Origin of the sequence: Pseudobacteroides sp. (genome assembly GCF_036567765.1) — a bacterium.
GTDB lineage: Bacteria > Bacillota > Clostridia > Acetivibrionales > DSM-2933 > Pseudobacteroides.
The window spans coordinates 1-57,671 of sequence record NZ_DATCTU010000122.1 but is presented as its reverse complement, the minus strand read 5'-3'; the positions used below and the strand labels follow the sequence as shown (position 1 = coordinate 57,671).

Genomic DNA, 57,671 nt, shown 5'->3' with positions numbered 1-57,671 from the left:
GCAAACATATAAAGGGACTGACTTGTGGCAGCCCCTTAAATTATTTCCCGATGTAAGTGCCCATTAAACTTAAAGTATTAAGAATGAAATGGCAAGTATACCGTATACTGCTATTAACTGAAGGCCCTCAAGCCAGTTTGACTCACCGTCATTTGAGACCTTATTGGCTATTATAACTGCTACTATTATGGATATAAGCTCGAATTCGTTAAATATCATGTCCATAGGCTTAAATATAAGGCTTAGGAATATTAAAAGCGGTGCAACAAACAGTATAATCTGGAGGCTTGAGCCTATAGCGATCTCTATTGCTACATCCATTTTATTTTTTGCTGCCATCAAAATTGCTGTACTGTGTTCTGCGGCATTTCCGATAATTGGGATGAGAATGATGCCTACAAAAAACTCGGTTACTCCAAGTGAATGAGTAACCGATTCAACTGAGCTTACTAAGAACTCACTTTGAAGAGCAATTGTAACAGTTGCAACGACAAGGATGGAAATTGCTTTTTTCAAGCTCCACTTTGACTTGATCTCTTCAGCATGGTTGGTTCCGTATATGTCTTTATGTGTATAGAACGAGAAGAAAAGACCACATATGTAAATTACAAACATAAAGGCAGCTATTCCTATACTCAAGCTTTCGTACCGTGGAGAATTGAAGAGTTCCGGCTTAACTGTATGCATGAATATGGCTGGGACAACAAGGCCTATGACTGCAAACAGCAGCATACTTGATGAAACCTCAACAGCACTTTTATTAAAGGTTTGAGTTTTATACTTAAGTCCGCCTACAAACATACTTGCACCAAGGACCAAAAGAATGTTCCCTATAACAGAACCTGCAATGGAGGCTTTTACTATGTCAAACAATCCTTCCTTCAATGCAAAGAATGCGATAATAAGCTCTGTAGCATTACCGAAGGTGGCATTAAGAAATCCACCGACCCTTGGGCCTGAGTAGGCTGAGATTTCTTCTGTAGCTTCACCCATGATTCCTGCTAACGGAATTATGGCTGCAGCAGATGAGAAGAAAAGAAAAACATCATCAAACTTAAATAATTTACACGCTATACTTATTGGAATAAATATAAGTAGAAATTTTAAGTATTTCATCTTATTTGCTCCTTATGGTTATTGTTAATTTTACCTCTAACATTATAGCATTTGTTAATTTTATTGGCAATTATAATACAAGCACGGATTGAAGTATAGAATTATATAGAATTACAGAATGCGATTGAAAATAATTACTTGTAATGATAGAATTTAAAATATAACTCTATTAATCTTATAGCAATATTTCTGATAAATATATGATTTCTACAGACATCATTCCCAGCACTGGTCTATTTGTTCACTATTACTTATATAAAATGATTATGTTCATAATTCAAAAGGAAAGGAGGCTTTTATTTAATTTTGATTAATAAAGCTAGCCGCAATTTAAAAATCACAAAATGAGAGGGAGAAGAAAAATGCTATTAGGGGAAAAAAGTATAAGAAGGAAGTCAAAAAGTGTATTATCTTTAATGGTATCGGCAGTGACGGTCACCAGCTTGCTGCTTGTTAACACGCCTGTTACCGTGAGGGCAGCAAACATTTATCAGGATCCAAGCCAGCCTGTGGAGGCAAGGGTTAAGGATCTTCTGTCCAGAATGACTCTTGATGAGAAGGTGGGTCAGATGATTCAGCCGGAAAGACATACTGCCACGGCTGATGACGTTAAAAATTATTTCCTGGGATCTATTTTAAGCGGCGGAGGAAATGTTCCTACTTCAAACACACCGACAGGGTGGTGTGATATGGTTGACAGCTATCAAAAGGGGGCGATGGCTACAAGGTTGCAAATACCGTTTGTTTACGGAGTAGACGCTGTGCACGGTCATAATAACTTGTATGGGGCTACTATTTTTCCCCATAATATCGGCCTTGGGGCAGCAAATGACGAAAATCTTGTATATAAAATCGGACAGATAACTGCTAAAGAAGTTAGGGCAACAGGGGTTCATTGGACTTTTGCTCCTTGTATAGCGGTTCCGCAGAATGAAAAATGGGGAAGAACCTATGAAGGCTTCAGTGAGAATTTGGATATTGTTACAAGAATGGGAGTAGCTGCAACCAAGGGGTTGCAGGGAGACAACTATATTACCGACCTTACAAAGAATGATAAGATATTAGCCTGCATCAAGCATTTTATAGGTGATGGTGCTACCACAAACGGCGTTGATGCAAGTGATGCGGTGTTAACGGAAGCTCAGATCAGGGAAAAATACCTACCTCCGTACATAGAAGCAATTAAAGCAGGTGCAAGGACAGTAATGGCATCTTTTAACAGTATAAACGGATTGGAGTGCCATGGAAATAAACGTTTACTAACCGATATTCTAAAGAATGAATTAAAATTTGACGGATTTGTAGTGACAGATTATGAAGCTATAAAAGACATTGATAAGGCGAACTTTAGAAACTGTGTGAAGGAGTCTGTCAACGCCGGTGTAGATATGTATATGGAACCAAGGCTTTGGAAGACGGTGATAGCACATCTCAAAGATTTGGTTGGGACAGGGGAAGTTCCTCTTTCTAGGATTGATGATGCTGTTACCAGAATTCTCAGGGTTAAGTTCCAGTTAGGGCTTTTTGAAAAGCCATATGCAGACAGGAGTCTTATGTCGTCGGTAGGCTCGGCTGAGCATAGAGCCGTTGCCAGAGAAGCTGTAAGAAAATCATTGGTTTTGCTAAAGAACGATAACAAGGTTTTACCTTTGCAAAAAAGCGGAAAGAAAATATTTGTAGCCGGTAAGAATGCTGATGATATGGGTAATCAATGCGGAGGCTGGACAATAACCTGGCAGGGTAAGAGTGGAAACATTACACAGGGTACTACAATACTGCAAGGGATAAAAAGTGCAGTAGGTTCAGGATCTACTGTAACATACAACTTAAACGGATATGGGGCACAAGGCCATGATGTTGCCGTAGTTGTGGTAGGTGAGACTCCATATGCAGAAGTAAAAGGGGATAAAACTGATCTGTCATTGACAGCTGATGATATCCAAACTATAAACAATGTTAAGAGTGCAGGCATACCTATGGTAATTGTCCTGGTTTCTGGAAGACCGATGATTATTACCGATCAGATAAAGGATTCAGCAGCTTTTGTAGCAGCATGGCTTCCAGGTTCTGAGGGCAATGGTATATCTGACGTGCTCTTCGGCGACTATGATTTTACCGGAAAGCTTCCTATGTCTTGGCCTTCAAGCAATGCTCAGATTCCTGTGAATGAAGGCGATGGAAAAACACCTCTTTATCCATTGGGATATGGTTTAAAGATGAAGTCTGATGAAGGCTATAAGCTCAGCGGGTACATTAGCCCAGACTTTGCAGCTTTAGCTCAGACATCATCTCTACTCAAGCAGGGATTCAATGTTGAGGTGGTTGGAAAACAGGTTAGTGCTGTTACTGATATAAACGGTTATTTTGAATTCAAAGGATTACCTGCAAACACAACCGGGTACACATTGAGGATAAGCAAAACAGGTTATTTGACAAGAACAGTAAACAATATTGTTCTGTCGGCTGATAAGGTGCTGTCAGGGCAGTCTTCGCCTGTTGAAATGTGGGCAGGTGACTTGCCTAAAAACGGAGTTTTCGATGATGCAATAAACATGTCTGATGTAATCAATCTGGCTATGGTCTTTAATTCAATCAAAGGCGATGCCAAGTATGCAGCTGAATATGATTTCAACCTGGATGAATCAATCAACATGTCGGATATAATTCTTCTGGCAAAACACTTTAATGCTACTTCAGCGAGCTATCCAAATTAAAAGTATTATTTGACTGTCGGCCTTTTGAAACACTGGTGATCGACGGGATATTTTAACCCTTACGCGTCTTGAGAGATTACGGTGTATTGTATACCAAAATTTCTCAAGACAACGATCAGGGTTGCAAAATGGGAAGCTATTTTGTACTAAGATTGTAAAAAAATTTTGAATTTTTCCAGAAAAGCTTTCATTTTATTATTTTATAATTATAATTAATAATATAGGATAAGTCATATTATTTTTATATGGCTAAACTTATTTCATAAAAAGAAAAAGGGGACAGGTTTAATGAATGGTTTAATAAAAAAGGTCAGTATCTTATTTATTTTATTTTCTCTTTTATTGACGTCATGCAGTAGCAACAACAACACAAGTGAGCTGGAGAAAATCCAGGAAATTTACAGTCCTTCAGAAACTCCTTACACCAATGTATCCAACGCTGGTACTGTATTTAAAAGCGGGGATTGGATCTATTTTTCTGATAATGATTATAAGTTGGCAAAATCAAGAGTAGACGGCAGCGGAAAAGTTGTTTTAACTGATGACACACCAAGATTTATAAATGTTATCGGTGATTACGTATATTATGTAAATGTGGATGACGGATTTAAAGTAAACAGAATTAAAACAGATGGGACAGGCCGTGAAGTAATAAATGAAGACAATTGTTCCTACTTAACCTATTACAAGGGATGGTTTTACTATACCGACTCCACTGAAAAAAACAGAATATATAAAATGAAGCTTGACGGCAGCAAGAAGACCAAAATAAATGATTTTGATGCAAAATATTTATCAATTTCAGGGGATTGGATTTATTATTCCAATGCCGATGCAAAAGACAGCTTGCACAAGGTTTCTTTGGATGGATCAAAGGATGTAAAGCTGTATGAAAACAGGGCATGGTATTTAGTTGTTGATGGTGACTGGATTTACTATTCCGATGGGGGAGATAGGGACAGGCTTTATAAAATCAAAACAGATGGAACTGAAAGAACAAGGGTTACAAGAGATGTATGTGCGTTTATAAATGTTTCAGGAGATTGGATTTATTACAGAAATGATTCCTCCTATAAGGCACTGTACAAGATTAAAAAGGACGGAAGTGAGCGTTCAAGACTTAATGAGAGAGTGTCCTTATACTTAAATATTGCGGGTGAATGGTTATATTATCTTGTTTATGATGAAACCAATACAGACAGGGATAACAAATATATCGGTTATAAAATAAAGCTTGATGGTACTAGTAACCAAGCGATATAGTTTTATTAGTAAAAATTATTTTTCAAACATGCAGCTTCGGTAATAAGATTATCGGAGCTGCTTTGTTTATATCTGGGAAAATGCAGCATATACTATACCACAATTTTCAATTCTCGCGACAACAACCAAGATTGCAAAATCAATACAACAATTGCTTTAATAGTAATATATGAGGTATGAGTAAATATAATTTATGTGTAGCACTAAAATAGGATGTGTATATGAATAATAATGGATTTTTTAATGCATTATTGAATTTGAGGTCAGCAGCAGCCTTTGGAGTAGCTGTCATAGCAACAGGAGTATCTTACAGGTTTTACAATAGCCCCGCAGGTGCTTTGCTGGGTGGGCTTATCTTCCTTGTTGTTGCTACATACTCTGTACTCTTTTCAGAAGAGAAGGAGCCGCAAAAAAAGGAGCAGGATTATAACGATTTCAGAGAGCTTGCTAATGAGTCCCGGGATAGGTTATCGCCAATAATAGAAAAGCTTGGAGTAGTATTAGGTAATATCAAGCTGCTGGACAGGGGTAAGTATCAATTTATAGCAAAGTTTATGTCTGAGATTGCAGTGTTTGAAGAGTTGATACCCAATCTCGTCATGAGCTATAGGAAAGGGATAAGATTTCTGGCGAGCCGTGATGCACAAGCTACCACGGATATCAAGTCACTGGAAATGAAGCTTAATTCAGGCGTAAGTGAAAGTGCAAGGCAAACCTATGGGAAGGCTATTTCAGAGAAAAAGCAGATTCTATCGGAGCTTAAGCATATCAGAAACAATCTTGACGATTGCGAATCAAAGCTCTATTATATTTTAAGTACATTGGAAAAGATTGAAACAATTATTTATTCTGATGAATTAAGGGATAATATATCGGACGAGACATCAAAAAATATAAATCAACAGTTGGAGATATTTTCAGGAAGCGTAAGAGACATTGCAAAAGTTATGAAGCTATAAGGAAGGGGTGTGTCTTGTACAAAACACACCCTTATAATATAGGGGTAGGAATATCTATCATAATAAGCGTATAATTCCAACAATTTTTATTTACCGAAATATCTTTCCAAAAGGCCTTTAAATGCCATACCATGTCTTGCTTCATCCTTGCACATTTCATGAACTGTATCATGAATAGCATCATAATTAAGCTGCTTTGCTTTTGTTGCTATGTCCTTTTTGCCTTGGCAAGCACCATGTTCTGCTTCAACCCTTAATTGGAGGTTCTTTTTAGTATCGGCATAAACTACTTCTCCTAATAATTCAGCAAATCTTGCAGCATGCTCTGCTTCTTCGAAAGCAATTCTCTTATAAGCTTCTGCAATTTCGGGATAACCTTCTCTATCTGCCTGACGGCTCATAGCAAGGTACATTCCCACTTCAGTACACTCACCCATGAAGTTTGCTCTCAAACCTTCAAGAATTTCTGCGTCAACACCCTGTGCTACACCTATCTTATGCTCATCAGCCCATTGAGCCAAGCCTTCAACTTTCTCATAGAACTTTTCCTTAGGAGCTTTACACTGTGGACATTGGTCTGGAGCTTCGCTACCTTCATGAACATAACCGCATACTGAACATACATATTTTTTCATAGAATAAAATCCTCCTTAAGATTTGTTATATTTAAGTGTCTATAAATTATAGTAGATATAGACAATAATTTATACCTAATTAGAAAAGTGAATTCAAATTGTCACAGAATATTTATACCCGTAAGCTAATTGGCTAAACAAAAAATATTAAATTTTTATTTGAGCAATTACTATACCTGCAGGAATTATCCATTAACTATAATTAGAGTCCTAATATCTATTCATTGATTTCATCATAAGCAAGCGGCGGAGCAATAAGCATTTTTTCGCCATATTATACAACCTCCAATCAACCTTCTTCCAGCAACTTCTTTTACAGCAGTTGAATTAGCAGCAACAATAGCAGCATCTCCAATTTTAACTCCCAGCAACAATAGCAGCATCTCCAATTTTAACTCCCAGCATAATTGTAACATTCTGTCCAATCCATACATCGTCGCCAATTATAGTATCCCCTTTAAAAGGTAACTGCTCTATTGTCGGAGTAACCTTTTCCCATCCACCACCAAAGATATTAAATGGGTACGTTGTAAAGCCATCCATTCGGTGGTTAGCTCCGTTCATAATGAATGTTATCCCTTATGCAATTGCACAGAACTTACCAATAATCAGCTTATCTGCATCTCTAAATTTGTATTGCTATTTAATACGTAATATATAGCTAAAACGTATTTTTATTTCCTACACACTATCAAAAAATACATCATTTTGCAATAGACGCAATGTATCAATATTTTTAAAATCCAATGTAATTATATCAGTATCGAATCCACAACCTTCTGATCCGTAGGCTGGAATTGTGGCTTTTAATTGTTTGATCACTTACTTATAAAACTTTGCAAGTTGTTTTGGTGTACATATCTCCGGCAAGCTATCGATACCCAACTAAAATCTCCTTCTTCTATAATCATATCAAACCATGTGGGCAGGTATTAATTTTATTTACTATTATGAATATCTGTAAACAACTGATATAATAAATAGAGGCCTAAACCACCTTTGTATATTCAGAACCCAAAAAGTCGATAGAAATAATTTTTAGGAACAGTTTCTAAAAACAAATTTTAGCCAATTACTAGTAAATTTGCGGTCAATATATAGGAGGAGTACTTTGTGAGTAAAATGCCTGGGGAAAACGTTGGGTGTGGTGGCTCACGCAGATTTACTGCTTAATTGTTTCTTATATTTTCATAAAAGTTTTGATAGAGCAATTATTTATTTATAAAGAAGCAGATAAGGTTTCTACTTTTTCACGTGCTCTTCCAATATTTCTGATTATTCCAACATTAAGCTATTTGCTCTTTAGCAAGGATTCTATACAATATTTTAAATTTGAGAGGTCAACCCGAAAAAAAGCCATACTTAAAGCTTTAATTATACCAGCAGGAATTATCTTATTAACTATAATTAGGGATCTTATATTTAAGTACCTAATCTGATTACCCAAACTTATGAAACTATCAATAATAAAAGAGCCTTGCGGCTCTTTATATAAGGGGAAAAGATCTATTTTTATCAGGAGGTGTCCTGTTATTTATATCATATACCCTTAAAGTTAAGGAACTATGAATAGAATGTTAAATCCTATTACATTGTGATTACAATTTGATTATTTATAGAGAGGCTATAATGTAGTTTGGAAATTTTAATAGAGTTCATTGTAAGTTTTTCATTTCTCCAATAGCTCCGGTCGTAGTAATTCTCAACCTTAATGTCTTATTATTTCTCAATTTCGCTTCTTAATTTTCAGTGTCTTTCTAACCCAATAGGCCCAAATAGCCCCCATAATAAACTTTTGGCTAACTATTGTAAATAAATAGAAAAACCTCACAAGCTTTAACCTGTGAGGTTTTCTTCTAACGCGCCCGGCAGAGATCGAATCCACAACCTTCTGATCCGTAGTCAGACGCTCTATCCAGTTGAGCTACGGGCGCAAATCTAAACGAACATATTATATGATAATACAAATTAGATAAAAAATCAATAACAATTTTTAATTGCTAATGAAATTATGAGTATGCTGCATCTTCATCATAAGATTTTACAATAGAATACATAACATGATGGAATATTTTCCGTCTTATCCAATATATTTATTTTGTGGACAATTTCTCACAACAACATAAAGGTTGACAAAAACATTTCATGATTTTGTTCAGATACCCGAAGAACTGTTGTTTATTGATAATCTGATTTACAAGGGATAAGATATGAAAAAGATTATTTATTATGCACTGCTGTTGTTTTTTATTATAATAATACTTCCGCTTCTAGTTGTACGTGGATGCTCTGCAAATACGATCCATGAATATGAGGAAGAAAAAATTACCGGTCAGGAAAGTGAAATGGTCAGGGTTCTTGACACAAAAGAAGATAAAGTTCTTGAGATGGATCTGGAGCAATATGTTAGAGGGGTTGTTGCAGCTGAAATGCCTGCGGATTTTGAATTGGAAGCATTGAAGGCTCAAGCTGTTGCTGCCAGGACATATATGTTAGGAAGGGTAAACGGTATCTACGGTTCTAAGGATGATGTACATAAGGGTGCCAATATATGTACCAATCCGGCTCATTGTCAGGCATGGATCAGCAAGCAGGACGCATATAAGAGATGGAGTGCTTTCTCTGCAAAAGCTAATTGGGATAAAATTACAAGGGCTGTTGTTGAAACAAAAGGAATCATAATAAAATATAACAATGTCATTGCCAATCCGTTTTATCACTCAAATAGCGGTGGAAGAACGGAAAATATAGAGGATGTTTGGGGAGGCAGAAGTATTCCGTATCTTAAGAGTGTAGAGAGCAGAGGGGAGGAAGCTGCCAAGGAATATAAAAAAACTATTTCCTTAAAGGAAGAGGATTTTGTGAAAAAGCTGGAAGAGGAATACGGCGAACTGGAATTTGAGGAGGATGTGTTTATTGATAATATAGAAATATTAACATTTACCGAGGGAGGGAGAATTAATACCTTAAAAGTGGGAAACAAGGTTATGAAGGGGACCGATATAAGACGGATTTTTTCACTCAATTCTGCAAACTTTAAAATTGAAGAGAAGAAGAAGACTATTTATATAACAACTGTTGGAAATGGTCATGGTGTTGGAATGAGCCAATGGGGAGCAAATCATCTCGCAAAAGAAGGAATGGATTTTCAGGAAATCCTAAAATATTATTATAAAGGTGTTGAATTAGAGACCGATGCTGCCTTTAATGCAGAATAAGCAATTATTATTTAAATAATAAAACGGTTGATGGAAATTAATATTATATATATAATTTATAACGGAAGTTAATTAAATATTAGCAGTTTAGATCGTCTTGAAGTGTTATGTTAAGGGTGTGATAATTTGCAAAGGGATGCTCAGCCTAAAATATGGGAAAGCCTTAGGAATTCAACGGGATACATACCTGCAATAGTTAAAACATTGGAAAGAATCCATGACAGAAGCTGGTCCATGGAACCAAACATGCATGAGTTCTTTGAAATGGTTTATATAAAAAAGGGACACGCGGTGTTTGAAATATCCGGACAACCTGTACCGATAGGCCCGAATGATATAGTTATCATAAAGCCCAACCAAAGCCACAGGTTTGTTGTTAAATCGGAAGAGGACTGTGAGTTTATAGTTCTAAGCTTTAAATTTATTAATCAGTCCAGCAGCGAGTTTTCAGAGGTGCCTCTTGAGGATTTTCTTAATTTTGTCAGCAGCAAAGAGTCAGGTGCTTTTATATCTTTGAAAGTAAGTCAGAGGAATGAGATAATAACCATACTTAACAGGATTTTGAAGGAAAGGCAAAACAATGACATAGGAAGTGATTTTTTAGATCATCTTCTTGTTATGGAATTGTTTGTATATATTTCAAGAGCCCTAAAAATGGAATGGGAATCCAGCATTATGGGAAAAAGTATGAAAGTAAAGGAGCTTATAAAAATCTCAGTAAATTATATCAACAATAATTTTGAGAGAGATATAACAATAAGTGATATTGCAAAATACGTTTTCTTAAGCCCTAGCTATTTTGCAAGGGCATTTAAAGAAGAAATGGGTACAAGTCCTATTAACTATCTGCTTAAGGTAAGAATAGAAAGGGCGAAAGAGATATTGGCGGACGAGTCCTTAAAAATCAGCGATATTGCATACGAAATTGGTTTCTCCAACCAGCAGAGATTTAATGAAATATTTAAAAAATACACTAAGATGACGCCATTGAAGTATAGGAAGTCCATAAGTCAAAAAACATGAAAAATAGCCCATGAATGAGGTTAATAACAGGAAGAATAAATTTTTTTGCTGTTATATAATGCAGTTATAATGAGTTACGATATTACTGAAATTACAAATTAGAGGATTTTTATTGGGAGGTTGGTTTATGACACAGAAAACATTCAAAATAACAGTTCTTCCTGGAGACGGGATAGGTCCTGAGGTAATAAAGCAGGCAATTGCCACAATTAAGGAAGTTGAAAAAAAGTATGGCTGCAAATTTGAACTTACTGAGGCACTAATAGGCGGATGTGCTATTGATGCTCATGGAGTACCGCTCCCGGACAGTACACTTGAGCAATGTAAGAACAGCGATGCTGTATTGCTTGGTGCTGTCGGTGGAGCCAAATGGGACACGCTTCCAGGCCATATCAGGCCGGAAGCAGGTTTGCTGGCTATTAGAGCAGGGCTTGGTTTATTTGCAAACCTAAGGCCTGCAATCATATACGGTTCACTCAAGAATGCATCCCCTTTAAGATCTGATATAGTGCAGGATGGGATCGATATAATGGTGGTAAGGGAGCTTACAGGCGGTATATATTTTGGTAAAAGGGGAAGAACTTCCGTTGAAGGAATGGGTGAGGCTGCTTATGATACTGAAATGTATAGTACTGCTGAGGTGGAGAGGATTGCAAAAGTAGGGTTTGAGTCAGCCATGAAGAGAAACAAAATATTGACTTCAGTTGATAAGGCCAATGTTCTTGAGAGCTCAAGGCTTTGGAGAGAAGTGGTTGTTAAAATGTCCAAAGAATACCCTGAAGTTACCCTCAATCATATGTATGTTGACAACGCAGCTATGCAGCTTGTCAGAAACCCTATGCAGTTTGATGTTATTGTTACATCCAACATGTTTGGAGACATATTGTCGGATGAGGCATCCATGATAACAGGTTCTATTGGAATGCTTCCATCAGCCAGCCTCGGTGCAGGTACACTCGGTTTGTACGAGCCTATTCACGGATCTGCTCCAGATATAGCAGGTCAGGACAAAGCAAACCCAATAGCTACAATTTTATCGGTTGCAATGATGATGAGATATTCATGCGGTCTTGACGATATTGCAAAAGACATAGAAGCTGCTGTTGAAAGGGTTCTTGAAAAAGGTTACAGGACAGGTGATATTTACAGCGAAGGAACTGAGCTGGTTGGGACAACTAAAATGGGAAGCCTCATTAACAGCGAAATTTCTAAAGCATAAATTTTATACAAGCAAGCGGTTTTGTTCTGGGAGTTTCCAGACATAAAAAGGGGAGCTGTGCACTACTTAGTGCAACAGCCCCTTTAATTTTAAACCTTGTTAATCATAAATAGTTATTAACCCCTAACTTTTTCAAGGTAATATGATGTAAAACAAAAAATACAAATAAGATTTTACTCCTCCAGTTATACGATATAACAATTAATATTTGGTATACTTACCAACCAATCTACCGACTATTATGACCTCGTCCTTGCTGAAAGTTTCTCTGCCAAGCAAATTGCTGTCTGCTTTAAGAGTTATTGAATCTTCATTCTCGCCCTTATAATACTTTCTTAAAAGTGCTGAGTTTTCAAATAGTATCAAAACAATATCTCCATCGCATATGCTTGAACCTTTTGAAATTACTAAGACATCTTCATACTTAATTCCACTATCAATCAGGCTGTTGTCAGGACAGTTTAAAATAAAACAATCTGTCGCATCTTCAAGGAAGTCCGGAGGTACTGGCTGATATTTGACAACATTGTAAATGCTATACAAATCACCAATATTTCTTTTGCTTATTTTCTTTACTTCAGGAATATAAACAGGGTCTGTGTATTGGGAATTTCCAGAAACAAGCTTGATAGAACGTGCCATACCTACTTCTCTCTTTATAACCCCTTTTTGTTGTAACCTGTTTAGTATACCTTGTACTGCTCCCGGTGTCTTTTCCCCTACCAATTCACCGATTTCTCTAACTGTTGGAGGAATACCGTTTTCTCTAATAAATGTTTCAATTGCTGAATAAATCTTTTTTTGCTTTGACGTAAGTGAATCAAATTCAGAAGGCACACTCATCACCCTTTTTAATAAATTATTAGAAATATTGATAAAGAAAACAAATTATCAAAGACAATATTAACAGACTTTTAGAAAAAATTCAAATTATATAATAACATTTATGTAAATTAGATACATGTTATTACATGCCAAAATGAAGGCGGATTTTCAGAAAGGCTATTAACATATAATGTAAAAGGGTCTTGTGAAGGCTGTAATACGTGGGTTTCTGTGGTTTACATAAAAAATAAATCTTGGAAGGATAAAAAATTGCATAACAAACAATATATAATATATAGAAACTTTTTATTGCTATTTACCAAATATTTAATATATGAACAGAAACGTGTGTATATCTGGAATTGTGAAAGACAAACGTAAATTTGTGTGAATGTATTAATATTATATGGGTGGATATATTATATAGTGGTTATATTATATGAAACACTGCATTCTGCCGTTTACTAAGGTTTTATAAATGGACTTGAGGTGACGTATTGTTTAAACTATTAAAAAATGGGAAGATATATAGCCCACAGTATATGGGAGTTATGGATATTTTGATAGCTGTGGGAAAGATAATTAAAGTTCAGGAAAATATTACGCAAGACGGGCTTTGGGATGTTGAAACCATTGATTGTACCGGTAAAATCGTTTTGCCGGGAATTATTGACCAACACCTTCATATTATTGGCGGCGGGGGAGAAAGAGGCCCGGCCAGCAGAATACCGGAAATATTTCTGACGGATATAGTGAATGCGGGTATAACAACTGTTGTAGGAGTTTTAGGTTTTGACGGGCTGACAAGGAGTATGGCAGGCCTGCTTGCAAAGGCGAGGGCCCTGGAAGTTGAAGGTGTTAACACATTTATATATACAGGCAGCTATGGATTGCCAACAACAACGCTCACAGGAAGTGTTATTTCAGACATTACATTTATTGACAAGGTAATTGGTGCAGGGGAGATCGCTATCTCCGATTACAGGAGCAGCCACCCTGATACTAAAGAATTAAAGTCACTTGCCTATGAGGTGAAAATAGGCTCTATGATATCCAACAAGGCAGGTGTGCTTCATATACATGTAGGTGATGGTAAGGACGGGCTGAAACCTTTAACCGATCTTTTGAATGATTCTGAATTTCCTGTTGAGATGTTTGTTCCAACCCATGTTAACAGAAACAGAAAGCTGTTTGAGCAGGGACTGGAGCATTTAAAAGCGGGAGGAAACATCGATCTAACTGCAGGAAGTACCGGCGGAATGGGGTATGATGTACCGGATGCATTGTCAATAATTATTGAAAGCGGCAAAGGGCTTGACAGGGTGACTATTTCGTCCGATGCAAACGGAAGTATACCCAATAGCAGCGGTGAACTTGGAGTAGGCAAGGTAAATATGCTTATTGATGATTTAAAGAAAAGCATATTGGAAAGAGGATTAAAAATTGAAGATGTATTTAGTACGGTAACTTTAAATGTGGCACAGCTGCTGAAATTATATCCGCAAAAAGGAATATTAGCCAACGGAAGTGATGCTGATATTTTGGTGATGGATGAGAAAGAACTTAAAATATTTGAACTCATGATAAATGGAGTTAGTTTTGTGCATGAGGGAAAAACCATAAAAAAAGGGAGCTACGAGAACTAAGATGGCATCATTAATAAATCAAATAGCAAGCGGGCTGTATTATTTTTTCTGCGTATTAAGCAACATAATTGTGTACAAGCTGGGTTTTATAGTTCTGCTATTCTTAACCCTTTTGGCCTATAAATTATTCTATAAAATCAGTAAGAAGAAAACTATTAAAAGTGATTAATGTATAGCACTTTTAATTGCAAAAGGTGATCATATGAATGAATATAGTATAGAAAAAAGAAGTGGTGCATCCCTTAAAGGAACTGTCCTATGCATACTTGCAGGCTGGGTTTGTGCCTTGTTATCGATTTTTATAATACCCTATGCATTTGGTGTTATTGGAGTAATAATGGGAATAGTGGTTTCAAAAAACGGCAGCAGGCATGGGTTGCCTATAATTATGGCAAGTGTAATACTTATGGGAATAGGGCTTATGTTTAATGAGGCGATCTTGGACTACACAATACAAAACATCTGTGGTAAATAATGGAGGATGCAATGGAGGAAAAAGCAAGAGGAAATTTGGTTATTATCGGTGGAGCAGAAGATAAAAAAGGAGAAAGCAAGGTTCTAAAAAAAGTTGCTGAAATAGCCGGAACTATAGATGCAGAATTTGTTGTTCTTACAACAGCTACTGAGCACCCGATAGAAGTTGGAAATGAATACCTCAATGTATTTCAAAGGCTTGGAATAAATAATATTGAGATTCTCGATATAAGCACGAGAGAGGACGCCAACAATGAAGACAATTATAGAAAGATAGTCAATTCGGGAGGTGTCTTTATGACTGGTGGAGACCAACTAAGGATAACAAGTATTCTTGGAGGAACAAAGGTTTTTTCTGCCCTTAAGGAAGCATATCTAAAAGGTGTTGTTATAGCGGGAACCAGTGCTGGTGCATCAGTAATGAGCAATACCATGATTGTTGATGGAAACAGCAATGATCCGGCAAGAAAATGTACCCTTAAAATGGCGTCGGGCCTTGGACTTTTAGAGGAAGCTATTATAGACCAGCACTTTGATCAAAGAGGCAGGTTCGGACGCCTTATGTGCGGAGTTGCTGAAAACCCTCACATGCTTGGAATTGGAATTGACGAGGATACAGCAATAAGGGTTTATCCTGATGCACATTTTGAAGTTGTAGGATCATATGCTGTAACAATCATAGACGGGAAATCCATTGTAAGCTCAAATGTATCTGAATTAAAGCCTGATGAAATACTGGCAATAGCCAACGTAACAGTCCATGTATTGCCGGAAGGATACGGCTTTGATATGAAAAGCAGGGAAGTCCTTAGATTGCATTGATATTTATTATTTAGTTTCAGGAGGAAAGAAAGTGCAAATAAATAATATACGCATTTTTGAAGGAAAAAACATATATAGTTTCAAGCCGGTTATAAGGATGGAGGTGGACATAGGGGATTTATATCAAAAACCTACCTGCGATATGCCAGGTTTTAACGAATATATTGTTGAACTTTTTCCAGGACTGAAAAAACACGGCTGTTCACTTGGTTATGAAGGCGGCTTTATGGAAAGGCTCAGTGAGGGGACTTATATCGGACATGTTATGGAGCATGCGATTATAGACCTTCAAAACACACTTGGGTTTGATGTTGCTTTTGGTAAAACTAGAGTATTAAAAGAACCTTCTATTTACAATATAATCTACCAATATGTTGATGAAAGGTGCGGCGTCGAATGCGGAAAGGCTGTTATAGAAATTGTAACGGCATTTTTTGAAAACAAAGGTATTGACAAGGCCCAGTTTGTGAAGATTTATGATAAGCTGAGAAGACTGATGATAGAAGGTGAGTTAGGGCCAAGCACAAAAGCCATCTATGATGAAGCGGTAAGACGCGGTATACCTGTCAGGCGGGTTGGGAATGAGAGTATTCTGCAGCTTGGTCTCGGAAAGAATACAAAGTATGTAGAAGCTTCTCTGACTAGTTTATCGGGTTGTGTCGCAGTGGACATTGTATCAAATAAACACCTCACCAAAAAGATTCTGACAGATTATAAAATTCCCGTTCCCTACGGTGAAATTGTATATTCGGAAGAAGATGCAGTGGCCACAGCCAGGTCAATAGGCTATCCTGTAGTGGTTAAGCCCTATGATGGAAGCCAGGGTAGAGGGGTTTCTACCAATCTGTTAAACGAAGAGGATGTGAGGTCAGCGTACAGTGAGGCTATAAAGCACAGCAGAGCTGTAATGGTTGAATCCTATATAGAAGGAAAGGATTACAGGATACTAGTGGTTGGAGACAAGGTATCAGCGGTCTCCGAAAGAAAACCCCCCTTTGTCAAGGGTGATGGGATTCATACCATATCGGAGCTTGTAAAATTAAAAAATCAGGACCCTTTAAGAGGCGATAATCATGAAAAGCCCCTTACAAGGATAAAACTTGATAATGTGGCATTGGACTTGCTCAAAAGGAATGGATATACTACAAGTTATATACCAAAAAGCGGCGAAACAATTTATCTGCGATCAAACACAAACCTAAGTACTGGAGGTACGGCGAAGGACTGTACCGATGAAATACACGCCGAAAATAAAAAGGCTGCCATAAAGGCAGCAAAAGTGCTTGAGCTTGATGTTGCCGGTATTGATATGAAAATTAAGGATATTTTCATGCCCATAGACGAGGAAAACGGTGCCATTATAGAAGTTAATGCGGCACCAGGACTAAGGATGCACTTGTATCCATCGGAAGGCAAACCTAGAAATGTTGCTGCAGATATATTGGACATGCTTTATCCTGAGGGCAGCCAGTTTTCCATACCTGTTATTGCTGTTACCGGGACAAACGGTAAAACAACAACTACCCGGCTAATCAGACATACACTTGGACTAAAAGGCAGCAAGGTCGGAATGACAACCACCAGTGGTATTTTTATTGGGGATGAGTGCATATTGGAAGGAGATAACACTGGTCCAGTAAGTGCACAGATAGTACTTTCCAACAAGGAAACGGAGATCGCGGTACTCGAAACAGCCAGGGGAGGTATTGTCAGGGGCGGATTGGGATACGACCTGGCAGATGTAGCTGTTTTAACAAATGTAAGTGATGACCATATAGGCTTGGATGGTATAAAGGATATTGAGGATTTGGCCTATATCAAATCCCTTATTGTGGAAGCGGTAAAGCCAGAAGGCAGTTCGGTTTTGAACGCTGACGACCCTATGATTGAATATTTCTTAGGAAGGGCTAAGGGAAGTATTATTCTATTTTCAAAAGACAAAAACAATCGTTATTTAAGGAAGCACATAAATAATGGAGGTGTTGCCCTGTATTGTGATGGAAGATTCCTCTATATTTATGATGAAAAGGAAATAACTGTTATTGAAGTTGCGAAGATTCCAATAACCTTTGACGGATATGTGAAATGCAATGTTGAAAACTCATTGGCGGCAGCTGCTGCACTCTATGCTGCAGGGATTCCTGTGGAGCTTATCGAGATGGGCCTTAAGACCTTTATACCTGATGAAAGATTAAATCCGGGAAGGTTCAATCTCTTTGATATGGGAGATTTTAAGGTTCTATTGGATTATGGGCATAATCCGGCAGGCTTTGAGTGCGTTTCCGACTTTGTGCTGTCACAGAAGGCTGGAAGATATGTTGGTGTAATTGGTGTGCCTGGAGATAGGCAGGACAGCAGTATAAAGGCTGTGGGGATCCTGTGCAGTCAAGTGTTTACCCATATTTATATTAAAGAGGATGATGACTTGAGAGGTAGAGAGCCCGGCGAAGTAGCAGGGTTGTTATATGATACATTGATAAGCAATGGATTTAATAAGGACAATATAAGTATTATTTTGCCTGAGGGCGAAGCACTGGAAACAGCTATAGAAAATGCTATGCCGCAAGACTTGATTGTCATGTTTTATCAGAAATTTTCCGAGTCAATGAACATTATAAAAAGCTATGTAAAAGACAAAGTTCAGGAAGAATCCCTTGTTTAGCATGATCAAAAAGTAATTTTCATTCATGCCTTAGCATGATACACCGCTGTTTTTTGGCAAAAAGAATTACGTATACCTTTGAACTCTTTACAAGTTTGCAGTATAATAAAAGGAATGACTAAAGTATTACCAATATTTTCGCTTAAAAAGTATTTGTTTTGTAAAGAGAGGTTTTAAGGATGGTTGATAAGGAGAGAGTCAAAGCAGCAGTTAGAGAGATTTTAATAGCTATTGGAGATGATCCTGACAGGGAAGGGCTTATAGAAACGCCGGATAGAGTTGCAAGGATGTATGAAGAGATTTTTGCAGGGTTGCATAAGGAGCCGAGGGAATATGTGAAGGTGTTCCAGGAAGAGAATCACGAAGAAATTGTACTTGTTAAGGATATTCCCACATATTCTATATGTGAACACCATTTGCTGCCATTTGTGGGCGTTGCCCATGTTGTATATATTCCTAGAAAAGGGAAAGTAATGGGTCTTAGCAAGCTGGCCAGAATTGTAGACATTATTGCCAAGAAGCCCCAGCTTCAGGAGAGATTGACTAGTCAGGTTGCAGATGTTCTGATGGATACAATTAATCCAATCGGTGCTGCGGTTGTGATGGAGGCAGAGCATTTATGCATGACTATGAGAGGAATTAAAAAGCCTGGATCAAAGACCATAACATCAGCATTAAGAGGTATTATTAAAACTGATGCAAGAACAAGGGCTGAAGTCATGGCACTCATTAAGGAATGAATAAACTACGGAACGCTTTAGACTTTTTTAGGTTTAAAGTGTTTTGTATATTTTAAATAAAACTTTAATACCGGAATGGAATTAAGTTTTTATTATTCCCGAATAAAGGAGGTTTTTATATGAATGAGTTTCGACAATATGACGGGTATACTCAAACAAGAGGATTAGCTGCACATATGATAAAGGTATATGCATGGATGTTCTTAGGGCTCATGGTTTCTGCAGTATCTGCAATTATAGCTGTATCTACACCCCTTGGATATTTGGTGTATAATCCAATAAGTTTGATAATACTTGTTCTGGCTGAAGTAGGGATGGTGTGGTTTTTGTCGGCAAGGGTAATCAATATGAATTATTCAACGGCGGCAGGTGTATTTGTAACCTACTCAGCTATTAACGGACTAACGCTGTCTCTTATTTTTTACATGTATACATTAGGCTCCATTTTTTATGTGTTTTTTATTACAGCTCTGTTTTTCGGTGCAATGAGCGTGTATGGTGCTGTAACTAAGCAAGATCTGACGAGTATAGGTTCATTTCTTGCTATGGGGCTTATAGGAGTACTCCTGGCATCAATAGTAAATATTTTTCTTGCCAGCTCAACACTTTACTGGATAATTTCCTATGCAGGAGTTGCCGTATTTTTGGGACTTACGGCGTATGACGTGCAGAAAATTAAAAGGTATTATGGCACTCTAGCCGGTACCCCAAGAGAAAACAATGTGGCAATTTTGGGTGCCTTGCAATTGTATCTTGACTTTATTAATCTTTTCTTGTTTATACTGAGGATATTAGGCCGAAGAAGATAGTTGGCATATGAAATCAGGCACTATTAATTTTTTTGCTTTATATAATATGTTTTGCAATAACTTCAAATACATGAGAGGGTTATTGCAAAACATATTTTGGTGCTTTAGAAGGACAAAATTAGAAAATTAAAAATATATTATTTTTTGCCGAATTATAGTATAATTAAGAATAATGCATAACAGGGTGAATATAAAAGTAACTGCTTAATGGTTTAAATGCCATAATCCTTCTAAGGAGTGAATCAAATGGAAGTAAAAAACAAGGTTAATATAAGAGTAGCTGGAAAAGATTATACTTTGGTTGGCGTTGAGTCTGAGGAGTATTTACAGAAAATCGGTCTATATATAGATAAAAAAATGAATGAGATAATGAAGGTCAATACAAGGCTTAGTACGTCAATGGCAGCTGTTCTTACTGCAATTAATATAGCTGACGATTATTTTAAATCTTTTGAAGAAGAGAAAAGGCTTCAAAAGGAGCTTGACGATGCACAAGCTGAATTGGAAAGGCTTAAAGAGGCTAACAAGGCATTAACAGCTGAAAATGCGGCTTTGCAAAGCAAAAATACTGATCTTCAACTTGAGCTTGCCAAAAAAGAGGTTGAGCTTGGTGGAGTAAAAAGCACAATTGGAAAGGTTAGGCATAGATAAAACCGGGTATTATTATTTTAATATATGAAGGGCGGTGGTGTTGGATGGACGGTTATATCAAATTAACAGACTTGGCACTTCTCTTAGTTTCAGCAGCTGTAGTAGTTTCGGCTGTTTTTTTAATTATTTTTCTCAAAAACCTTACTGATTGCTTAAAGGTAGTAAAAACACTGCTTAAAGATAATCAGGCCAATATTGACGAAAGCCTTAAAAACATGCCTTCTATTACTAATAATATCAAAGAGGCTTCGGAGGCTGCCAATAGAGAGATTAAAGCCGTAGAATCTGCAATATGCAGCTTGGGAGCTGCTGCTGAAGAAACTGCAACGGCTGTGGTTAAAATCAAAAAGGATTTTGGTGAGGTAATTAATTTAGTAAGTGCCCTTAAGTTCATTAAGGAATTTGCAAAGGTAATGTTAAAGGGGAAAGAGAGGTAGAATCATGAGAATGATTTTCCTTTTTATAGATGGGTTTGGTATTGGTGAGGATGAAGAGTCAAAGAACCCTCTAAAGTCGGCAAAGGCTTCAAATATACAATACATACTGAAAAACTGCAAAGTTTTTGCTACCGATGCCAGCCTTGGTGTCCCGGGCCTTCCCCAGAGTGCTACAGGCCAGACGGCAATTTTTACAGCCCAAAACGCATCCATGATTCTCGGCAGGCATTTAAGCGGACAACCTACTGTAAGCCTTAAAAAGATCATTACAAAATCCAATCTTTTTTCTGAGATTATAAAAAGAGGGTACAGGGTGACTAATTCTAATGTATATAGGGAAGAATACCTTGTAAAAATGCATGATCCAAAGGAAAGAAGGTACAGGCCGTCTGTTACTTCCGTTATGACCCATTCGAGCAAAATAGCATTTAGAACCGTAGAGGATTATAAAAAGGGAAATGGGGTCTATCATGACATAACGGGGGAGATCTTAAGAAATAGCGGATATGATGTAGAGATTATCACACCCGAGGAAGCTGCTTTACGGCTGTATAAAATAAGCAGGGATTATGATTTTACCCTTTTTGAGCATTTTATGACCGATTTGGTAGGGCATAAGGCCGATATGGAGGAAGCCTCCAAAGTAATCGAAAAGCTGGATTTATTTATAGGTGCACTTATAAAGCTGATAGATTTTGAAGAGGATGTTTTGATTATTGCCAGCGATCACGGTAATATTGAGGATGTGACGGTTAAAACTCATACCTTTAATAAAGTTCCTACAATAATAATGGGTAAAGTACCTCAAGTTACCGACTTAACTGTAGAATCCCTGACTGATATAATGCCCTTTGCATTACAAATATTGGACAAAAAATGATAAAAGTGCTGCAATGCACATAATGAAGAGGTTTAGGATGAAGAAGGAGATTGAATTACTTGCACCTGCAGGAAACTGGGAGTCCTTTTTAGGGGCAGTGGAAAATGGTGCCGATGCGGTTTATCTTGGAAGTAAATACTTTAGTGCCAGGCAGAATGCCGGCAATTTCGACAGGGAGCTTCTTATGGAAGCTCTTAAATATGCCCGGGTAAGAGGTGTGAAGGTTTATCTTGCATTAAACACACTCATTCTGGACAATGAACTGGAAGAAGCTTTAAAAGTGGCTTTAGATGCCTATCTTTCCGGAATAGACGGGATAATTGTGCAGGATTTAGGATTGGCACGGATGCTCAGGAAATACATACCTGAGCTGGATATACATGCCAGCACACAGATGACGGTTTATAACAAAGAAGGTGTGAAGGTCCTCGAAGAACTGGGATTTAAAAGGGTTGTACTTGCAAGAGAGCTATCAATTCAGGAGATTTCAGACATTTCAAATAATTCATCTATAGAAACAGAGATTTTTATCCATGGAGCATTATGTGTCAGCTATTCGGGGCAATGTCTCATGAGCAGCCTGATAGGAGGAAGAAGCGGTAACAGGGGTAGATGTGCACAGCCTTGCAGGCTTCCCTATGAAATGGCTTCAGGTGATTTAGATAGTCAGGCAAAAATAAAAAGAGGTTACCTTTTAAGCCCGAAGGATTTGAGCTCCATAACGCTTCTTGGTGAAATACTTAAGTCTGGTGCTGCTTCCCTTAAGATAGAAGGAAGAATGAAGCAACCTGAGTATGTAGCTACTGTTGTTAGAATATACAGGAAATATATAGATCTTTACTCCAATAGCCAATTTAGTAAGATATCTGAACAAGAAAAAGAAAACGACGTAAAAGAATTAATGCAGGCCTTTAACAGAGGAGGCTTTTCGGAGGGATATCTCAAAGGCAAAACAGGAAGCGATATGATGTGCTATGAAAAGCCAAAGAATTGGGGTATCCATATAGGAAATGTCATCTCTTTCAATAAAGAGTCAAGCAGTATAAAGATGAAAATGAATGAAGACTTGTCCATAGGAGATGGAATTGAGGTGTTAAACGGGGAGGAAATAAATCCGGGAACCGTTGTAACATATATAAAAACAGAAGACGGAAAGAAGAACTTTGCACGGAAGGGCGATATAGCCTATATTGGGGACATAAAAGGAAATATACCCAAGGGTGGAAAGGTCTACAGAACATCAAGCAAGGCTTTGAATATGCGAGCAGCAGAGACTTTTAGCGGCAAGACCAGTATTCGAAAAGTCATGATAGAAGGGGTAATATCAATTAGACAGAATTCCCCCGTAGTTCTCAGAATATCCGACGGGAAAAATAGTATAGAGGTTATCTCTGAAAAGATGCCGGAAATAGCATTAAATAGGCCAATAGCCAGGGAAAGGGTAGAGGAACAGCTTTACAAGACAGGAAATGCACCCTTTAAATTCAGAAGGTTGGATGTGGAGCTGGAGGAGGGTCTTACGGTACCTGTAAGTGAAATTAATAACTTAAGAAGAAAAGCTTTAGATGAGCTTTACAATATAAAAGCAGCAGTCGATACTAAAAAAAGGTCGGAATCGGTTGGGGAATGGGGAAAATGTTTGTTTGATTTCCCGGGAAATAGTCGAAAAGAAAAAAATAATGTTAAAATTTCTATCTATATTTACAGCTGGAATAAAAAATACCAAAATAATGCTTTATTTAAGGCAGATATAATATATATACCTTTTAAGGAGCTTTTGAATCAGGAAAACTTAAGGTATTTTGATGAATTAAAACAAAAGGGCTGTAGTATATACGCAGCACTTCCCGCCATTACAAGGGGAAATTATGATAAGCTCATAAAGTCAAAGCTTCCAGGTATCATTAAAAGCGGAATTATAGATGGAATTCTTTTGGGCAATATAGGGCAGCTCAAATATGTAAAGGACGCTCCGGGGATTAAGCTTAGGTGTGATCATAGTTTTAATATATTTAACAGTGCGACTTTAGCCCAGTTACATGGTTTGGGGGTAGATGGGGCCGTATTGTCCCCCGAATTGAACCTTGAGCATCTAAAAGAAATGGCTAAGGACAGTTATATGGATAAAGAGGTAATTGTATACGGAAGGCTTCCTGTTATGGTAAGTGAGTATTGTCCTGTGGGCTGTGTAGTGGGAAAAAAGGAGTCAGGCAAGGAATGTAAGCAAAGCCCTTGCGAGGGTAGATATGATCTAAAGGATAGGATAGGAGCCCGATTTCCTGTTTTGTGTGACAGAATAGACTGCAGGAGCACAATTTTAAGTTCGGACAGGCTTTCTATACCTGAGTGTGTGGGGGAGCTTAAAATAATCGGAATTGAGACATTCAGATTTAATATATGGGATGAGAGTAATGATGATATTGATAAGTTGATAAAAAAATTTATATGAAATGAGAGGATTGAGGTATAAATGCATTCAAAAGGGGTTAAAATTTTTGTAGAAATTTGTAGAAAAGGCGTATCTCTTCCTGAGTATGCCAGACATGGAGATGCAGGGATGGACATATTAGCAGCAGAAGATGTGGTAATAGAGCCTGGGGAAACGGTTATTATACCTACAGGACTTAAGGTTGCAATTCCAAATGGGTACGAGTTGCAGGTGAGACCTCGAAGCGGTATATCCTATAAAACACCGCTCAGGGTTTCAAACAGCCCGGGTACCATTGACAGTGGTTATAGGGATGAGGTTGGGATTATTATGACCAACACATCAACTAAAAGGGATACTGATGATTTGCTGCCTATCAGCAGCATAGGTAATATTAACGGAACGTATTCTATTAAAAAGGGAGACCGGGTTGCCCAGATAACTTTGCAGGTTGTTCCTCAAATTGAACTTGAAGTGGTGGACTCTGTTAAGGATATAGGCATCAATCGCGGAGGCGGATTTGGCTCCACCGGTACAAACTGAATAGTTTTACATTTAATCTATAGCCTTTATCTATGCTAAGGCCTAAAGGCTATAGATTATGTTTAGGTTTCTTATTACGACTATCAAAGTTTGCAAAATTCCTTAGAGATTTTCTGCAGCTTCCAGAGCATCAAGTAATGCCTTAAGGTCCTTGTAAGCTTCAAGGAATGTACTTTTAACCTTCTCGCCGTTTCTAATTGCACCATAAAAGTTTTCAAACTCTTCCTTGTATCCGCCTTCAGACTGAACAGTTTCTACATAATCAGGCGAATTTACCTTCTTGATGGTTATGTTTTTACCTTCCACTACCATAGTTCCTTGTGTTCCAAGTATTTTAAGCTTTCTTTCTTGATGCCCCATTGAGCTGAAGTAGTAATTAAATACACAACTCACGTTTTGAGAGGTGTTGAAGAGAAAGCTCATTGAATCGATTTCTCCCAATTCAGGATTTATGCTCTTTGTAATGGCTTTTCCTGAATCTATTTCTCCAAAAAGATCGCGGAAGACAGCCATGTTATGTACTCCTCCGTCTGTTATAAAACCGCCGGGGTATTGGTGCTTGATACGCCACTGGGTCTTGGCATATTTATTGCTGGTTTCCAAAAGGTCAAAGCAGTCCCAGAATGCAGAATAAGGCGTTCCAATGCTTCCGCTGTCCAAAAGTTCTTTGATTTTTATGTTTAGTGGATCATATCTGAAATTTTCAGCCACTGTCATTATAGTTTTATACTTTTCTTCAAATCCCAGCATGGCTTCTGCTTCTTTCATATTAGCTGCAATAGGCTTTTCAACTATTACATGCTTGCCTGCATCAAGAGCCTCTTTCGTTACCTCATAATTTAAGTGTATGGGAAGCAAAATGCTGACGGCTTCAATTTGGGGATTTGCCAAAACTTCCTTGTAGTCTGTTACATAGGGAACATTTCCCGCCATTTGGGCAAATTCCTTTGCTTTTTCTACAGTATGGTTGCATACCATAACAATTTCGAACTTATCCTTAAGCTGTTTGAGTGCAGGCCAGTGAAGGTCCTTTGCGGCGATTCCGCAGCCTAATATGCCAAGCTTTACGGGTTTCATATTATTCCTCCCTAAATGCGTAAAAATTTTAACATTTATTTAAAATATTACTTGATTAGTCCTACTACTAATATTACAATTTTAAGAGCAAAATATCAATGAGGTAAAATTTATAAAAAAATATAAAGTATACTAACGAATTATTCGATATAAATATTTACCTGGGGTATATATTTTGTATATCATTCAAAAATATTAATTGAGCAGTAAAATTTCATTTGGGATTTATAATAATTTAATGCAATTTATGTGTAAAAAGTATTGTAAACCCTCCAAGAATATATTACTATATCTTTTATGGGGAGATGATTTCATGAGTAAAACGGAAATGATAGCACTATTATTAGCAGGCGGTCAAGGAAGCAGACTCGGAGTCCTCACTAAGAATGTCGCAAAGCCAGCTGTTTCATACGGCGGGAAATACAGAATAATTGATTTTTCCCTAAGTAACTGTATAAACTCAGGAATTGAAACTGTTGGAGTCCTGACACAGTACCAACCTTTGGAGCTTAATGCACATATCGGTATCGGAAAGCCCTGGGACCTTGATAGGATGAACGGTGGAGTTACAATTCTATCACCCTATATGAAGGAAGAAGCGGGTGAGTGGTATAAGGGAACTGCAAATGCGGTTTACCAGAACATCCATTTTGTCGATAAAATTTCTCCGGAGTATGTTGTTATTCTATCTGGTGATCATATTTATAAAATGGATTATTCCCGTATGCTGGAGGCACATAAGAAGAACAATGCAGATGCAACCATATCGGTTATTGATGTGCCTTATGATGAGGCAAGCAGGTATGGTATTATGAATACTGATCCTAATGGAAAAGTAATCGAATTTGAAGAAAAACCCAAAAATCCGAAGAGCACACTTGCATCTATGGGTATTTATATTTTCACTTGGGAAGTTTTGAGGGAATATCTGGTCAAGGATAATGACGATCCTGCATCAGAGAATGATTTCGGAAAAAACATCATACCTAATATGTTAAATGACGGCAAGAAAATGTGGGCCTATCAGTTCCAGGGTTACTGGAGGGATGTAGGCACTATTCAGGCATTCTGGGAGTCAAATATGGACCTTATACAAAGGGTACCAATATTCAATCTTTTTGACCCTACATGGAGGATATATACACCAAATCCAATAAAGCCTGCCCATTATATAGGGCCTAATGGAATTATAAAAACCTCTATAGTTACAGAAGGCTGTATGATTTACGGTACGGTTCGCAATTCTGTCATTTTTCCAGGAGTCTTTATTGATGAGAACACTGTAATTGAGGATTCCATAATAATGACAAATTGTAAAATAGGAGCAAATTCCCATATAAACAAGAGCATATTGGGAGAAAACGTAATAATAGGTGATGATGTCAAAATAGGAACTGGTGAAGTGGTTCCTAACGATTTAAAGCCGGCTATTTACTACTCAGGAATTACTGTAGTGGGCGAGAGCTCGTATGTTCCGGACGCTGCAGAGCTTGGCAAGAACGTTGTTATAGATAGATTTGTTACTACTGACGATTATTGTTCACTTAATGTTCCGTCAGGCAAAAGTGTATTTAAAGGCGGTGTGTGCGATTGAAAAATGCAATGGGAATTATTCTTACAGGCGGTAACAACAGTAGAATGAAGGAGTTATCTGCAATAAGGGCTACAGCAGCTATCCCTGTAGGTGGCAAGTACAGGGCAATTGATTTTGTGTTGTCTAATATGGTTAATTCAGGTATTACAAATATTGGGGTTCTAACCCAGTATAATTTCCGTTCTCTTATGGATCATTTAGGCACTGGCAAGGAATGGGATTTGGACAGAAAAAACGGTGGATTGTTTATATTTCCGCCATATCTTTCAGATGATGGCTCAGGATGGTACAAAGGTACCGCAGACGCCATGTACAACAACCTTACATATTTGCTAAGAAGCAGCCAGGAGTATGTAATTGTATCGGTAGGCAACAGTGTCTTTAAGATGAATTTTGAAGAAATGCTCGATTATCATATAGATAAGGGGGCAGACATAACAATAGCATACAGGGATATGAGCGATTTATATCCTGAGGATTTGCCGCTTTTGGGCATCCTGTCTGTTGATAGCAATAACAGAGTTACAGATTTTGAAGAAAAGCCCTTAAGGCCTAAAGGAACTTTAGGATCTATGGGGATTTATGTAATAAAGCGTGAGCTTTTGATATATCTTTTAGAAGAGTGCATTGCTCACGGCAATTATGATTTTGTGAGGGATGTGCTGATTAAAAAGCTTGATTCTCTAAAAATTTACGGCTACAAGTTTAAGAGCTATTGGAGAAGTATAAGCTCTATTAAAATGTATTACAGGTGCAATATGGAGCTCTTAGACCCAGATGTATGCTGTCAGCTGTTTGTTGACGGCGGCAAAATATATACAAAGGTAAAGGATGAGCCTCCTGCTAAGTACAATGATGAGGCGGAGGTCAGAAACTCTATTATCGCAGATGGCTGTATTATTGAAGGTACGGTAGAGAATAGTGTCCTTTTTAGGGGTGTTACCGTTAAAAAGGGGGCTACCATTAAAAACTGTATAATAATGCAAGGCTCTGTCATTGAGTCAGGATCAACTCTGCAATATGCCGTTATGGATAAAAATGTTCTTATTACTGAAGGAAAAAACTTAAAGGGCGACGATGAATGGCCTATAATAGTAGGCCGCAAGACCGTTGTTTAGTATAAGGTAAAAATAACTTTTTAATATAAAACGAACTACTAATATGATTAGCAGTTCGTTTTTATTAATGTCCTTATCTATATTATGTTGTCCGTATAAAATTTGTGGAAATACTGGGTAATGGGGGTATTTAAGTATTATATTGAATATTTTAATGTAATGAAATATAATAATCACGTTGTTGGGAGGTGTAAAATGGGGAAAATTTTTTCCAATATATCCGGCTGCTTTAATTTTAAAAGCATAAAGCTTTCTTTTATTGCAGCAGTAGTAATGATATTTTTAATTAGCCTTTTAGCACAATCTTATGCATCAACAAACAGCCCAAAAAACCAAAACTTTTTGAATGGTAATGAATCCGGTTCAGACGATTCAAATACACCGACATATAAGGAGGTTACCGGCTTAACTATACTCATTGACTTTTCAGATTGCCCTGGGGAGATTCCTAAGGAAGAAATGGGCGACCTCATTAATAAGGCAGGGTATAACGGATTTGGCAATAACGGGTCAATGAGAGATTACTTTTTTGATATATCGGAACGTAAGCTTCTATACACAAACAATGTATACGGCTATTACAGAGCACAAAAGCCCAAGTCTTACTATAATGACATAAATGCCAAGGGCAGGGACAAGGAACTTGTCAGCGAGGCACTCCAATTTATGAAGCAAAGCGGGTTTGATTTTTCAAAGATTACTACAGATAATAATAAAATGTTAATTGCAGTTAACGTGTTATATGCGGGGGAGCGAAATGTTTATTGGGGTGTAGGTCTTTGGCCCCGTCAAGGAGAAATTGATAAGTTTTATATCGGTGATGCTTATATTAGCAAATATCAGATTAGCAATATAGGTGCAAGTCCGGCTATAGGCACTTTAGTTCATGAGAATTGCCATTTGCTTTTCAATTATCCGGATCTTTACGACTATGAGGATGATTCATATGGAGTAGGGAAGTACTGCGTTATGGGAACCACCGGCAAAACAAATCCTCAACCGCCTAATGCGTTTTTAAGAGGTATAGTATCAGAATGGGGAAGAGTTATCAAGCTAAATGATCTACCGGATAAGACGAAGGTGACAATCAATGCCAATTCCCCCGATGTTTTTGTATACTATGGACCTTATGCAAATGAGTTTTTTGTGGTTGAGTGTATTGCTAAAAAAGGAAGATGGTCCGATATGCCTGATGAGGGCTTAGCTATATGGCATGTAGATGTTAATGGAAACAACGACTACCAGGAAATGGCGAGTGACAGGCATTATAAGGTATCACTAGAGCAAGCTGATGGATTATTTGAGCTTGAGAAGAATATTAACGGAGGCGGTGATGGTGACTTGTTTCATCACGGCTACAAAGACAGGTTTGATTTTGACACAACTCCCAGTTCAAGATGGTGGGATAACAAAGACTCTGGTTTTGCAATTACCGATATCAGTGAAGCAGGCGATACAATGACTTTTGTTGTACACAACAATAATGTTTCTGTAACATCGACACCGGGATGGACATCTACCCCTATACCAACAACAGAGGTAACCCCATCATGGACATCCACCCAAACCACCACAGCGACAATAACAGCAACACCCACACTCATCGTAACTCCTACAACAACGTCTACAGCAACACCTACAACAACACCTACATCAACAGCTACTCCTACACCCACAGCATTTTTCACTGACTCACCAACAGCTACAATACTTTCTAAACCAACTGCCGACCTATTTGTTTCTATAAGCGGATATGTTTTACCTGACTTTTTTACCGAAAATGATAATTCTATGGTTTTGAAAGGTTTTGCCATTAGTGTTCAGGGAACCGATATTAGGGCAATTACAGACAGAAAGGGATATTTTCAGCTAAGCGGGTTGAAAAGAAGTGAGGATGGCTATGATATTGTTATAACCAAGCCTAATTATTTCAAATGCAATATTAAAATCGATGCTGTTTTGGAAAACATGTCTGTATCAAGGAAGAATAACCCTATTATTATGTGGTGCGGGGACGTAAATCAGGATGGAACCATCAATTTGATTGATGTTATACGGCTGGCACTTTTGTTTAACTCAGTAGAAGGAGACTCAAAGTATGAAGCTGCGGCTGATTTCAATTTGGATGGAGTAATAAATTTGAGAGATTTTTATGTTGTTTCAAAGCATTTTAACCAAACAGCCAATGATTTTTCACATAGCATTTGGTGAATTTGTTTTAAATATGACTTGATTATGCATCGGATTTAAATTAAAATAAAATGAAATAAGAAGTGATTTAATTTGTAATCATGATAAAATACTTAAACCAATATATGCAGCTGTCATATGGTCTTTAGTGTTTTAGCTATAAATAGAAAAGGAGAATCGGTATGGATAAAATTAAAATGAATGTTCCCCTTGTTGAGATGGACGGAGACGAAATGACTCGAATCATCTGGAAAATGATAAAGGATATTTTGCTTGAGCCATACATAGACCTCAAAACCGAGTACTATGATTTGGGTTTGGAGTACAGGGACAAGACAAATGACCAGGTTACAGTTGATTGTGCAAACGCCATCAAAAAGTATGGTGTTGGTGTAAAATGTGCAACTATAACTCCTAATGCTGAAAGGGTAACTGAGTACAACTTGAAGCAAATGTGGAAAAGTCCTAACGGTACAATAAGGGCGATTTTAGATGGCACAGTATTCAGAGCCCCTATTATTGTAGACAGTATTAAGCCCTTTGTTAGCACATGGAAAAAGCCTATAACAATTGCCAGACATGCGTACGGTGATGTATATAGAGATGTTGAATACCGTGTCGAGGGTGCGGGAAAGGCAGAGCTTGTTTTCACTTCAGAAAGCGGAGAAGTTACAAAACAAACAATTCACGATTTTGACGGTGCAGGAATAATTCTTGGAATGCACAACCTTGATAAGTCAATTGAAAGCTTTGCAAGAGCATGCTTCAACTATGCACTTGATATGAAGCAGGATTTGTGGTTTGCTACAAAAGATACAATATCAAAGAAATATGATCACACATTTAAAGATATATTCCAGGATATTTATGATAAAGAATACAAGCAGAAGTTTGAAGCAGCAGGGATCGAATATTTCTATACTTTGATAGATGATGCTGTAGCACGTGTTATAAGATCTGAAGGGGGATACGTCTGGGCTTGTAAAAACTATGACGGTGACGTTATGTCCGACATGGTTGCAACAGCCTTTGGAAGCCTTGCAATGATGACTTCCGTATTGGTATCGCCTGAAGGATACTATGAGTTTGAAGCTGCTCATGGAACAGTTCAGAGACACTATTATCAGCACCTAAAAGGACAGGAAACTTCAACTAACTCAATGGCTACATTATTTGCATGGACCGGAGCACTTAAAAAACGCGGTGAAATGGATGGAATAAATGAACTGGTTGACTTTGCCGACAAGCTTGAGAAGGCATCACTTCTTACAATTGAAGAGGGTGTGATGACAAAGGACCTTGCACAATTATCTGAAGTTAAGGATAAGAAAATAGTTAATACAGAGCAGTTCTTAAAAGAGATCAACGAAAGATTGGTAAAAATGCTTTAATAGAAGGTTAAATGCCTTTACCTTTGAAAAGTATAACCCAAAACATAAAAAGCCCTCAAACCGGCTACAGCACTGTTTGAGGGCTTTTACATTTAACATTACTCGGTTACTTTTTTGTCCGATTAAAAAGCTTTCGGCTTTTAAGCTCACCATCTCCGCTTTTCACGTCTACCAGGTCTAATACAAACATAAATATGGGTATACCTATTATAAGCCCCCATACCTTAAAGAAGTGCTCACCTACAAGCAGTATAATAAATGTAAGGAACACAGGCAGTTCTGTCTTTGAGGACATGAGCTTGGGGTTTAATATATATGCCTCTATTGCATGCAGAATTGCAACCATTAGCCAGACCAATAAAACTAGATTTATTCCTCCGTTATTGAACGCAATAAGGCTAAGGGGTATTAGAGAAATAAAAACACCTGCTACAGGAATAAGTCCGAGTATAAAAATCATAAGTCCCAAGCCTAAAACCTGCTGGAAGCCTAGAGCATAAAGCATGATTGTAGAAAGAATGCAGTTTATGAAGGCAATGGCAAACTGGGCTTCAATAACCTTTCCGAAGGAGTTTACAAACTTATTGCCGAAGTATTCAATCTCAAAATAAAAAAGTGAAAGCTTGCTGGTTTTAAATTTTGATACAAATCTGTATATCCTGTTTTTTTCCAAGAGAAAGAAAAGACTAAGGATAAGTGATAAAAGAATATCCAGGCCCAGCCTGCTTATGCTAGTGGCTGATTTGGCTGCAAATCCTATACCTTGATCCAAATAATCCATAATCTTTATATCCTTTATGTTGAATTGTTCCAAGAAGGACATTATGTTTTTTTCCAGGGCAGTATCATGTAGTTGCTTATAATACTTGTTAATCTGGCTTAATACATTCTTAATCTCATCAAATACCAATGGCAGAAAGTTATATAAGCCTAGCACAACAGCTGCCAGTAGCACAAGGTATAGGGTCACCGTCACAACCTTTTGCTTGATACGGATAACCCTGGAAATTTTGGAGCTTATAAAGCTTTGTGCTTTATGCATAAGGTATGTAAAGATAAATGTCAGCAAGAAAAGGTTGAGCATACTTCGCATAAAGTACAAAAATAGTGTAAGTATGATAAGTACGATAATTCTTCTTGTGGAGTCTTTTTTGAAAAAACTGATTATGATTTCCATTAATACGATTAACCTCCCATATAAGTAGTTTTCAGGGTATTATAACATTATATCGGAATAAACTGCCATGTTCAATATTAAAATATAAAATATGATATAGTATTACATTTATAGGCTGCAAATATAAACAAATACATTGGATTATATATCACTAATTAACGGTTTTCTAAATGGTGTTATCATTTTTGTACTGCAAATTATAAAGATTGAAGTACATTCCTTTCTTAGCTAAAAGCTCCTGATGTGTTCCTGTTTCTCTAATTTTACCCTTATGAAGTACAATTATCATGTCTGCATGCTGGATTGTTGAAAGCCTGTGGGCAATAACTATTGTTGTTCGGTTCTTTGTTATTTTCTCCAGTGCATCTTGGATTAAGGCTTCCGTTTCGGTATCGATATTGGCAGTAGCCTCGTCGAGCATCAGGATCGAGGGATTGTAGGCAAGAGCTCTTGCAAAGGCTAAAAGCTGCCTCTGTCCTGCAGATAGTGTGGCCCCTCGTTCTCTCACTTCTTCATCATAACGGTTATCAAACTTTTCAATAAACTTGTGGGCGTTTACATTTTTGGATGCAGATATGACAATTTCATCTGTGATGGACTTGTTGTTCAGCTTTATATTGTCCTTTATCGTTCCCCCAAATAAAAACACATCCTGAAGGACCACCGACATCATCTGTCTTAGGGAATTTTTGCCTATGGATTTTACATTGATACCGTCGATGGTTATTTCGCCCTTCTGAATTTCATACAGCCTGTTGATTAGATTTATGATAGAGGTTTTGCCTGCACCTGTTGCACCAACTATAGCAACGGTTTTTCCTTTTGGAACCTTGAAGCTTACATCCCTCAAAACCCATTCTTCATTATTATATGCGAACCATACGTTTTTAAACTCGATATCTCCTTTGATTTTACTTGATTTGGGTAAATCATACCCGGCATTTTCTTCTGCAGGAGTATCAAGTATCAGAAAGATTCTTTCTGAGGAGGCCATAGAAGATTGAAGTATGTTGTATTTTTCGGATAAATCGTTAATGGGCTGAAAGAACATGGTGATGTAGTTGACGAAGGCAAACATTACACCAAACTGAAGGCTTCCGCTTATTACATCCCCGCCTGCAAACCACAGCAGCACTGACAGGCATAATGCAGATACCAGGTCATTTAAAGGTCTGAATAGACCGAAGGCCACAACTTCTTTCATTCCGGCCTTATAATAGGTTGTATTAATGTCCTCAAACTTTTTAAAGTTTTCTTTTTGCCTGCCGAAAACCTGTATTATTCGCATACCTGATATGTTTTCGTACATGGCGGCATTAATTCTGGCCAATGCTACCCTTACAGACCTGTATATGGCACGTATCTTTATTCTGAATATACCCGCTGCCACAGATACAATTGGTAGAACAGCTAGAACAATTAGTGCGAGCTTGAAATTAAGGCTTAACATAATTATGGATATTCCCACCAAAATTGATATATCTTTTATAAGGTTTACCAGTACATTTGTGTACATCTCGTTAAGGTTTTCAGTATCGCTTATAACCCTTGTGACAAGTCTTCCTACAGGGTTTTTATCAAAGAAGCTTAAAGGTAGCCTTTGAATGTGATTGAATATTTCCATTCGCATATTAAAAATGATTGTCTGGCTGGTATAGCTTAAAAGTGATATTTGCAAGAAGTTTAGCAAAAATCCTATAACTATAACGCCAATAAACAGGAAGGCAAATAACTTTACAGAGCTTATGTCTTTAGAACGCAGAAGCTTGATTTCATCTTTAGAAAGGCTTCTGGCAGGGAAACTGCCGTCTTTTGTTTTATAGGACAATCCTTTGCCGGATGGGTCACTTATTATGGAACCGGATAAGTTAGCATTATTCTTTAAATAACCCTTAACCAGATATGCTTTCTTACCTTCATAGATCATTGAGTAAATGCTGTCAGAATTCGTATTCTTTAAATCACCATCAGTCTGGGCAAATTTTTTGCCATCGATTGATTTCTCATTTGGAGCGGCTGAAGTGGCTATAAGAGGTTTTGTGTAGCCGTAAAGATAATCATCTATAACCTTTTTCATAATGAGAGGTCCAGAGAGGTCTGTCAGGGTTGTTGCAAAAAGAAGAATCATAGATATGGCAAAAAACAGCCTGTATGGTTTGGCGTATTTAAGAAGCCTTTTCATAAGCCTTGAGTCATAATTTTTTCCTAAATTTTCTTCTTCAAGAAAGCCAAGATTTTCTTCCGGCATTTTTATTCCTCCTCCTCAATCTTTTCAGCAAGAAGCTGTTTTTGATAGAGCTCATAGTATACCCCTTTTTGATCAAGGAGAGAAATATGATTTCCTCTTTCAATTATACGGCCTTCATCAAGCATTATTATTTCATCAGCATCTTTAACGGCTGATATCCTATGGGAAACCATGATACTGGTTCTCTCCGACATTATATCCCTTAAGGCACCTAATATTTGTGCCTCGGTATGGGTATCCACGGCTGACAGGCAATCATCAAGAATAAGAAGTGACGGATTACTTAAAAGAGCCCTGGCTATTGATATCCTTTGTTTCTGACCTCCTGAAAGGTTCACCCCCCGTTCTCCAACTATAGTCTCATACTTCCTTGGAAAATCCATTATATCGTTATGAATTCCTGCAGCTTTTGCAGCCTTTATGATGCTTTCTTCATCAGAGTCCCGGAAAAAGCCGATGTTTTCTCTTATGGTTGCAGAAAAAAGTATTGTGTCCTGCGGGACATATCCTATGTTTTTTCTGAGGGACAGCAGCGAAATTTTGTTTATATCCATATCATCAATAAATAAAGTCCCCGGATTAACATTATAGAGCCTTGGTATAAGGTTTATTAGTGTTGTTTTGCCGCTGCCTGTTCTGCCGCATATTGCAAGGGTTTTGCCTTTCATCAAAGAAATATTAATGCCTTTAAGTGAGGGCTTCTGGCTGCCAGGATAAGTGAAGTTCAAATCCTTCATTTCTATCTTCCATTGGAGATCATCCTTGGATAGTGAATCTTTTGAGTCAATTATATCGGGCTTTTCATCCATCAGTATGTTAACTCTTTTGAGTGAAACTATGCCCTTTTGAAATATGCTTGTAACCCAACCTAAAGCTGCTATAGGCCAAATCAACTGCAAAAGATATCCTGCGAATGTTACAAACTCACCGAGAGTTATTTCACCGTAAATAACCTTGAGGCCTCCATATAGTAGGGTAATTGCGAAGGTAAGGTATGAAATGGCCATAACCAGGGGATGAAGAGTGCTCATTATGCGGACAAACTTAAGATTCATTTCCTTGTTATGCAGATTGGACTTTTTAAATTTTTCAAGCTCCTCGCTTTCCTGCACAAAAGATTTTATAACCCTTATGCCGGAAATGTTTTCCCTGGTTTTCTCGGTAAGGTCGGATATTGCTTCCTGCATTTTGTTAATTTTCAAATGCATATTCTTTACATTAGCTACCACAACTATAATCAAAAAAATCATGGGGCTAAAGGCTGCCAAGGTCATTTTGAAGCCAGCTGTGAGGACAAGCATTACAAGTATCGCTGCAGGAAGAAGAAGACTGTCCGATGCGAGTGCAACGCCCTGACCCACCATCATTCTTATATTGTCAATGTCATTTGTAGCATGAGACATTAAATCACCGGTTTTGTGATTATTGTAATAGGTTGGTGAAAGCCTTTGATACTGTGCGTAAAGCCTTTCCCTAAGAGTCTTTTCAATAAGCTTTGATACCCCGAAGACCAGATATCTCCATGAAAAACGAAATATTGCAGTGCTGATTGAAACCACAACAATAAGGAGGGAGTAGGTAACAAGATCATCTTTGGTAAAATCACCGGATTTGAGTTTGTCCGTAAGAACTCCTAGTACCTTTGGCAAGACCATCTGAAGTATATCTACCATAAAAATACATATAATCCCTGCAACATATTTATATTTGCATTTTAGTATAACGTCTTTTATATATCTTAGTTCTTTCATAATTGTTATTCCTAATCTGTGATTTTATTTCAACTATCATTCTAGCACTAAATCGGTAAATTACAATACAATTTAGAAATTAATATAGTTTGGAAAATTGCTCTACCTCTAAAAAATTTTGGTTCAACAATAAATTTTGTGGTACATAGAAAATAATTACAGAGGTTTCATGCAAACATAGACTTCTATTTAAGAAAGTTTTTTTAATTAATATGCTAAAGAGTATATAAATACCAAAAACTTTGTGTTAAAGTTAGCATATTAAGGTAGTGTGTTGAAATAGAATCATAAAATTATATTAATTTTGGAGGGAGTATATGAAAACCAAACGGATATTTATCAAAATTATGGCACTAGTAGTTTCAATTCTTATGCTGTTTACATCAATGCCTCTTGATGCACTGGCATATTATAAGGAAAAAAGCGAGGGTATTTCCATTAAAGATAAAAATGGAAATACCATTATAACAAATTCCAGTTGGGAAACAAAATTCCCATACGGAACCTTTGCATTCAGTACCAGTGAACTGACGGTAAATGAAGGCGGTGAAGGCAAAATAACCGTTTATAGGCTTGGAGGAACAAAAGGGCGGGCTTCAGCCGTGATAAACTATGTGCCGGCAATAACAGATATTGCAGAAGGGGTAAAAAGCTATAGCAATGCAGCAGGCTCTTCAGATATTTCAATTAGGGTTGAAGATCCATTACCTATTACCAAGTACCAGACTCTTGGAAAGGACCCTGACCCCATTAAGCCTTCCCCGGCAGTGGGAATCAGTACAGGCAAGATAGATGAGAAGGGTGATCTTCATCTTAACCTTGCAAAAGATGCAGAATCATATCAATGGTATATTTTCGCGGATAATGCATGGAAGATAGTTACTGGAGCAACCAATAATGAATTTACCATTTCAAAAGACGATTATTTAAAATATGACGTAAGATGTGTATTCACCATTAAAGGGACAGCGTACTGCTCCGACTCTGCTAAAGGTGTGGCTTATGAATATACCAAACAGGAAGTCATAGGCACTCCTCCCGCTGATATAGACCTAAACCCGCCGACAACTTATTCTGTTGTTCCAATGGATAGCCCGGATAAATATGCAGGATACGCATTCACAGTGACCTTTGCTGAAGATGAATGGGTGAAGGATATATATGTTTCATCTAAGGATAACACCAAGTCAGAACCTGATAAGTTCGGAACGTTTACCATTGTGGGCTGTGAGGGTGGTTCACTCTATGATGCGGCAAATACCTTGATGCTTCACATAAAAGAAAATGAAGCTTCAACTGCAAGCCAAATCGGATTTGATGTAAAGAGTGTTACAGTGGATAAGGCATCCGGGACAGCTAACCTTATAGTTAAACGCACAGGCGGAAATCAAACAGTATTGTCTGTGGATTACAGCACAACTGATGGCACAGCCGTTGCAGGAAAGGATTACGGTTCATCATCAGGCACGCTGAACTTCTATTCGGATATTGATGAACAAACTATCAAAATTCCCCTCATAAATGACGGAAAAGCTACAAATGAGAAGGTTAGCTTTACTGTCACCATTTCAAACCTCAAAGGAGACACAAACAAAATTTGTTCTCTGACCGATACCACAGCAACTGTTTATCTATACAATACAGCGGCTGAGTCTAAAAAGAATCTGGCCACAATGTTATATGATAAAGACGTTATCGATGCAACGGGTAATACTACGGAAGCCCCAGATTCGTTGGCACCAACAGAGCTTGCCACCGTTGGCGGAACCGAGATTAAAAATAAAAAGGATTCTCCATCGGCTACAATTGTTTATCCGGATAAAGATGATAAGAATGGAGAAATCAAGGCATTTACATATAATTATTCACTTGGCAGCATAAGTTTTTCCAACCCTATAAACAGGTGGATGGACAGGACATACATAGCCAATAAAAGCAATCAATCCTACGGAGATACACTGAGCGGCCTCTACAAATCAGGCTGGACAGGTGGATCCGCAGACGGCAATGGTTGGAAACTTGAATCAAAAGGTAATTCATCGGGAGAATTAACCATTCCATATGGGTCCGCCATGTATTCAAGATTTTACGGTACATTTTCATGGAATGCCTCACTGGCAAGTGATGGAGATTTATTTCTTTATGGCCTTGAATATGTTTATCCTTATTTTCAGATTTTGAAGTCAAGTGGTGAGCAACACGCTTATGTTAATGCCAATCACAGTACATCAGGAAATTGGTGGGATGGTTATACTCTAAGATGGTATACTTCCGGGTCTATTGACAGTTCTTGGAATGTAGGCGATAACGTAGGCAAATTACGCCTCGGAACACAGAGATACGATGCACATAACGGCAAAAGTAATGCTTTGGCTGCTTTAAACGATGGATACCTTGTACGCCGTAAATTTGACAACAAGTTTGGGCTGCGTATTTATACAGCAAATGACAGCGACAGTTCGCCCTCAGGTTCTGCCCAGCTTACTGAAGCCTCCGGCGTTTACAAATCCATTCAGCCTACCGTATCCATAGTAAACGGAAGCGGTGGTGTGGATGGTTCAGGAAAGCTCTACGTAGGCTCCACTATTCAGGTAGAGCTAAAATCCACTGCAAGCTACAAGCCTGCAACCGAGGATTCGACCCTTGATTATGGAGTTTACCTCACCGATTCCAGCGGTAAGATTGTAGCCACCGGGAAAAAGGAAGCTGGAAGCAACAGGTACAATATTAATATGATATGGAATGGATTTACACAATCTTCCCTAACCGATACTTATACCATAAATGTTGTTATGACTAGGAGTCAGGAATTTAAGATAGATATTCGTCCTTCTGTCCAACGATTGAAGGATGTGGATGGTAATGTCTTAAACAGTATCGATACCGACAAAATAACAGAAACCATTGACAAATTTAAATCACATGGTTCAAACTTTATTACAATAGGATATTCAGAAACTGATAAAACTTCCGCAAACCGTTTTACATATAAACAAAAAAATATCAACAAGAGTGACTTGACAGGGACCGATACTACTGGAGTTATAAAGTATCCTTCCAATATTGAGAACATTCATTGGATTAACTTTAACCTCCCATCAGATGACATTATCATTTTGGACGGCAAATCCTTTTATGGAAATGAAAAAATATATCTTGAAATGAGGAACCTGTCAACAGCATCACTTGATTTCAGGTACTATGAGAAAAATTATATAACTGCGGCAAACGATATGACCACAAGCATTTCTCAAACTGGATTGTATCTTGATAAAAATGGCAATGGAAGAATTGACGGATATTTTAACAAGCAAACAGGTTATTTTATCTTGGATAAAGACAGTAAAGGAAACGATGTAGATGAGTTTATATATTTCCTAAACAAAGGTACCGACTACGACGAAAGCGTTTTTGCACCTGTTCCTATGTACGATTCAAAGGGGCAAATTGCGGGCTATAGGCAGTATTTCCTTAAAACCTTCTATACCATGACACCTCGCAGCTTGGTTGCACCTGCAGGAGCTAACTCCAATGACTATGCACAGGTAATTCCTGCCTTTATAGCAGATGTAACAAACCCCAACCAATATGCGAAACTTACTTCAGAACAAAAGGCGTACCGTTACATCATAAGTGGTAAGAGCAGGAGCTATATAAACAACTCTATACCTCAAAACGAGAGTGATTATGCCGTATCGTCAGACAATCATCTGATGTACGGGGCAGAGGCAAGTACATTGTCAACTGTGGATATTCCTCTTGGAGGAGACCGCAATCCACCAAAGCTCTCAGGGAAGTCCTTTACATGGACACCGGATTATCACGGCAACCTACGCAGTAAATTTGCAAATCCAAGCCCAATATTTATACCCCACAGCCTTGCAGGAGACAATATACCGATTGCTGAAATTGCCGGTATCGATACCAATACCGGTGTAGTAACATACAAGGATGGTGCCGAGGATGCTGCTGCAAAAATCAATAACTATCTTGGATCCTTTACAAGCGACGACACCTTTGCTCTTTGTGTCCAGGAACAGAAAAAAGCAGGAGTCTCACTCCTTGATGATTCCGAAATACCGGATCCTGAGACTGTAAGCCATAGCTCCAGCGGTTCATATCAAAATTCTGATTATCTTAAGGCACAAAACGGCTCATCTACTCCAGAGTCAGGTGTTGATATGGGGCAATCAGGAAATGAATTCCCGGAATTCAACCTTGATATTGGAACAAAGCTCCCAGTTGCCGAAATTGGTGTTTCGGATTATATAACCATAACCATGAATGGCTATGAGGTTGGCTTCTCGATCGGTATACCTTTAGGTGGATATAATTCCAACGGGGATGCCGGTACGGGCGGTACAGGTTCTTCTGGAGGATCTGGAGGGTCTGGAGGATCTGGCGGTTCCGGCTCTTCAACCTCAGAAAGCAACTGGTTTGGACCTAAAAAAGCAAACGCAGCTAACATGGAAGATATGGGAAAACTCAAAAACTTTCTTAGAAACCCAAGCATGGAAACTGCCAAAGGTGCAGATGATTCTTATGCAAATGCCAAAGATAACGGCAAGATGAAGTCCAGTTCATTTTCAGTGGATTTCTCAGTTTCCCTCGCGTTCCTATTTAAATACAATCCCATTGACAATGCCTTTTACTTCAGTCAATTCTCAGCTGCCATAGCAGCAGAGCTTCAATACAAAATGCAGTATAGGCTCACCCCATGCCCCATTGTCTATGTTTATGTCACTGTGGGTATCAGCATTGAAATTGGCACAGGTTTGACTGTTGACCGTGATCCAAAGGAAGAACCAACTGCTGCTTTGTCAACAGAGATGATTCTTAATCCTGGCCAGACGTATAAGTTTGATACAGACTATAAAGCATTTAATGTTACTTTCTCCGGAAAACTTGGTTTAAAGAGTACTTTGTCAGGATTCAAGGAAGGTTATATAAAGTCTGAAGGTGACGACCCGGTAACTGTAACTCTTAAAAAGCAGGATGGCAACAAGCTAAGCAGCAAATACCAAGTTACACTGGTAGCTCTGGAAAAAACTACAATTAAGCGTGTTGCAAGAGTAGTAGATGCCGACAGTGACGTTTACTGGAACGGTATGACAATTTCTCCTGAGGCATTTGTGGAAGCAGGTGCAGGAATAGGCATAGAAATAATGAAGTTTGAAGTATTCATTAAAATCAGCGTTGGATGCAAAATGACTCTTGGTGCATACGAAAAGGAATATGATACTGCAACAGGCCTATATTCAGGAAAATATGAAGGATTTAGCTTTGATGAGTTTGACTTTTCCCTTGGACTTGGTTTCAGGGTGGTTTTACTATTATTCAGCTATGAGATGGATCTTATAAAGTATAGCATCACATATGACAAGAAGGATGGCTGGAAACACAAATGGTCTGCACTGGGAGATACATTTGGCGGTGATATAGGCACCCTTTCCATGACCGACACAAAAGGAAACACAACAAATGCCGGAGTGAGGATTAAGCTTCCCGGAAGTACCGAAGCTACCCAAAAAATTTATCAACCACATCGAGACGATGAGCTAACGGCATTATCATACAACCCCACAGACAGCAATGTTCCTTTCCAGCTTTCAGGCTACGGCAGCTCTGGAGATGCTTTCAAGCTGGCTGACGGCTTATTGACAGGCTACGATTATAAGGTTGTAACCGTTGGAAAGGACAACTATGTTATATATACGTACGGCCGCAAAGGAGCTGCAAACGAAGTAGACAACAGCATGCTTGTTATGTCAAAGCTTCGAGTTACTTCTGCAAACGGCAAGGAAAGCTATGGTCTTGTTAACCCGGTTAACGAGCTTAGTTTAGCACCTTATATTCTCCTTGACACCACAGACGGCAAAACCGATGATGGAACAGGGGACCTTGATTTCAATGCCTGGGCAGACGGCAATAACATAAATGCTGCATGGATAAGCTATGGAAGTGCATCAGCAACTGCTCCAACAATATTGACCAAGCCCACATCCAATGTTCCCCAACTCACTGACGGAACAAAAATGGATGTAACAAATTACAAGAACACAGGTTTTGTACCTGAAGAGCCAAAAGTAGTTGCAGATCCAGGTTCCAAACCCTTAGAACCGGTGCAATCGGATTATTATAAGTCGGATACCGACTTCAATAAAAAGTACAGCACTTATGAAGAGGCAAAAAGTGCCTATGATGTTGCATTAGCTGACTACACCCAATATGATGGAAAGAAAAAGGCATACGATGATTATCTTGTGAAAAAGAAGGAATACGATACTGCAAAAGCTTGGTATGACTACTTTGCATCAGTGGATAATTATAACAACTATATTCAAAGCAGAGCAACAAAGGCAGCAAAGAATACTGTAATCAAAAAAGCCTCCTTTACAGTTAAATCATCCTACAGCGGCACAGAAGGTTTCACCGCCTCCAAAGTTATAAGCAGTGCCCCAGGCTCTACTGTGTATGTGCCCGATTCATCAGGGGACGGCTCGGCTGTATTCTATGCACAAGCGGTACATTATAATGACACAGAGCTTAAAAAAATGGTTTCGGACTATACTTCCTATTTAAATAATTCTTATCCGGGAAGCGATGCTTCAGAATCCATTCGCCAATACCGCCTGCTTTATCAGACCGGGCTTTGGGAAACCTACGGTAAGGGCACCCAATTATCTGCAAGTGTAAACGGTAAGATTACAAGTGTGGGAATTTCTGCCAACCAGACACTGGATAATATTGAAACAAAGAAAATAGGTGACACGTACTATATTGCATATACCACAAGTCAGCAGGAGATTCAGGCACAGGATTTTGTAACCATACGCAGGCTGTATATTCGTACAGCAACTGTAAACGCTGATGAAACAGTTACTTTAAAGACGCCATATCTTATTAAAATATTGGTAGATTATGACCGGAATAAGGGCGGAAAAGACGGTGTATACAAAAACGCAAGTCTATCGAAGGCATATTCCGATCCGTATTTTGCAAACCTTCAATTTCTGAAGGGCAAGATTGGTCAGCTTACAGGAGGAGAAAGCATTCAGCAGCTGTCTTCCGATACGGCAGAAAACTTCCTGTTGTTCGAAATGAACGGCTCAACCTACATAATACCTGAAGCAGAACTTAATAATATAGTGAAATCTGGAACAGGAACACTTTACCCATTCTTTACCCCAGAAAACATGACAGGAGATGATGGCAGTCCTGCACAGCAAACAACAACAGGCCGTGCTGAAGTAACAATTGGTGCTGACGGTGCCGGCAACATCTCAGCTGTATATACAGGTGCAGTTGCCAATACCGGTAATAATGCAGTGTATTTATCCAAATATGATCCCAACACTAATACTTGGGGCGTTGGAACAATGCTTGCAATGAGGAACATGCAGGTTTATGAGGATAGTATTTCCAAAGGATGGTCTAAAGATGATGCCCAAAATGCTTATCTGGGGAAACTTAACGGGTACGCAGGCGGGTCCATGGATCAGCTTAAATTTACAAATCTCCAGATTGCATTAGGACTTTCAGCTGATGCCAATACAGTTTCAGCCTTGTCAAATGACGATAAAGCTTCAGATACAACATCGCCGGAATACAAAAAACTTTCATCCAAGTTTGGCATATCAAAGGAACCAACAGATTTATCACTGCTTGGCATGGATGATGCAGAATTGATTGCTGCCGGTGATACACCGTCCCCAACAAAGGATACATTGCTGGTAATCACTCAGGCAAGCCTTACAAAACTGAAAGAATATACAGTTAATGGTGAAAAAGCCCTTGGACCTGACGGTGACTCAACCGTAGGTATATATGCTATCAGCTATGGGGTTGGAGCTCAAAGCATAGGTGAAGATAAAGCAACCTTCGCAAGCTACGATTTCTCTGCTGGTTCAGAGCTAAGGCCAACCATATCCTTCGTAAACACAGGTGATGTTTCGATCAGGGGAAGTGCATCCAACCCAATTACTGTTAAGCTTAATATTAAGACACCTGACAATGCTTCTACAAACCTTAATACGTGGAAAATTACCCAGAACATAGCTTCAGGACAAAAAGTCGAACTTAGCGGAACGAGTGCAGCACTTACCAAGGATCTTCCAAGCGGTAGCGTCTTCTATATAACTGTGGAAGAAGATGCCTCATATTCCTCAAAAGCATTTAATGCAACCACACTATCATCTGACGGTAAAAACGGTACTTTGGTTGTATCTCCAAAGCCGGAGCTTGGATTCGAGCATTTTTCAATAAAAAGCACCGGCATAGATTCAAATGGAAATGCTGTGCTGAATGTGGATTTCCAGGTTGGAAACCGTGGAAGTGCGACTGCTGATAATGCCTATGTCCAATTTACATATGAGACAGGGAAAGACAGCAGCGGAAAAATCACATATTCACCGCTAGACTTAAGAATAGCAGGTACCAACCTTACAGTTTCAAAAGAGGAAGAGTTGAAGCTTCTTGGAGCATCAACAGATACAAATAAGCAAAACGGAATACTTTACCTGTACAATTCAAGTGATGGAGGAAATATAAGTAAGGGTAAGGGGCGTACTGTAACAGGTACACTGGTAGTCCCTGCCAGCTGCTATAAAGGAAGTGCAACAGGAAGTCTTAACCTCAATGTTGAAATTTTCAGTGATGCAGATACAGTGAAGTCCTTCAACACAGGTATGCTTGAGGCAGTTCACGGTGAATATAACAGTATCAATAACCTTAGATCAACCCAAATAGAGCATACCACCTACTTCAATACTGCCGACAGAATTACCCTTGCAATGGGTAACACAATGCGACTGCCAGTTACAATTGCCACAACAAAAGAAAGAGCACCTGTCATCACAGTAACTGAGATTTCCAATGCTTCTGACAATGCTAGGAACCTGGGGGTTCTGTATTACAAAGACACAGGCAATTTCTCAAAAGGCCATACAACAGGAACACTGGTAATCACACCAACTAAAGAGGGAACCGGGGTTATACATATAAAAGATATTGCTACCAACACCACTAAAGCTATAACATATACGGTAACCGAATATGGTGAAGGTATAAATATTTATAATGATAACAGTATGTTCAGCTTTAAAAACGCTGATGGATCCAATTATGACAAGGCATCAACCATCAGCCAGAGCTGGAAATTCAAAGGAAACATCCCCGTTTGGGGTACAGGTGTAACTGAAAATGCACCATACCTGTCAAATTTGTCTTATGGCGATAAAAACAGCTCTTTCAGCTTTACAACAGTTGCCGAATCACTTGATTTGTACTTTAATGGAAGTGTAAATGTGAAGAGCACTTTCCCTGGATTTAACAGTAATGGTATTGATATTTCCGCTGCTGGAGGAAACACAAAGTCAAGGGTCAACTTTGGCTCCAACAAAACAAATTATCCTCACACTGTCACAATAACAGTTACTTCGGAAACTGCACAGTTTGATAAGCTTGTAGAGCAATTTGCAGGTGACCAGGTACCAACGCCTTCAGATGACGATAACTCACCACGGATTTACTGGAACAGAAGTTTCCCTCAAACTGCATCAATAAAGAGCGGAACTAATATTGCCGTTGATCTTACATGCTATATATTGGATGACGGCAATTTATCATCTGTTACCTTAAATGATAATACCCCAGTTGGTCTGGTTAAAAATGACAACGGCTTCTGGCAATTTAACATACCAGTAAATGAAAATGGAACCATATCAGTTGCAGCTATTGATGCATCCGGCAATCGTACTGCTCAGTCCATTACAGTTGACTGGTTCAACAGTACAATATCACAAAATTCGGTTGGGGATGCTCCTTCGGTAACTGCTAAATTCCAGATAGGAAGCCAGGATATCCAAAACGGAGAGTATATAAATCAGGGTCAAACTGCTTATTTAAGTGCAAATGCAGTGCCGGGTAAGGTAAGCGGCTCCCCTATCAATGATGTGGCTGCTAACTATATCAGCACCAAAACAGATATTGCTGCAAACAAAACAACCTTGGATATCTCAAACATTGCTGCTGAAAGTGACGGAAGATTTTTGGTCAGCAACAACGGCTACTATCAGGTGACTGCAACAGCCAAAGATGGCACATGGAGTTCAGTGATTCTATTGATGGATCGCATGGATGTGAATCAGCCCACAGTACACCTTGAAGAGATAAGCCCGGATAACCAGGCTGCTGAAAATACAAATAGGTCACTCTCTTGGAGTGTTGCCAAGAGCAGTGCCATACTTTCCTCCATCAAGACTGCAACCATAAACGATTATCCCCTTTCCTTCCAGCAGGGTTTGACCAGAATAGCAGGTACATTCCCTGTAACATTTGGAGGAAAGTACACCCTATATGCTCAGGATATGGCCGGAAACTACAACAATAGCTCCATAACAGTAAAGGATTTCCCAATAGACATTACATCTGCTAATGTTTTCAAAGTAAGTAATTCATGGAACAATGATAAAAATAACGGATTTATCACCATAGACAGCAATTTTATAACTGGTGGTCTATATGATGCTTCAAAATCCGTGCCGATGGTCAATACTTATCGCGGTTCTTACCAGTTTGCTGCTGTAAAAGCCGCTGATGCTTCCAGATATGCTGATGCAGCAAAAGCAATTGCTCAGAATAATGGGGATTATACAAAATGGCTTAAGAATCTTAAATGGCAGGATGATCCTGTTATATCAGATCTTTCACCCGATGATTACGCCATATATGTACGTGATGCTCAGGATAAGGATAATATCAAGGTTATATCCAAAAAGTCATTGACTGTAAATGATGACTATATAACCTTTAAAACAGAAAAAACACGTTCAACCAATTATGCTCCAAAAGACGGCTCAATCACACTAACTGCATCGGGCGGTAAGGATGCACTTGGTACATACCAGTTTGCAATTCTTCCACGTACGGGCATTAATCCATCTCCTATACCGGTATCGGATGTGGAGTCCAAGGGTGCAGTGTGGGAAACCCCTGATATGCCGATGACCGACCTCAATATTAAAAAATACAAGGATTTGACCTACGGTTATTATCAGGTAGCCGTTCGGCCGATGGCAGGTGTTTCAAGTGCCGATCTCCATAATCTTGGAAAGCTTTATGATGATGTTGTATCCGCTGAATCAAATGTAGCTAATGCTGAGAAAGCTCTTACAGTGGCATCAATAAATGAATCTGTAAACACTTATATCAACAACATAAGTATGGCTCTCCAAAACTGGAACAATGCCGCTGCTGCCGACAAGGCTGCTGCTCAGGCTGAATACTTGGCTGCTGTCAATAACGATGCAACTATCCTTGATATGCTTAAGCTATGGAATGAAGCCAAGGAGGCTGTTCAAAACGGTACCGCAACCCAAAAAGACTTAAATACAGCTAAAGACAACTATAATAATGCTGTAAAAGCCTTTGCCCAAGCCCAGGCAACCTCTGATGCCAGTGACAAACTAACAAAAGCAAAAGATGCTCTGGCAATTTCCAATAAGGCATTAGAAGATCAAAGGAAGCAACTTAATGACAAGTCTAATGCGGCTTTTTCCGCTGACCCGACTCTATGGGAAAATGCAAATTCATCCATAGTTTACGTTGATTACTATATCTACAGAAATAACATAACAGAAACAGAGAATGATGAAGATGATGAGAAAAAACCTGGTACTGTTCCGGTTATAGAGTACAAGGTTGAAGATAATTGGGTAACTGTTACAGTACCGGATGAAATCAAGAGCATCGATAATGAGTCAATAGATAAAATAATAAACTATAATTCAAGTAAAAACATACTTATAACCGGTAAGAACCTACTCATGCAAATACCAAAGGGCACATTATCAAAGGGTGATAATCTCAACTCAATGGCATTATTAAACTATCAGATTCCGGCAAAACCACAAGACTATGTAATAGCCTATACAGGTAAAGACGGCAAGGCCCAGATCATACCTTGGAGTTTAGTATCAACAGATGGTCTTATGTATATTGCTTCATCAAAAGGAACATACTCAGTGGTTAAAAATACATACACCTTTAGTGATGTGTCAGCTGACTTCTGGGGTGCCGCTGCAGTTTCATTTGCAGCTTCCCATGAGCTTTTTAAGGGCACAGGCAAAAATACATTTGATCCTGATGGACATATGACTCGAGGCATGTTTGTCACAACTCTTGGACGCCTTGCAGGAGTAGATATAAAAAAATATCCCAATAGCTCCTTCAGTGATGTTCCGTCCAATGCGTGGTACAGCCCTTATATAGGATGGGCTTCGGAAAATGGCATCATAAGCGGGTATTCCTACAAAGTATTCCGACCTGATGAAATGATGACACGTGAACAGATGTGTACAATTATCAACCGTTATATAAAGAAGTTTGGCATTGAGTTTGCTAAGTCTGCAAATATTCAAAATTTCACAGACAGCAGCAAGATAAGCCCTTGGGCTAAAGAATCTGTAAACCTTTGCTACCAATACGGACTTATTAAGGGCAAAAACGGCAACCTCTTTGATCCGCAAGGAAAAGTAAGCCGTGCAGAAGTTGCCACAATTTATATGAACATGATCAATGCTGGATTAAGAAAAGGAAAATAAGCTGGAGGAAACAAATGAAGCACCTAATTCGTGTTCTTGCCTTCGTTACTGCAATAATATTTAGTACATGGACTATTCCCATAGTCCATGTACATGCTGCAGAAGCAGGAAGAATGGAAATAAAAAATAAAAGCTATATTTTCAAATTGAAGAATGATTCACCGGAAATCCTTCCAGTAGGGGATGCGAGCAGTATCAAGCATATCCCCTATACGGAGGACTTATATACCACTGATAGCCTGGAAGCTATACAAAGCTACATTGACGCAGGGTTTGTTGAATACGTGGAACCGGATAGCATTGTAAGTCTTCTTGACAACAAAATTCTGCTCACACCCGACCCAATGTTTTCAAGCCAGTGGTATATGGATTCACTTGAAATCAGCAGTGCATGGGATCGAGGTCTTAGGGGCAATGGTGTTACTATTGCAGTAGTTGATTCGGGTGTCAATATAAGCCATGAGGATTTGGCCGGAGTCTCAATCAGCGGATACAACTTTATAGGGAGTGATACCTCTGATTATGGCACAGATTCCACAGGCCACGGTACCTTTGTAAGCGGCATCATAGCTGCACAGGTCAATAATGGCAAAGGAATTGCTGGTCTTACAGATAAGGTTAATCTTCTGGAGCTTAGATGTTTTGATTCCAAAACCACTCGTACATCAAATGTGGTAAGTGCACTTGAATATGCTGTAAAACAAAATGCTGACGTTATAAACATGAGCTTTGGCGGAACAAACTCAAGCCTTGCAACCTCTCTGCGAGAGCAAATTGATATTGCTGCCAAGAAGGGCATTATACTGGTTTCTGCTGTGGGAAACGGAGATAACGGCGATGTAACTTCCCTTAACTATCCTGCTGCATTCGAAAGTGTTGTGGGAGTTGGCATGGTGGATAGCAAGCGACTTGTTCATCCCCATTCCCAAAGAAACAGCAGTGTATTTGTAACCGCTCCCGGCGTTGGGTTACCCGGCTTGGGAAATTCAGCTTCCGATGCCTATATAAGCTCAGTTACAGGCACTTCCTATGCTGCAGCCTTTGTCACATCCCTGGCAGCCATGGCAAAGCAAGTTAATAAGTCAATAGACGGCAGTGCATTTAAGAAGCTTCTAATGGCTTGTGCTGTAGATGACCAATCCGGTGATGGCTACGATACATCATATGGATACGGTATCGTGAATGCAAGGCTAATGGCAGAAGCACTTACAAAAGACTATAAAATAACATACAATAGCAGCGGCGGTACCATTAGCGGTACTGCCGGAACTGATTATCCAGCTGCATATAGGATAGACAGAAAGACAGATGCAACCCTACCTATTCCTGTAAAAAACGGTTACAGATTTGCAGGATGGTATGACGACCCTACATTCACCGGAAACAGCATCACAAAGGTTGCCGACAATTCAGTAGGTGATGTGAAATACTTTGCAAAATGGGAAATGAATACGACTACCGCTGTAAAATCTATAACTGTCCAGGGAGTCACCGCTGAGGTTTATGAATCCAGCAACACTATTTATAACGTTACACTTCCATCAAACCATAGCAAGATAATGGCATCCGATTTCCTTGTTGTTCCTGCAAGCGACAGTGCTTCCGTTACTGATACTGAATCAGGTGAAAACCCCGATACTTGGACATTTGATGTTACAAATGAAGGTGAGTCCACTACATATGTGGTTAATGCTACACTATCACATTTTGCCCGTCCTTCAGCAAAAGGAGCTCTACCCACGGGAGAGTCAACACCTGCTTCCAGTGATGGCAAAATCAAGGTTACTCCATATTTGTGGCAAGATATTGCCTCATGGTTTAATGATGTAAACGCAGAAACTGCTTACAGCATAGTTTCATCCAGTGGTACAGGCAAGGCTGAAATATCTGAAAAAACACTCACATACACTCCATCAGAAAGTGATGCCGGAAAGTCTGTAATACTCACTATCAGAGGAAAAAACGGACCTTTTGAGAGTACTCTTGATGTGACTGTGTCGATATGGGTAAATCCGGTTCCAGCTAATATTATAACCTACCCCGTTACCCCTATAAGTGGAGGCACAGCATCTACCCCAACACCCTCCGTAGTATCTGATACCACTGTCATTTTGCCTGTTTCTCCCAATGAAAGCGGCTACGGTTATTCAGGCTCAGGCGAAAGCAAAATCCATGCTACCGCTTCAACAAGTGAAAAGGAAGATAATAATAGTATATACAAGCACACAGATAACACGGACGAGCAAAACGCTTTAGTGATAAGTAATACAGCTGATATAGTCAGCAACAAACTACCATCTGGTGGTTGGATCAATCCGTTTACAGATGTAAAAGCAACTGACTGGTACTTTGACTCTGTGGCTTTTATATGCGAAAAGGGCTTTTTCAACGGACTATCCGATAAAATTTTTGCACCGGATGCCTCCATGACACGCTCCATGCTTATAACAGTTCTTTACCGTATAGCTGGAAAGCCTCAAGTTGATTCATCAGACATCTTTGAAGATGTGTCAAAGGGTGCATGGTACGAAAATGCCGTTAATTGGGCATATTTCAATAAAATCGTTTTTGGCATAAACAACAAGAAATTCGCACCTGACAAACCGGTTACTCGACAGGAGGCAGCAGTTATATTACATAATTATGATAAGTACCTGAAGAAAAGCGATATCAATAAAATGACTTCACAGGATATATTGAATAATTTTCATGATAAGGAAGATGTTCTATCATGGGCATATGAAGCAATGAGCTGGGCTGTCGATTGCAAACTTATAAGCGGCAAAACCAAATCCATACTGGATCCGGCAGGCACAGCAACTCGTGCTGAAGTTGCAGCAATCCTTCAGCGATATTGTGATATTGCAAAATTGTAGTTTATAATTGAGTGAACGTGCTACAATTTAAAATTAATATAATTTGGGTGTTGACTTAATAACAATGATATTGTAAAATGTATAAGCGTGTTAAATTAATATGATTTGTGGAGAGATGGCTGAGCTGGTCTAAGGCGCACGACTGGAAATCGTGTGACGGCTAATACCCGTCCGAGAGTTCGAATCTCTCTCTCTCCGCCAGTAAGTAAAGTCAAGTATTTCAAGGGTTTGAGATACTTGACTTTTTGTTTGTAGCTTTTTTGCAGTCCACACGATTTTTTAATAAAAAAATCATAATCGTATGAAGTGGGGAATGTAAAAATGGCAAAGAAAATCACTATGAAAAAGGATACAAATGGAAAGACAATTGAGGCAGGATACAAGGAGTTCATCAACACGTGTAAAGTAAAAAACTTGTCCGAAAAAACAATTATTTATTATAATGCTTATATGAATAAGTTTATGGCATTCTTAAAACAAGATAATATTACGCTTATCAAGGACATAAACAAAGACCTTATAAATACTTATATTATACATTTAAAAGGCCTTGGCAATCAGAACGACATATCAATTAATACTGCCATAAGAGCTGTCAGAGCAATAATTTATTTCTTTCAAGGTCTTGGGTACTGTAATTCGTTTAAAATTAACCTGATAAAAGCTAATAAAACAATTAAGGAAACATATACGGAACATGAATTAAAGCTGCTTCTTGACAAGCCAGATTTTAAAAAGTGCGATTTTAGCGAATACCGGGATTGGGTTATAGTTAATTTTCTACTTGCTACAGGAGTAAGAGTTGGTGAACTTGTAAATATCCGTATTGGAGATATTGATTTAGATGAAGCCATTACAAAGGTAAAACAGGGTAAATCAAGGCGTGAAAGGCATTTACCTTTATCAAAAACAATAAATAAAATACTCATGGAATACTTGGAAATAAGACAGGGAGAAAGTCCGGAAGATTATTTATTTTGTAATTCGTATGGGCAAAAATTTACTGAAAATTCCTGCACAAAGAGCATAGCAAGGTATAATAATAAAAGGGGAATAAATAAAACATCAATGCATTTATTTCGTCATACCTTTGCAAAAATGTTTATATTAAATGGTGGTGATGTTTTTAGGCTTCAAAAGATTCTAGGTCATAGGAGTATTGAGATAGTTAAAGAATACGTCAATATGTTTACAAATGACCTAAAGAAGGATTTTGATAATTTTAATCCATTGGAAAATATTAATAAATCTAAAGGAAAACCCATTAGAATAAAATAGAACAATAAAGAATATCTTCGATAGGGCGATGTAATAATAAAAGTGCTTCAAATAAACGTCTGAAGCACTTTTAAATAAATCTAACTAGGAAAATCTTGAGAATAATATATGAAGCCTGTTTGTAGGGATTTCTTCGACATTTGAACCTTTTCGGCTATAGAATTTATTATCATAAGCATAGGGACGTTTTCCAGAAGCAACTTCAAAAATAACTAATGCTTTACCCGCATAATTTATTAACCGTACAATTACATTATCTAAAAATTCTTTTTCAACTAATTCTTTTTCTAAATAGTTTAAAATTACATTATAATAGGAATCATAATTTGAATTGTGATATTTATCTACTTCGCCCTGTAGCCCAGTTATATAAAATTTATTGTATTTAATAAAATCTGAATTGTATTTTTTACATGACTTTTTCATATCTTCTTCGTCATCTGCAATTCCAACAATAATATATCCTTTAGAATTAGCTTTAGCATTTGCCATAGCAGTTAACGTTTTAGTAATTTTGTGAATAATACTTACATCAAAATCTCCAATATTATCAAGTCTATGAAAACCTTGTTTAAAATCATACAAGGCTTGTTCAGTAAATGACTGCATTAAGATGTTTTCTAATTTTGTAGACCAACTATCAATTGCAGGATTTTCTATATCACTATCACTTTTAATACGGAATGCACTTTTTATCAAGGCTTTTATATCTTCGATATTCCTTTTTCTACTAGCACCACTCCAGTTTCCACCTGCACTTATATTAATATGTCTACCAATACCTATTAATTTATTTTTTAATTTGTCGTAGCTATCTATAACCAAATTTTCAATGAATATCAGTTCATATATTGCTATAAAAATTATTTGAAATGGTCTAGGTATATAGTAACTTGCCTCCTTATCAGGATATAAGATAGTCTTTAGGTTTTTTGAAGTATCAACCATGCTAAGCTTTTTTAGTTCATCAAGGATGATAATGAAGCGTTCGATAATTAATTCAGAATTTTGTTTTAGATTTCTTTCTAAAGAGTAATAACGTTCTTTTTGAGTAGGAGTATTAAAAATCCCATAGTAGTTATCTAATAGTTCAGAATTTGCAGTAGATTTATTCTCTAGAAGTACATAACCTAACATATCAGCTACAATTTCTTCATCTAATGATTGACGAACTTTTTCTCGTGGAATAATACCTTCTTTTACCCAAAAAATCTCATTAACATTAATTCCGTAATCTAAATTTTTGTTTGATATACTAATGCTCTTCATACTATTTAAAATTAACTCATCAGATTGGGAATCATCACCTCTAAATTTTGCAGAAATCTTTCTAACTACATCTGCGAATTTTCCAAGGGAATTTGATTGACGAATGTCTTGCTTAGATAATTGTCTCCCTCCAGAGTTTATTCGTCTAAATATTTCATCAATTTCACGAGAGTTCTCCTTTTTATAAACTGAAAATGGTAAAACATAGCTAGCAATTTTTGTACAAATATCTCTTGAAAGCTTGGGGATTTTTTGAAATAATACTTTTTTATCTAACAGTAGTTTTGTTTCAACCATAGTTTCTAAGTCAAAGTATTCACCATTAATTTCAAATTCTTGCTCAATAAATGATGATATTGCATTAAGTCTTTGCATGCCATCAATAATTTCAAACTTATCATCTTCTCCATAAACAATTTCAGCAAAAAGAAACAGGGGTACAGGATATCCTTTTATTATTGATTCTACAAAAGCTCTCTTTTCTTCGATGTTCCAAACTAATTTTCTTTGATATTTTCTATTAACTAGAAATATTTCATTTTTATACATCTGATATACTCTTTGTATATTTTCACTTCTAATTAATAAATCTTGTTTAATATCAGTCATTTTTATCCCCCCATTAAGCATTAAGAATAAATCCATATGTATTGCATTTTTATTATACATGTTTTTTATAAAACTAACAATGATTAGTAAAGGAAGATTATTATAGAAATTAATCATTATAGTTTTTATGCACCCTCAAAAGCCACCAAAAACGGCATAAAAAGGAGGATTGTATTCAATCCTCTTTTTTATTTTTATGTAAAGAAAACCACCTGCTAAGCAGGTGGTCATGATTACATGAGCTTAAGTATAGTAACAATCAAGTTGGATGTTCATATGTTGCATTGCAATGTTTGTATTACCATATTAATAGCTGTATCATAATTATTTAGGTTAAAGTGATGTTTTACAAGTGTCTCAACTTCTACATCATCAAATATACCAATGCTGTCAATTTGTATAAACGTGTCATTATCTACTGTATCAATAGTTATCTTAATGTTTGTGTCAGGCCTTAATTGATTGGCAAGTTTGATTACTTTTTCCATGCGTTTTGTACCTCCGTTTGATTGATATATTATAATTATATGCCTTGCAAAACCTAGTTACAAGCCTGTATGAAACATAACATATATTGTAACATACAATTATTTTGTTTATGTTAATATACATATATTCCATTTAGTTTTGCAGAAGAGAATAATATAATTTCTAATAACTGGGTTAGGTTAGGTTTTTCGGCATAAAATAATATATGGTATTTATCTTAGTTATTCGAAATTAAAAATATTCTAATTAGAATATATAATATTACTTTATACCGAAAAACCTAACCTAACCCATATGTTTCCAATTGCAAAGCATCCAAAACACATTAAAAAGTACCTTTCGAAGATTTTAATATTATTTAAATAGGACGACATCTGAACACTGCATATTCCTAGTGTTCAGGAGTATATAGCCATTTTTATAATCCGGATTAGTAATTCTATTACTTATTATCAATTTAAGAGAAAACATATCATTTTGGAACAATGTGACCTATTAAATTATATAAGTCACATTGTTCTTTGCTTAGCAAAAGAAATTATATAATTTTGAACAAAAAGAAAATCACGATTTGATTGCTTTGCAAAAGGATAATTTACCAATAACCGGGTTAGGTCATACAATCAGAGAGACACCCGAAGGGTGACTCTTGCATTCCGCATAGGAACCGCCGGAGGGGTGTACCGTACGGATATTATACTATCCAAAACACATTTTAAAAAATTTTTTTATTAGGTGGTTGCAAAAATCAAATATTGTTGCCTATACATTGAGAAGGTTTAGTTTTGCAAAGATTTATTCGAAGCTTAGCACGTAACTAACTATGAACACTGAACAAGAATGGGGGTAGGGGGCAGAATACTATATATATATATATATATATAATATCCGTACGGTACACCCCTCCGGCGGTTCCTATGCGGAATGCAAGAGTCACC

General features: G+C 37.9%; 33 protein-coding genes, 2 tRNA genes and 1 pseudogene. 25 read left to right on the top strand and 11 right to left on the bottom strand.

Features of this window, described 5'->3' with window-relative positions; all coding sequences use genetic code 11:
• Positions 1–69: 69 nt before the first annotated feature.
• A complete protein-coding gene (cax, locus tag VIO64_RS20680) occupies positions 70–1,116 on the bottom strand; it encodes a calcium/proton exchanger (RefSeq protein WP_331921643.1) in 1,047 nt (348 codons plus the stop codon).
• 362 nt (positions 1,117–1,478) lie between these two features.
• Here cax and VIO64_RS20675 point away from each other — a divergent pair, with 362 nt between their 5' ends.
• From VIO64_RS20675 to VIO64_RS20665, 3 genes are all read left to right on the top strand, one after another.
• Positions 1,479–3,830, top strand: coding sequence for a glycoside hydrolase family 3 N-terminal domain-containing protein (locus VIO64_RS20675; RefSeq protein WP_331921642.1), 2,352 nt, complete (start codon positions 1,479–1,481; stop codon positions 3,828–3,830).
• A 288-nt stretch (positions 3,831–4,118) separates the two neighbouring features.
• Complete coding sequence (locus VIO64_RS20670; RefSeq protein WP_331921641.1) at positions 4,119–5,093, top strand: DUF5050 domain-containing protein; 975 nt, start codon at positions 4,119–4,121, stop codon at positions 5,091–5,093.
• 221 nt (positions 5,094–5,314) lie between these two features.
• Positions 5,315–6,052: a hypothetical protein gene (locus tag VIO64_RS20665; protein WP_331921640.1), complete on the top strand. Its 738-nt coding sequence runs from the start codon at positions 5,315–5,317 to the stop codon at positions 6,050–6,052.
• 86 nt (positions 6,053–6,138) lie between these two features.
• Here VIO64_RS20665 and VIO64_RS20660 read toward each other — a convergent pair whose 3' ends face one another.
• The 3 genes and pseudogenes from VIO64_RS20660 to VIO64_RS20650 all read right to left on the bottom strand — a co-directional run bounded on the left by VIO64_RS20660 (position 6,139) and on the right by VIO64_RS20650 (position 8,621).
• Complete coding sequence (locus VIO64_RS20660; RefSeq protein ID WP_331921639.1) at positions 6,139–6,687, bottom strand: NADH peroxidase; 549 nt, start codon at positions 6,685–6,687, stop codon at positions 6,139–6,141.
• A gap of 360 nt (positions 6,688–7,047) precedes the next feature.
• Positions 7,048–7,305: pseudogene (locus VIO64_RS20655) on the bottom strand (acetyltransferase); the annotation flags it as partial.
• 1,242 nt (positions 7,306–8,547) lie between these two features.
• Positions 8,548–8,621: transfer RNA gene (locus VIO64_RS20650), tRNA-Arg, on the bottom strand.
• A gap of 276 nt (positions 8,622–8,897) precedes the next feature.
• Between VIO64_RS20650 and spoIID the strand changes: the two genes are divergently transcribed.
• The 3 genes from spoIID to leuB all read left to right on the top strand — a co-directional run bounded on the left by spoIID (position 8,898) and on the right by leuB (position 12,147).
• Positions 8,898–9,905: a stage II sporulation protein D gene (spoIID, locus tag VIO64_RS20645; RefSeq protein ID WP_331921638.1), complete on the top strand. Its 1,008-nt coding sequence runs from the start codon at positions 8,898–8,900 to the stop codon at positions 9,903–9,905.
• 126 nt (positions 9,906–10,031) lie between these two features.
• Complete coding sequence (locus tag VIO64_RS20640; RefSeq protein ID WP_331921637.1) at positions 10,032–10,928, top strand: AraC family transcriptional regulator; 897 nt, start codon at positions 10,032–10,034, stop codon at positions 10,926–10,928.
• 127 nt (positions 10,929–11,055) lie between these two features.
• Positions 11,056–12,147, top strand: a complete 1,092-nt coding sequence (gene leuB, locus VIO64_RS20635) for a 3-isopropylmalate dehydrogenase (protein ID WP_331921636.1) — start codon at positions 11,056–11,058, stop codon at positions 12,145–12,147.
• A gap of 201 nt (positions 12,148–12,348) precedes the next feature.
• On the opposite strand, the gene VIO64_RS20630 is transcribed toward leuB, so the two are convergent.
• Positions 12,349–12,990, bottom strand: a complete 642-nt coding sequence (locus VIO64_RS20630) for a LexA family protein (RefSeq protein WP_331921635.1) — start codon at positions 12,988–12,990, stop codon at positions 12,349–12,351.
• A gap of 479 nt (positions 12,991–13,469) precedes the next feature.
• Here VIO64_RS20630 and iadA point away from each other — a divergent pair, with 479 nt between their 5' ends.
• The 11 genes from iadA to dut all read left to right on the top strand — a co-directional run bounded on the left by iadA (position 13,470) and on the right by dut (position 25,064).
• Positions 13,470–14,618: a beta-aspartyl-peptidase gene (gene iadA, locus VIO64_RS20625; protein WP_331921634.1), complete on the top strand. Its 1,149-nt coding sequence runs from the start codon at positions 13,470–13,472 to the stop codon at positions 14,616–14,618.
• A gap of 202 nt (positions 14,619–14,820) precedes the next feature.
• A complete protein-coding gene (locus VIO64_RS20620; RefSeq protein ID WP_331921633.1) occupies positions 14,821–15,093 on the top strand; it encodes a hypothetical protein in 273 nt (90 codons plus the stop codon).
• Positions 15,094–15,104: 11 nt separating this feature from the next.
• Positions 15,105–15,914, top strand: a complete 810-nt coding sequence (locus VIO64_RS20615) for a cyanophycinase (RefSeq protein ID WP_331921632.1) — start codon at positions 15,105–15,107, stop codon at positions 15,912–15,914.
• A gap of 31 nt (positions 15,915–15,945) precedes the next feature.
• Positions 15,946–18,576 carry a cyanophycin synthetase gene (gene cphA, locus VIO64_RS20610; RefSeq protein ID WP_331921631.1) on the top strand — a complete coding sequence of 877 codons (2,631 nt, stop codon included), beginning with the start codon at positions 15,946–15,948 and terminating at the stop codon, positions 18,574–18,576.
• A 179-nt stretch (positions 18,577–18,755) separates the two neighbouring features.
• Entirely contained in the window at positions 18,756–19,316 is a 561-nt protein-coding gene (folE, locus tag VIO64_RS20605; protein ID WP_331921630.1) for a GTP cyclohydrolase I FolE, read from the top strand.
• Between the two features lie 119 nt (positions 19,317–19,435).
• Entirely contained in the window at positions 19,436–20,125 is a 690-nt protein-coding gene (locus tag VIO64_RS20600) for a Bax inhibitor-1/YccA family protein (protein WP_331921629.1), read from the top strand.
• 246 nt (positions 20,126–20,371) lie between these two features.
• Positions 20,372–20,776 carry a cell division protein ZapA gene (zapA, locus tag VIO64_RS20595; RefSeq protein ID WP_331921628.1) on the top strand — a complete coding sequence of 135 codons (405 nt, stop codon included), beginning with the start codon at positions 20,372–20,374 and terminating at the stop codon, positions 20,774–20,776.
• Positions 20,777–20,820: 44 nt separating this feature from the next.
• Positions 20,821–21,213, top strand: a complete 393-nt coding sequence (locus VIO64_RS20590) for a hypothetical protein (protein WP_331921627.1) — start codon at positions 20,821–20,823, stop codon at positions 21,211–21,213.
• 4 nt (positions 21,214–21,217) lie between these two features.
• Positions 21,218–22,093, top strand: a complete 876-nt coding sequence (locus VIO64_RS20585; protein ID WP_331921626.1) for an alkaline phosphatase family protein — start codon at positions 21,218–21,220, stop codon at positions 22,091–22,093.
• 37 nt (positions 22,094–22,130) lie between these two features.
• Positions 22,131–24,542: a DUF3656 domain-containing U32 family peptidase gene (locus tag VIO64_RS20580; protein ID WP_331921625.1), complete on the top strand. Its 2,412-nt coding sequence runs from the start codon at positions 22,131–22,133 to the stop codon at positions 24,540–24,542.
• Between the two features lie 21 nt (positions 24,543–24,563).
• Positions 24,564–25,064 carry a dUTP diphosphatase gene (gene dut / locus VIO64_RS20575; protein WP_331921624.1) on the top strand — a complete coding sequence of 167 codons (501 nt, stop codon included), beginning with the start codon at positions 24,564–24,566 and terminating at the stop codon, positions 25,062–25,064.
• A 102-nt stretch (positions 25,065–25,166) separates the two neighbouring features.
• Here the strand turns inward: dut and VIO64_RS20570 are convergent, their stop codons facing one another.
• Positions 25,167–26,141: a Gfo/Idh/MocA family oxidoreductase gene (locus VIO64_RS20570; protein ID WP_331921623.1), complete on the bottom strand. Its 975-nt coding sequence runs from the start codon at positions 26,139–26,141 to the stop codon at positions 25,167–25,169.
• A gap of 313 nt (positions 26,142–26,454) precedes the next feature.
• On the opposite strand from VIO64_RS20570, the gene VIO64_RS20565 reads away from it, so the two are divergent.
• The 4 genes from VIO64_RS20565 (at position 26,455) to VIO64_RS20550 (ending at position 32,434) form a co-directional block, all read left to right on the top strand.
• Positions 26,455–27,735, top strand: coding sequence for a glucose-1-phosphate adenylyltransferase (locus VIO64_RS20565; RefSeq protein ID WP_331921622.1), 1,281 nt, complete (start codon positions 26,455–26,457; stop codon positions 27,733–27,735).
• Positions 27,732–28,853 carry a glucose-1-phosphate adenylyltransferase subunit GlgD gene (glgD, locus tag VIO64_RS20560; RefSeq protein WP_331921621.1) on the top strand — a complete coding sequence of 374 codons (1,122 nt, stop codon included), beginning with the start codon at positions 27,732–27,734 and terminating at the stop codon, positions 28,851–28,853. Before VIO64_RS20565 ends, glgD begins: the two co-directional genes overlap by 4 nt.
• A 195-nt stretch (positions 28,854–29,048) precedes the next feature.
• Positions 29,049–31,064: a M6 family metalloprotease domain-containing protein gene (locus VIO64_RS20555; protein WP_331921620.1), complete on the top strand. Its 2,016-nt coding sequence runs from the start codon at positions 29,049–29,051 to the stop codon at positions 31,062–31,064.
• A gap of 161 nt (positions 31,065–31,225) precedes the next feature.
• Positions 31,226–32,434: an NADP-dependent isocitrate dehydrogenase gene (locus tag VIO64_RS20550; RefSeq protein WP_331921619.1), complete on the top strand. Its 1,209-nt coding sequence runs from the start codon at positions 31,226–31,228 to the stop codon at positions 32,432–32,434.
• Positions 32,435–32,540: 106 nt separating this feature from the next.
• On the opposite strand, the gene VIO64_RS20545 is transcribed toward VIO64_RS20550, so the two are convergent.
• The 3 genes from VIO64_RS20545 to VIO64_RS20535 all read right to left on the bottom strand — a co-directional run bounded on the left by VIO64_RS20545 (position 32,541) and on the right by VIO64_RS20535 (position 37,610).
• Complete coding sequence (locus tag VIO64_RS20545; RefSeq protein WP_331921618.1) at positions 32,541–33,611, bottom strand: AI-2E family transporter; 1,071 nt, start codon at positions 33,609–33,611, stop codon at positions 32,541–32,543.
• 166 nt (positions 33,612–33,777) lie between these two features.
• Positions 33,778–35,859 carry an ABC transporter ATP-binding protein gene (locus VIO64_RS20540; RefSeq protein ID WP_331921617.1) on the bottom strand — a complete coding sequence of 694 codons (2,082 nt, stop codon included), beginning with the start codon at positions 35,857–35,859 and terminating at the stop codon, positions 33,778–33,780.
• A 2-nt stretch (positions 35,860–35,861) separates the two neighbouring features.
• The gene (locus VIO64_RS20535; RefSeq protein ID WP_331921616.1) at positions 35,862–37,610 is read right to left on the bottom strand and encodes an ABC transporter ATP-binding protein; all 1,749 of its coding nucleotides are present in this window, start codon (positions 37,608–37,610) and stop codon (positions 35,862–35,864) included.
• Between the two features lie 317 nt (positions 37,611–37,927).
• Between VIO64_RS20535 and VIO64_RS20530 the strand changes: the two genes are divergently transcribed.
• The 4 genes from VIO64_RS20530 (at position 37,928) to VIO64_RS20515 (ending at position 54,366) form a co-directional block, all read left to right on the top strand.
• Positions 37,928–50,212 carry an S-layer homology domain-containing protein gene (locus VIO64_RS20530; protein ID WP_331921615.1) on the top strand — a complete coding sequence of 4,095 codons (12,285 nt, stop codon included), beginning with the start codon at positions 37,928–37,930 and terminating at the stop codon, positions 50,210–50,212.
• A gap of 14 nt (positions 50,213–50,226) precedes the next feature.
• Positions 50,227–53,088: a S8 family peptidase gene (locus VIO64_RS20525; protein ID WP_331921614.1), complete on the top strand. Its 2,862-nt coding sequence runs from the start codon at positions 50,227–50,229 to the stop codon at positions 53,086–53,088.
• A 109-nt stretch (positions 53,089–53,197) separates the two neighbouring features.
• Positions 53,198–53,289: transfer RNA gene (locus VIO64_RS20520), tRNA-Ser, on the top strand.
• 138 nt (positions 53,290–53,427) lie between these two features.
• Positions 53,428–54,366 carry a tyrosine-type recombinase/integrase gene (locus VIO64_RS20515; RefSeq protein ID WP_331921613.1) on the top strand — a complete coding sequence of 313 codons (939 nt, stop codon included), beginning with the start codon at positions 53,428–53,430 and terminating at the stop codon, positions 54,364–54,366.
• 84 nt (positions 54,367–54,450) lie between these two features.
• Here VIO64_RS20515 and VIO64_RS20510 read toward each other — a convergent pair whose 3' ends face one another.
• Both VIO64_RS20510 and VIO64_RS20505 read right to left on the bottom strand, forming a co-directional pair.
• Positions 54,451–56,244 (bottom strand): GmrSD restriction endonuclease domain-containing protein, encoded by a 1,794-nt coding sequence (locus VIO64_RS20510; RefSeq protein WP_331921612.1) that lies wholly within the window; start codon positions 56,242–56,244, stop codon positions 54,451–54,453.
• A gap of 272 nt (positions 56,245–56,516) precedes the next feature.
• The gene (locus tag VIO64_RS20505) at positions 56,517–56,732 is read right to left on the bottom strand and encodes a hypothetical protein (protein ID WP_331921611.1); all 216 of its coding nucleotides are present in this window, start codon (positions 56,730–56,732) and stop codon (positions 56,517–56,519) included.
• Positions 56,733–57,671 lie beyond the last annotated feature (939 nt).

What these genes read in the sequence shown, in the direction of transcription:
- cax (WP_331921643.1), bottom strand. Translation starts at nt 1,116, where the DNA reads ATGAAATACTTAAAATTTCTACTTATATTTATTCCAATAAGTATAGCG.
- VIO64_RS20675 (WP_331921642.1), top strand. Translation starts at nt 1,479, where the DNA reads ATGCTATTAGGGGAAAAAAGTATAAGAAGGAAGTCAAAAAGTGTATTA.
- VIO64_RS20670 (WP_331921641.1), top strand. Translation starts at nt 4,119, where the DNA reads ATGAATGGTTTAATAAAAAAGGTCAGTATCTTATTTATTTTATTTTCT.
- VIO64_RS20665 (WP_331921640.1), top strand. Translation starts at nt 5,315, where the DNA reads ATGAATAATAATGGATTTTTTAATGCATTATTGAATTTGAGGTCAGCA.
- VIO64_RS20660 (WP_331921639.1), bottom strand. Translation starts at nt 6,687, where the DNA reads ATGAAAAAATATGTATGTTCAGTATGCGGTTATGTTCATGAAGGTAGC.
- spoIID (WP_331921638.1), top strand. Translation starts at nt 8,898, where the DNA reads ATGAAAAAGATTATTTATTATGCACTGCTGTTGTTTTTTATTATAATA.
- leuB (WP_331921636.1), top strand. Translation starts at nt 11,056, where the DNA reads ATGACACAGAAAACATTCAAAATAACAGTTCTTCCTGGAGACGGGATA.
- VIO64_RS20630 (WP_331921635.1), bottom strand. Translation starts at nt 12,990, where the DNA reads ATGAGTGTGCCTTCTGAATTTGATTCACTTACGTCAAAGCAAAAAAAG.
- VIO64_RS20620 (WP_331921633.1), top strand. Translation starts at nt 14,821, where the DNA reads ATGAATGAATATAGTATAGAAAAAAGAAGTGGTGCATCCCTTAAAGGA.
- VIO64_RS20615 (WP_331921632.1), top strand. Translation starts at nt 15,105, where the DNA reads ATGGAGGAAAAAGCAAGAGGAAATTTGGTTATTATCGGTGGAGCAGAA.
- folE (WP_331921630.1), top strand. Translation starts at nt 18,756, where the DNA reads ATGGTTGATAAGGAGAGAGTCAAAGCAGCAGTTAGAGAGATTTTAATA.
- VIO64_RS20600 (WP_331921629.1), top strand. Translation starts at nt 19,436, where the DNA reads ATGAATGAGTTTCGACAATATGACGGGTATACTCAAACAAGAGGATTA.
- zapA (WP_331921628.1), top strand. Translation starts at nt 20,372, where the DNA reads ATGGAAGTAAAAAACAAGGTTAATATAAGAGTAGCTGGAAAAGATTAT.
- VIO64_RS20590 (WP_331921627.1), top strand. Translation starts at nt 20,821, where the DNA reads ATGGACGGTTATATCAAATTAACAGACTTGGCACTTCTCTTAGTTTCA.
- VIO64_RS20585 (WP_331921626.1), top strand. Translation starts at nt 21,218, where the DNA reads ATGAGAATGATTTTCCTTTTTATAGATGGGTTTGGTATTGGTGAGGAT.
- VIO64_RS20580 (WP_331921625.1), top strand. Translation starts at nt 22,131, where the DNA reads ATGAAGAAGGAGATTGAATTACTTGCACCTGCAGGAAACTGGGAGTCC.
- dut (WP_331921624.1), top strand. Translation starts at nt 24,564, where the DNA reads ATGCATTCAAAAGGGGTTAAAATTTTTGTAGAAATTTGTAGAAAAGGC.
- VIO64_RS20570 (WP_331921623.1), bottom strand. Translation starts at nt 26,141, where the DNA reads ATGAAACCCGTAAAGCTTGGCATATTAGGCTGCGGAATCGCCGCAAAG.
- VIO64_RS20565 (WP_331921622.1), top strand. Translation starts at nt 26,455, where the DNA reads ATGAGTAAAACGGAAATGATAGCACTATTATTAGCAGGCGGTCAAGGA.
- VIO64_RS20555 (WP_331921620.1), top strand. Translation starts at nt 29,049, where the DNA reads ATGGGGAAAATTTTTTCCAATATATCCGGCTGCTTTAATTTTAAAAGC.
- VIO64_RS20550 (WP_331921619.1), top strand. Translation starts at nt 31,226, where the DNA reads ATGGATAAAATTAAAATGAATGTTCCCCTTGTTGAGATGGACGGAGAC.
- VIO64_RS20545 (WP_331921618.1), bottom strand. Translation starts at nt 33,611, where the DNA reads ATGGAAATCATAATCAGTTTTTTCAAAAAAGACTCCACAAGAAGAATT.
- VIO64_RS20540 (WP_331921617.1), bottom strand. Translation starts at nt 35,859, where the DNA reads ATGCCGGAAGAAAATCTTGGCTTTCTTGAAGAAGAAAATTTAGGAAAA.
- VIO64_RS20535 (WP_331921616.1), bottom strand. Translation starts at nt 37,610, where the DNA reads ATGAAAGAACTAAGATATATAAAAGACGTTATACTAAAATGCAAATAT.
- VIO64_RS20530 (WP_331921615.1), top strand. Translation starts at nt 37,928, where the DNA reads ATGAAAACCAAACGGATATTTATCAAAATTATGGCACTAGTAGTTTCA.
- VIO64_RS20525 (WP_331921614.1), top strand. Translation starts at nt 50,227, where the DNA reads ATGAAGCACCTAATTCGTGTTCTTGCCTTCGTTACTGCAATAATATTT.
- VIO64_RS20515 (WP_331921613.1), top strand. Translation starts at nt 53,428, where the DNA reads ATGAAAAAGGATACAAATGGAAAGACAATTGAGGCAGGATACAAGGAG.
- VIO64_RS20510 (WP_331921612.1), bottom strand. Translation starts at nt 56,244, where the DNA reads ATGACTGATATTAAACAAGATTTATTAATTAGAAGTGAAAATATACAA.
- VIO64_RS20505 (WP_331921611.1), bottom strand. Translation starts at nt 56,732, where the DNA reads ATGGAAAAAGTAATCAAACTTGCCAATCAATTAAGGCCTGACACAAAC.